Below are 54784 nucleotides of genomic sequence, written 5' to 3' on the forward strand. Positions count from 1 at the left end.
GCACCGGGGGCCCGCGGCCTGGTCCGCGATCCTGCCCGGCCAGCCTGCACCCCAGGTGCTGGACCATGACCTGACGGTCGATGTCGCCGTGATCGGCGCGGGCTTTGCCGGGCTTTCGGCGGCGCGGCGGTTGCGCCAGATCGACCCGCGGCTTCGCATTGCCGTGCTGGAGGCCGGCCGCATCGCCGAGGGTGCCGCGGGGCGCAATTCGGGTTTCATGATCGACCTGCCGCATGAGCTGCAGTCCGAGGATTACGCGGGCAGCGACGACCGGGCGATGATCGCGCTGAACCGCCACGCCCAGGCCTTTGCCGCGCAGGCGGTGCAGGACTATGGCATCCCGGCCGAGTTCTTTGACCGCTCGGGCAAGGTGAATGGCGCGGCCAGTGCCAAGGCGGATGCGCTGAACCGCAGTTATGCCCAGCACTTGGCCAGCATGGCCGAGGCCCATGAGCACTTGGACGCGCAGGCGATGGAGGCGCTGACCGGCAGTCGCCACTATGTCTCGGGGCTATACACGCCCGGCACGGTGATGCTGCAGCCGGCGGGCTATGCGCGCGGCTTTGCCGAGGGTCTGCGGGCGGCGGGCGTGGGGGTCTATGAGAATACGCCGGTGAGCGCAGTCACCCGGAAGGGCTCTTGGGAGCTGACAACGCCGAAGGGGCGGGTGACGGCGGGCAAGGTGATCTTTGCCAACAACGGCCAGCTGGAAAGCTTTGGCTTTGCGCGCGGCCGGCTGATGCATGTGTTTCTTTACGCCTCGATGACGGTCGATCTGGGCGCCCTTCCGGGTGCGCCGCGCTGGGGGGTCACGCCGTCCGACCCGATGGGCACGACGATGCGGCGGATCGACGGGCCCTTGGGCGGCAACCGGATCATCACGCGGACCTGTGCGACCTATCAGCCCGGGATGGTGGCCTCGGAGGCCTCGATCCGCCGCACCGCCGCCGTCCATCGCCAGAAGTTCGACGCCCGCTTTCCCCATCTGAAAGGCGCCGCGATGGAGTTCACCTGGGCCGGCCATCTGTGCCTGTCGCGCAACGGCGTGGCGGTGATGCGTGAACTTGAACCGGGGCTTTATGCGGCTTGCGTGCAGAACGGTTTGGGGACCGCGCGCGGGACGCTGACCGGCATCGGCGCGGCAGAGCTTGCGATGGGGGTGGACAGCGACATCACCCGGCATTTCCTGGCCGAGGCCGCGCCCTCAAAGCTGCCGCCCCTCGCGACGCTGGGGGCCAATGCCTATCTGCGCTACAAGGAATGGCGCGCCGGAAAGGACTAGGCCAACCCGCGGAGTTTTGCCGCAGCGGCCCCGGTTCGCAGCGTCAAGAGCGTCGATTTCCCCGCTCCAATGCGGTCGGGATGGTTGCCGTCCGAAAGCCTTGCGCCCCGTTCAAGGCGCGGGGGGCCAAGGCTGCGTGACCGATGTCCCCCCTGCGGTGATCGCAACCCGGCATGTGTCCTTGCACGCCATGGCGGTCAGGTTGATCCCGTGGCCGTCTGGATCACAGGTGACATAATCACACTTATCCGCCGCGAGTATCGGCCCAATCCCTCAGCTGGCTAAGCGGCAAAAGCATGTTGGGCGCCAGCCGCGACAGCGCATGAAGCGGCAGCGGCTTGGCCCTTTGCCGCGGGATCGCCAGGTCCCCCGCATCGCGCCCCGCGGCCCAGCTGGCCAGCTCTCTCCCCATGGCGGTCGACAGCGCAATCCCCCGCCCGTTGCAGGCAAAGCCCGCCAGCAGACCCGGGGCAAGTTCGACCACCCGCGGCAGGAAATCCGGCATGACCGAGGCAAGGCCCGACCAGGCGTGTTCCAGCGGCGGCAGGTCGGGCAGATCCAGCACCCGCATCAGGCGGCGGTGGATGGTCTGCGGCACGCGCCGATCCGCCCCCCAAGAGATCACATGCATCCCGCCGCTGATCAGCCGATTGGCCGCATCAAAGCGAAAGGTGAACAGGTTGCGCCGCGTGTCCGACACGCATTGACCCCCCGGCAAAAGCCGCTGGCGGATGGACAGGGGCAGGGGCTGCGTCGCCACCTGAAACACCCGCAGCGGAAAGAAGCTGCGGTCAAGGCCGGGCCACAGATGGCCATAGGCGTTGGTCGCAAGGACAACGCGGCGGGCCTGGACCTCTCCTTGGGCCGTGGTCGCGCGCCAGCCCGGGGCCAGGGCGGTCACGGCAGAGGTCTCATGGATGCGCACCCCCGCCCGGATCGCGGCCTGGGCCAGCCCCCGCGCATAGGCCACCGGGTTCACGACCCCGCCAGAGCGGTCGATCCAACCGCCCTTCCAGCCCGGAACCCCTGTCATTTCGGTGACTTGCGCTTTGGTCAACAGCTCTGCGGGGCGACCAAGGGCGCTCCATTGCCTGACGCGCGAGGCCGCCCTTGCCAGCGCCGCATCGGAATGAGAGGGCTGAATCCACCCCGACTGAACCGCGTCGCAGGGGATGGCATGGCGGCGGATCAGGTCAAAGACCAGGTCCGCGCTGCCCGCCGCCATGTCCACCAGAGGGCGGTGGGTGATCTGCTCGGGATCGACCTTGGCGAAATTGGGCACGACGAAACCGGCGTTCCGGCCAGAGGCGCCATGGGCGATAAGGTGCGCCTCCAGCACGATGACCGAAAGCCCGGCCTCGGCGGCATGAAGCGCGGTCGAAAGCCCCGCAAAGCCGCCGCCGATGACCAGAAGATCGGCCTCTTGGCGCCCTTGCAAGGCGGGCAAAGGGGGCGCGGGGGTGGCGTGCCAGAGGCTCATTTGCGGGCCCCGAAAAAGCCCTGTGGCCGCCACAGCAGGATCAGGCACAGCATCACCCCGATGGCCACGATCTGCAAGGACGCGGCCCGCGCCTGCAGGTCTCCGGGCACCACGGCCGCGGTCAAGGCACCCGAGCCGACCCAGATCGCCCAGACGACGACCGCGCCCAGCACCGCGCCCCGGTTGGACCCGGAGCCCCCCACCATCAGCATGGCCCAGACCTCAAAGGTCAGCGTCGGCAAGTAGTTGTCCGGCGCGATGAAGCCGATGAAATGCGCCTGAACCGCCCCGGCAAGCCCCATGATACCGCCCCCCACCGCGAAGGCCTGCACCCGGTAGGACTGCGCCGATTTCCCCAAAGCGATGGCCGCCCGCTCGTCTTCGCGCAGCGCCCGCAGCACGCGACCCCAGGGGCTGCGCGACAGCCGTTCCAGCGCCAGATAGACCGCCAAAGTCACCGCGACCACGACGCCCAGATTGGCGAAGTTGAACAGCACCGGGTCCGATTGCACGGAGGCGAAAGGGCGCGGGATGAAGGCCACGCCGAAGGGGCCTCCGGTCAGGCCTTGGGCGTTCAGCGCCACCAACTGCACGACGACGGCGACGCCAAAGGTCGTGATCGCCAGGTAATCCGACTTCAGCCGCAAGGTCGCATAGCCGGTGAACGCCGCCACTGCCCCGGCCACCAGGCTTGCGGCCAGCCAACCCGCCAGGATCGGCCAGTCGAAACCTCCCACCCGGTCCGCGGCATCCGGTGAGGTCAGCACCGCCGAGGTATAGGCCCCGACCGCAACAAACCCCGCAATGCCCACATTGAACAGCCCCGTCAGCCCCCATTGCAGGTTCAGCCCCAAGGCGATCAGCCCAAAGATCAGCGCAGTCGACAGGAAAAACGCGCCATAGCCCAGAAGGTCGATCATCGCTCGGTCACTCCGAAAAGTCCGGTGGGGCGGATCAGCAGGACCCCCATCAGGATCACGAAAGCCACCGCCGCCCGCCACTCGGCGCCGATGAACTGCACGGCTGCGGCCTCGGATAGGCCGATGATCACCCCGGCCAGCACCGCGCCGGGGACCGACCCGATGCCACCGAGGATCGCCGCCGCAAAGATCGGCAGCAGCAGGCTAAGCCCCATCAGCGGCCTGATCTGCACCAGGACGCCGACCATGACGCCGCTGGCGCAAGCGAGGCTCGCCCCGATCACCCAGGTGGACCGCACGACGCGGTCTACGTCGATCCCCACGACACGGGCCAGCGCAGGGTTCTGCGCATAGGCCCGCATCTCGCGGCCGCGCTGCGTGCGGGTCATCATCAGATGCACCCCCACGACCAGGCACAGCGTCAGCACCAGCATCGCCACCTGATCCGCCGTGATCTTGACCCCAAACCCCACCGGCATCGCCATCTGGATCGACCGCGAGAAATAGGTGGGGCGCGAGGTGAAGATGAACTCCAACAGGCTGCGCAAGGCCATGCTGGCCCCGAAAGAGGCCATGACCACGATGATCGCCTGCCCCCTTGCCCGCAGCCTTGCAAAAAGCGCCCAGTCCAAGGCCAAAGCCATCCCCGAGGTCAGTCCCATGGCAACCATCAGCGCCAGGATCAGCGGCAGGCCAAAGGAGAACGGCCCGAGGGGCGTCGATCCCCCGATGAACCCCACCACGACCAGGGCCGCATAGGCGCCCCAGGCCATGAAGTCGCCATGGGCAAAGTTGGAAAACCGCAGGACCGAATAGGTCAGCGTGACGCCGATGGCGCCAAGCCCGACCGAGGCCCCCGCAATCAGCCCATCAAGCAGAAACTGCATGGCCCTTGCTCCCCAAATAAAGCTCGGCAATCAGCGGATTGTCCCACAGCGTCCGGGCCGGCCCCTCATGCGCCTCGCGGCCCTCGACCAGCACATAAGCGCGGTCGCCGATGGCCAAGGCGGCGCGGGCGTTCTGTTCGACCAGAACGATGGTGAGGCCGCGTTCGCGGATGGCTTGCAGGCCCTCGAACACCTGCCCCACCAGTTTCGGCGACAGCCCGGCCGAGGGTTCATCCAGCATCAGAACCCGCGGCCGCACCAGAAGCGCGCGCGCCACGGCCAGCATCTGGCGTTGGCCGCCCGAGAGGCTGCCGGCCATCAAGGCCCTTTGCCGGGCCAGGTCGGGGAAAGTCGCAAACATCTCGTCGATGCGGCCTGCGACCTCGTGCCGGTCAAGGATGCCACCACAAACGGCAAGGTTTTCCTGCACGGTCATCAGGGGGAATATGTTCTCCGTCTGCGGCACAAAGGCCAGCCCGCGCCGGATCATCTGATGGGCGGGCGTCGCGGTGATGTCCTGCCCATCCAGCAGGACTTGACCCGACGTCACCGGCACAAGCCCCGCGATGGCCTTGATAAAACTGGATTTCCCCGCGCCATTGGGGCCAAGGATCACCACGATCTCTCCGGCGCCGGCCTGCATCGAGGCGCCTTTGACGATGGGCAAGCCCGGCTCATACCCCGCCACAAGGTCCTTTACCTCAAGGATCATGCGACACCTCCGAGATAGGCTTCGATCACCCGAGGCTCCTTCGCCACCTGATCGGGCCGGCCCTCATACAGCAACTTGCCCTGCGCCATGACCACGATCCGCCCGCACAGGCGCGAGACCATGTCGATGTTGTGTTCGATCAGCACAAAGGTCACGCCGCCCGCGTTGATCTGACGGATGCGGTCGATCAGGACCTCTAGCAAAGCGGGGTTCACCCCGGCGGCGGGCTCGTCCAACAGGATGACCTTGGGGTCGGCCATCATCACCCGCGCCAGCTCCAAAAGCTTGCGTTGCCCGCCCGACAGAACCTGCGCCGGTTGATCGGCCAGCCGTGCCAGGGCGACCAACTCCAACAGCGCCATGGCCTTGTCGCGTGCCGCCCGTTCCTCGGCCGCCACCCGTCCGGGGGCGGTGAAATTGGCCCAGAAGCGCTCTCCGGTCTGGGATTGCCGAGCCAGAAGCACGTTGTCCAACAGGCTAAGCCCCGGAAACGGCCGCGGGATTTGAAACGTCCGCCCCATGCCACCCGCCAAGCGCCGATGCGCGGGGGCCTGCGTCACATCTTGCCCGGCCAAGTGAATAGACCCCGACGTCGCCCGCACCGACCCCGCCAGCAAATCGAACATCGTCGTCTTGCCCGCGCCATTGGGTCCGATCAGGCCCAGAACCTCGCCTTGGGCCACCGACAGCGACATCCCGTCCACCGCCGCCATCCCGCCAAAGCGTTTGGTCAAATTTCGCGCTTCCAGAACCGCCATCATGCCCTTGATCTGTGATCACACTTGATTTGATCACAGTAGGAAGGTCTATTTCGACTTGGCAAGACGATTCGAGGGAAAGCATGACAGAGGCGGTGGGATTGGCCCCGGTTGGCCGCGATACTGTGCAAGACCGGGTCTACAGTGAACTGCGCCGGGCGCTGATCGGCGGGCTGTTCTCTCCGGGGCAGGTGCTGACGATCCGGCAACTGGCCGATGCGCTGCTGACATCGACCATGCCCGTGCGGGAGGCGCTGGGGCGCCTGATCACCGAACAGGCGCTGGAGATCCTGCCCAACCGCCAAATCCGGGTCCCCCCGGTGACGCTGGCCCGGATCGAAGACCTGCTTCGGGCCCGTATCCTGATCGAGGGCGAGGCGATGGCGCTCGCCGCCGCCCGCATGACCCCGCGCCACATCGCCAGCCTGCGGGCGATCCTGCTGGACTGGGAGGAGATGCGCGGCACCCAGGTTGACCGCGAAGTCACCCTGAACCACGCCTTCCACTTCGAGATCTACCGCGCCTGCGGGTCGACCGTCCTGATCCCGATGATCGAGAGCCTGTGGTTGCAGTCCGGCCCCCTGACCCGCGCCGCGATCTATGCCTTCTCGGAGGCGGGGGCGAATGACGCGGCGCGCTTCCACCATGACATCCTGCAGGCGTTGCAGGCGGGCGATGCCGCCACGGCCCGCGCGGCCTTGGTGGCCGATATCTCGCGCCCCTTCGCCTATCTGAAAGACAAGCTCGGCGCCGATGCCGCCGAAAAGGAGACGCCATGAAACTGCGCCTGACTTGCGCCCCTGCGGGCCTCGATGTCCGCGCCGCCTTTCTGGGCGACAAGGCCCCGGCCAATGTGGCCTTTCTGCGCGATTACCTTGCGCAACCGCGTGTGGTCCCGGGGCTTCATGCCATGTGGACGGGACCCGAGATTTCCTGCCCGATCCCCTCGGGGCATCTGACCAACCCCGCGCCCCTGCCGCCGGAAAATGCGACCTTGCATCCTCAGCCCGGCGATATCGTCATGGCCTATGTGCCTGCCCGGGTCTGGGGCGGCAACCCGGACCCGATCTATGACATCGGGGTGTTTTACGGCCCCGGCGCGCGGATGTTCTTTCCGATCGGCTGGCTGGCGGGGTCGGTGACGGCGCAGGTCCTGCCCGAGGACCGCGAGGCGCTGGCCGCCGCCTGCAACCGCATCCGCCGCCAGGGCGCCTGCGAAATCACCTTCAGCCTGGAGCCGTGATGGACAATTTTGACCTTTACGACCTGCGGGTCGAGATCGTGGCCCCCGAGGGGGCAAAGATCTATTGCGGCAAGCCCGGCGACTGGTTCGAACTGCGCGGCGAACAACTGCACCTGCCGCCCGGCCAAAGCTTTTCGATCTATTCGCTGTCGGCCATCCTGCCCTTGTTGCCGGCCAAACAGCGCGCCACCCATCCGAACGACTGGATGAGCACCGATGCCGAGGTCGCCTGCCCCGACCCGCATTGCCCCTCTCGTCTGCGGATCACGCGCATCGGCAAGCGCAGCTTCTCCCACGCCGACACCACCGCCGTGCCACTCCCGGAGCCGAAATGACCGTCGCCCGCATCACCCTTCGCCCCGGCCACGAGATTTCCCGCGTCATCCGGGGCGGTTGGCAACTGGCCGGCGGTCACGGCGCCATCGACCGGGCCGAGGCCTTGGCCGATATGATGGCCTTTGCCGAGGCCGGGATCACCACCTTTGACTGTGCCGACATTTACACCGGCGTCGAAGAGCTGATCGGCGCCTTTCGCAGCGACTACGGCAACCGCTTTGGCGCCGAGGCCCTGGCGCGGATCAAGGTTCACACCAAGCTGGTGCCAGACCTCGCGCGGCTCGCCACCGTGGACCGCGCCTATATCGCCTCTATCGTCGACACCTCTTTGGGCCGCCTAAGGACCGAAAGGCTGGACCTGGTGCAGTTCCACTGGTGGGACTACGACGTCCCTCGCTATCTGGATGTGATGGCCTGGATGGATGACCTGCGCACCGAGGGCAAGATCGCCCAGGTCTCTGGCACCAATTTCGACACGGAGCGGACGGCGGAGATTCTGGCCTCGGGCGTGCGGCTGACCTCGATGCAGGTGCAATATTCGCTTCTGGACGCGCGGCCCGAACGGTCGCTGGCGGCTTTGGCCAAGCAAAATGACATCTGGCTTTTGTGTTACGGCACGGTGGCCGGGGGCTTTTTGGGCGACCGCTGGCTGGGGGCCAAGGAACCGGCCGAGCCTTTGGAAAACCGGTCCCTGACCAAATACAAGCTGATCATCGACGATTTCGGCGGCTGGGACCTGTTTCAGGACCTGCTGACGACGCTGCGCCGCATCGCTGACCGGCACGAAACCGATATCGCGACCGTGGCCAGTGCCGCGATCCTGACACGGCCGCAGGTTGGCGCGGTGATTGTCGGCGCAAGGAACCGCAGCCACCTGGCGCGGAACCTCGCGATTTCCGCGCTGACGCTTTCGCCGCAGGACCTGGCCGAGATTGCCGCCGTCAAGGGCCAGACCCCCGAAGGCGACACCTATACGCTGGAGCGTGACCGCCACGGGCGCCATGGGTCGATCATGAAATACAACCTGAACGCCGAGGCGTGACGACATACCGGCGGCCAAGCCCGCGCCGCCGGACCAAGACCAAGGGCCCCCTCAACAGAGAGTGAAACCATGAAGAAACTCCTTCTTGCGACTGCCGCCCTGGCCCTGCTGCCGGGGATTTCCCAGGCCTGCGACATCACCGTGGGCCTTGTGCTGGAACTGACCGGAGAGGCCGGGGCCTATGGCCAGGCCGGGGCCAAATCGGTCGAGATGGCCTTTCGCGACCTGAATGACGCGGGCGGCGTTGCGGGGTGCATGTTGAAGACCGACACGCGCGACAGCCAGACCCAGGCGAATGTGGCGGTCGATGCCGCGACGCAACTGGTGCAGGTCGCCAAGGTGCCCGCGATCATCGGCGGCATCATCTCGCCTATGTCGATCCCCATGCTGACCTCGGTCACGGGGCCGGCCAAGGTGCTGCAGGTGTCGCCCGCCTCGTCCTCGCCGACGCTGACCGCGCTGGGGCGTGAGGGCAAGACCAACGGCGTCTTCTTCCGCACCATCACCTCGGATGCGCTGCAAGGCGTGGCGGCGGCCAAGTTCGCGGTGGATCAGGGGATGAAGAAGATCGTCATCATCCACCAGAACAACGACTTCGGCGTGAACCTGGTGAAAGAGTTCTCGGACCCCTACACCGCCTTGGGTGGCACGGTGGTTTCCGTCACGCCCTATAACGCCAAGCAGTCCGACTATGCCGCCGAGGTCACGGCGGCCATGGCGGGCGGGGCGGATGCGCTTTACCTGATTTCCGACCCGGTGGATGGCGCGACGATTGCGCGCCAGTGGATCAGCCAGGGCGGCGTGCAAAAGTTCCTGCTGAACGACGGGATGAACAGCGACGACTTCATTGCCGCCGTGGGGGCAGAGTTCCTGGGCCAAGCCTATGGGACATCCTCGGGGACGGTCGCTTCGGCCTCGACCGAGTATTTCAACGCAAATTACATGGCGTTTTCGGGCATCGACCCGGCAGCGCCTGCCGCCGACCGCAGCTATGACGCGGGCGCGCTGGTCGGCCTTGCCATCGCCATCGCGGGCGGTCCCGATGCGGCGAAACTGCCCGACGCCCTGCGCGCCGCCGTCAGCCCGGACGGCGAGGTGATCCACGCCGGCAAGGAAGAGTTCACCAAGGCCCTGGCCCTGATCGCCGAGGGCAAGCCGATCCGCTACGAAGGCGTCATCGGCCCGGTCAACTTTGACCAATACGGCGATATCTCGGGCCCGTTCCGCCTGTGGCAGATCGTCGACGGCAAAGTCACCACGGTGGGCGAATTGACCAACGCCGATGTCGAGGCCGTCAAGGCGCAGGTGAAATGATCTAGCCGCCGGACTGCCGGATCAGCAGTTCCGGCGCGATGGCGATATGGGCGGGCGCAAGTTGGCGCCCGTCCAGCACATCCAGGATCAGCGCCGCCGTCCGCGCCCCCATGTCGCGCGGAAAGGGGTTGATCGTCGTCAGCGCGGGCACCGAAATCCCCGCGATCTCGTAATCTCCAAAGCCCGCGATCCACAGCCGGCCCGGCACATCGACGCCGCGCCTTTGACATTCGGTCAAGGCGCCAAAGGCCGACAGGTCCGACACGCAGATCACCGCCTCGGTATCGGGCAGCGTCTGCAGCAGCCGCCCCATCGCCAAGGCCCCCTCGCGCATCGAGATCGGCGGAGCCCCCGCCGCGATCAGCCGTGTCGCATCCAGCCCCTTCGCCTGCATGGCGGCGATAAAGCCCCTGCGGCGGTCGGCGCCCCTTGTGTCGCGGCTGGTGTCGCCGCCGATAAAGGCGATCCGCGTCAGGCCCCGGGCGACAAAGTGATCGACCATCCCGCGCACCGCCTCGGCGTTGGAAAAGCCCACGACATGACCGATGGGGTCCTCGGGCAGGTCCCAGGTCTCGATCACCGGGATGCCGGCGTTTTCCAGCATCCGCCGCGCGCGGGGGGTGTGACGGCCGCCTGTGACCACGATGGCCTCGGGGCGGCGGCGCAGGAACTGTTCGATCAGCCGCTCTTCCTCGGCCATGTCGTAATCGGTGTAGCCCAGCAGGATTTGCAACCCCCGCGGCTTCAGCCCCTCGGCCAGACCGCGCAGCGTGTCGGCAAAGTTGGCGTTGTTGATCGAGGGGATCGTGACCGCGACGAAATCGGTGCGCTGGGACCGCAGGCTGGAGGCGGTGGAGTCGAACACATAGCCCAGGTCGTCCGCGGCCTTCAGGATGGCGTCCCGCGTCGCCTCGCTGACCGAACTGTCGGTCTTGAAGGCCCGGCTGACCGTCATGGGCGAGACGCCCGCAAGACGGGCGACATCGGCCATGGTCGGGGTCTTGCGCGGGGTGTTCATGGCGCCTTGTTATCGTTACCGGGGTCAGGAATCCAGCGTCGGGGTGAAGGAATGTGCCGTGGTGACATGGTGATGGATGCGCCCGGTGAAAAAGCGCGCCAAGACGGCCTCGGTGGCGGCGCGGCCCTCTTTGCGGATCGGGTGATCCAGAAAGGCATCGACGGTCGCGCGGTCGGGCCAGTCGATCGCCAGGATCAGCGGGAATTCCGGCGCGCCTGCGTCGCGGTCATCGGCAAAGGTGACATGGACGGCCAGCGCACCGGGAAAGCGGCGCCAGACCGGCAGGATCTCGGCCAGGACGGCGGCGCGGAAGGCCTGGGTCTGGCCGGGGGCGACGGTGCCTTCGAACAGGGCGTAACGGGTGATCATTGGGGCTCCTTTCTTGAGGCGTAAAATTCCATCAGCGCGGCCTGATCCTCGGCGCCCAGGCCCTGATGGGTCAGCAGGCGGTGGACCTCGGCACACAAAGCGGTCAGCGGCATGGGCGTATGGGTCAGTCGGGCCAGGTCGGCGGCGCCGTTCAGGTCCTTGACCATGTTGTCGATGCGCCCCGTGCGGCGGTAATCGCGGGCGGCAAAGCGCGGCATATACTCTTGCAGGATGGCGCTGTCGGCGCGGCCCCCCCGCAGCGCCTGCGGGATCATGGCGGCATCGACGCCCGCGGCCTCGGCCAGGGCCGTCGCCTCGGCCACAGCCAGGAACCCCAGGCCGCACAGGACCTGGTTGATCAGCTTGGTCGTCTGCCCGGCCCCTGCCCCGCCCATCCGCGTCTGGTTTGTGGCGACCTGTGACAGGATGTCTTGCGCCAGGGCCACCTGGTCGGCATCGCCGCCCTGCATCAAGGTCAGCTCTCCGGTCGCGGCCTTGGGGATGCCGCCGGACAGCGGGCTGTCGACCCAGTGCAACCCCCGGGCCGCCGCATCACGGGCCAGCGCCTTGGTCGCCTCGGGGTCGATGGACGACATGTCGATGATCAGCGTTCCCGGGGCGGCGCCCTCGGCCACGCCACCCGGCCCAAAGACCGCCGCCCGCACGATATGCGCCGCGTTCAGCGACAGGATCACGGCGCGGGCTTGGCTTGCGGCCTCTGCGGCAGAGGTCGCGGCCCTGGCGCCGCCTGCGACCAAAGGCGCCACCTTGGCCGGGTCCAGGTCAAAGACCACCAATTGCGTTCCGGTCGCGACCAGGCGCGCGCCGATGGCACCGCCCATGGCGCCGGCTCCGATCAGGGCTATGGTCATTGGCAGGCTCCTTCGGCGGCGGTGATGATGGCGTCAAGCGGTTGGTCGATGGGGATGGCGGTCGCCTCCTCCGGTCCCGGAGGCTCCAGCGCGGCGAATTGACTGTCCAGCAGGGTCGTCGGCATGTAATGGCCCTTGCGCGCGGCCATGCGGGCGGCGATCAGGTCGCGCGACCCGGTCAGGTGCAGGAACCGCACCTCTCCGGCCTGCCGCAGCCTGTCACGATAAACGCGCTTCAGCGCCGAACAGCCGACGATCACCGGCGCCTGATCGCGCAGCACCTGCGCCACGCGGTCCAGCCAAGGCCAGCGGTCCTCATCGGTCAGGGGCAGGCCAGCGCGCATCTTGGCCACGTTGTCCGCCGGATGCAGGTCGTCCCCGTCGCGGTAGGGGATGCCCAGCCGCAAGGCCAGCCCCTCGCCCACCGAAGACTTGCCGCAGCCCGACACCCCCATGATGACGATGCGCAACATCACAGCGAGGCCGTGATGCCGCCATCGACATACAGGATATGCCCGTTCACAAAGCTTGAGGCATCCGACGACAGGAAGATGCAGGCGCCCTGCAGTTCCTCCACCCTTCCCCAACGCCCTGCCGGAGTGCGCTTTTCCAGCCAGGCGCTAAAGGTGGGATCGGCCACCAAAGCCGCGTTCAGGGGCGTGTCGAAATAGCCCGGTGCGATGGCATTGCATTGCAAGCCATGACGCGCCCAATCCGTCGCCATCCCCTTGGTCAGGTTGCCAACCGCCCCCTTCGTGGCCGTATAAGGCGCAATCGAGGGCCGCGCCAAAGCCGTCTGCACGCTGGCGATGTTGATGATCTTGCCCCGGCCCCTTGCGATCATGTGGCGCGCCACCGCCTGGCCGACGTGAAAGACCGTGGCGATATTGGTTTGCAACAGACGCTCAAAGGCCTCGGGCGGGAAATCCTCTAGCGGCGCGCGGTGCTGCATCCCGGCATTGTTCACCAGGATGTCGATGGGACCGCTGGACGCCTCGAACCCGTCCACCGCCGCGCGCACCTCGGCATGGTTGGTCGCGTCAAAGGCCAGCGTCTCGGCCCCGGGGATCAGCGCGGCCGCGGCGTCCAGCTTGGCGCGGTCGCGCCCGTTCAGCACGACCCGCGCCCCCGCCGCAGCCAAGCCCTGCGCCAAGGCAAAGCCGATGCCCTGCGAAGACCCGGTGATCAGCGCGCGGCGCCCCGTCAGATCGAATATCGGGTGTCCCAAGGTCAGCTTCCTTTCGTTTCGCTCTCGACAAGTCCTGTCCCGCCTGTTTATGTTATCGTTAACATGACCTGTCAAGCCGGGACCCGCACAGAATGACAAAACCCCATATCCTGCAAGTCGGCCCCTATCCCGCCTGGGACCAGGAGCCTTTGGACGCGGCCTTTCACATGCACCGCTATGATCAGGCGCCAGACAAGGCCGCCTTTCTGGCCGAGGTCGGGCCGCAGGTGCGCGCCATCGCAACCCGTGGAGAGCTGGGCGCCAATGCCGCGATGATCGAAGCCTGTCCCGCGCTGCAGGTCATCAGCGTCTACGGCGTCGGTTATGACGCGGTCGACCTTGCGGCCTGTCGCGCGCGGGGCATCCGCGTGACGAACACGCCCGACGTCCTGACCGAGGATTGCGCCGATCTGGGGGTGGCGATGATGCTGGCCCTGACGCGTGGGGTGATCGGGGCGGAAGCCTGGGTGCGCGATGGCTCTTGGGCCGCCAAGGGGGGCTATCCGCTGCAGCGCAAGGCGACGGGCAAGCGCGTCGGCATCCTGGGTCTGGGGCGCATCGGGCACCAGGTGGCCCGGCGTCTGGCGGGGTTTGACATGGCAATCGCCTATTCTGCCCGGGCGCCCAAGGATGTCTCTTGGGAGTATATCCCCGACCCGGTCGCCCTGGCTGCGCGGTCCGACATCCTGTTCGTGACGCTGGCGGCTTCGGCGGCGACCCGGCATATCGTGAACGCCGATGTGATCCGGGCGCTGGGGCCGCAGGGCCTGTTGATCAACATCAGCCGCGCCGGGAATATCGACGAAGAGGCGCTGTTGACCGCGCTGGAGACCGGCGCCCTGGGGTCGGCGGCCCTTGACGTGTTCGAGGGCGAACCGCGGCTGAACCCCCGCTTCCTTGCGCTGCCGAATGTGCTGTTGCAGCCCCACCACGCCAGCGGCACCTATGAAACCCGGCAAGCCATGGGCAAACTGCTGCGCGACAACCTGACCGCGCATTTCGCGGGTCAGCCCTTGCTGACGGCGGTGCTGTGATGCGCGCTCTTGTCATTCACGCCGCCCGCGACCTGCGCATCGAAGAGGCGCCCGAGGACACCCAAGGCCCCGGCCAACTGCGCCTGCGCCTGGCAACCGGCGGGGTCTGCGGGTCGGACCTGCATTACTACAACCACGGCGGCTTCGGCGCGGTGCGCTTGCGTCAACCGATGATCCTGGGCCACGAGGTCTCGGCCTGGGTGGAGGACGCGGGCGACACGGGCTTCACGCGCGGCCAGCTGGTCGCGGTGTCGCCCTCGCGGCCCTGCGGCGGCTGTGACTACTGCCATCAGGGCCTGCCCAACCATTGCCTGAACATGCGGTTTTACGGCAGCGCCATGCCCTTTCCGCATATCCAGGGCGCCTTCCGCGAGGTCCTGGTGGCCGATGCCAGCCAATGCGTCGATGCCACGGGCCTGACCCCGGGCGAGGCCGCGATGGCCGAACCCCTGGCCGTGACGCTTCATGCCACAAGGCGCGCCGGTGACATGCTGGGCAAACGCGTGCTGGTGACGGGCTGCGGGCCGATCGGGGTGCTGGCGATCCTGGCCGCCCGCCGCGCTGGCGCCGCCGAGATCGTGGCGACCGACCTGTCGGACTTTACCCTGGGGATTGCGAAACGGGCCGGGGCCGACCGCGTGATCAACACCGGGGTCGACAGCCTGACCGAATACACCGCCGGCAAGGGCTATTTCGACGTTCTATATGAATGTTCCGGGGTGGCGGCGGCCTTGGCATCGGCGATCGCCACGATGCGGCCGCGCGGAGTTATCCTGCAACTGGGGCTTGGCGGCGACATGACCTTGCCGATGATGGCGATCACCGCCAAGGAACTGGACCTGCGCGGATCGTTCCGCTTTCACCCGGAATTCGCCGTGGGGGTGGGGCTGATGCAAAAGCGCCTGATCGACGTGCGGCCCCTGATCACCCATACCGTCGCGCTGGATCAGGCGGAAAGCGCCTTCCGCCTGGCCAGCGACCGCGCCCAGGCGATGAAGGCGCAGATCGTGTTCTCCTAAGGCTTCGAGTCGGCCCCGATGGCGGCCAAGGCGGCCATGGCGACCTCGGTATCTTGCGCCCCGGTGCCTGATCCGATCCCGATGCCGCCCAGCAGATGACCGCCGCGCCAGATCGGCAGGCCGCCGGGCAGGCCGGTCATCGTGCCCTCGGTGGCCGCCGCAATGGTCAGGCGCACCGCTTCGGGCAGGCTCTCCGAGGGCTTGCCGGTCGATGCCGCCGTCTGCGCCTTGGCCCGGGCCGAGCGCATGGACAGGACCCGCGCGCCCTCCATCCGAAAGGTCGCAAGGTCAACGGCCGAGGCATCGACGATCACGATGCATTGCGGCTGGCCCATGGCGCGGGCCTTTTCGGTCGCCGCCTGCAGCATCAGGAACAGCGCGGCATCGGTCAGTTTCTCGGTGGTCGTGGTGATCATGGCTCTCTCTCCTATCCGGTCTCGCCGGGTTCCAAACGTGTGGGGATGACGGTGACATCCTGCCCCGGCTCGCCCTTCAGCCTTGCGACCAAGGCCAGCGCCGCCGCCTTGCCGATGGCGGTGGTGGGGACGATGGTGGTCGTCAGGCGGCGCGGCAGGATCGAGGCCGCCTCCATCCCCCCCCAACCCGCAATCCCGATATCCTCGGGCACCCGCAACCCCCGCGACTGCGCATAGGCCAGCCCGCCAATCGCCATCTCGTCATTGTGGAAATAGACGACATCCAGGCGGGGTTCGCGGGAAAGCAGGGTCTCAAGCCCATAGAAACCCGCGTAAAACCCCGGGGCATCGTGCAGGACCTCACGCGCGACCAGGGGATGACCGGCGCGGGAAAGGGTCTCGGCAAAGCCCTGCAACCGCGCGGCGCCCATCACATCAGCCCGCGCCAAAGCGCCGACATAGCCCGCCCGGCGACGCCCCCGCCGCACCAGGAACTGCGCCATCTCGGCCCCGCAATCCTCGTGGGAAAACCCCACCGACATGTCGATCGGGCTGGTCGTCAGGTCCCAGATCTCGACCACCGGGCCGGCCGTGCTGCGCAGCATGTCGACCGTGCCCGGCGTATGCGTGCGCCCCGACAGGATCAGCCCCGCCGGACGCCAGGCCGTGACCTGGCGCACCCAGGCCTCTTCCTCCTCCGGCGCATGGTTGTTCGCCCCGATCATCAGCTGATACCCCAGTCGCGTCAGCGCCCGATCCACCCCGTCCAGCACATGACCAAACAGCCCCGAGGTCAGGCGCGGCACGCACATGCCGACCAGCGTGCTGGCCTGATCCGCGCCAAAGGCCGCCGCCAGACGGTTCGGCACATAGCCCAGCCGCGCCGCGATCAGGGTCACTTTGTCGCGCGTCGCATCCGAAAATCCCGACCCCCCGCGCAGCACCCGGCTGACCGTCATCCGGGAAACCCCGGCCTCGCGGGCGATGTCTTCGAGGTTGGCTTTCATCGGGTCCCCTCCGGGGATGTTATCGATAACTTTTCCGCTTGACAGGGGGGCCGCGCGGGCTCATCCTTCCTACGTTACCGGTAAATCTGACGCAAGATCAGGCCCGCCGAGACATCCTGGGGAGGATACACATGCAACCGCCGTCCGACGGCCTTTTCTTTGACCGCGTCGTCAAATCCTTTGGCGGCACGCAGGCGCTGAAGGGGGTTTCCCTGACCGTGGGCCGCGGCGAGATCGTGGCGCTCTTGGGCGAAAACGGCGCGGGCAAGTCGACGCTGATCAAGGTTCTGGGCGGCATCCATCGGCCTGACGAAGGCGGGGTGCGCATCGACGGCACGCCCTATGCCCACGAGGCCGGCAAGGCGGGCGGCCAGAAGGTCGCCTTCATCCATCAGGACCTTGGCCTGATCGAATGGATGAGCGTCGCCGAAAACATCGCCCTGGCTTTGGGCTATGTGCGTAAAGGCCGCCGCATCGACTGGCCCGCGACCGAGGCCGCCGCAGACACCGCGCTGCGCCTGGTCGAGGCCGATTTTCCCGCCACCGCCCGGGTCTCCAGCCTGACGCGGACACAAAAATCCCTGGTCGCCATCGCCCGCGCCCTGGCCGCCTCCAGCGACTTTCTGGTGCTGGACGAACCGACCGCAAGCCTTCCCGCCGACGAGGTCGAACGCCTGTTCACCGCGCTGCGCCCGCTGAAGGCCAAGGGCGTCGGGATGATCTATGTCAGCCACCGGCTTGACGAGATCTTCCGCATCGCCGACCGCGTGGCCGTGCTGCGCGATGGGCAGATGGTGGGCATGCGCCCCATCAGCCACACGACGCCCGACGAACTCGTCAGCCTGATCGTCGGCCGCAAGGCGCGCGAGATCGAGCGGCCCGCGGTGCTTGACGGCCCCGCCATCCTGAAGGTTGAACGCCTTGCCACCCCCGCCGTAGGTCCCGTCAGCTTTGACATCCGCCGCGGCGAACTGCTGGGCCTTGCCGGTCTGCGCGGCGCGGGGCACGAGGACATCGGGCGGGCGCTGTTCGGCACGATCCCCCATGCGGGCAAGGTCCTTCTGGACGGGAAAGCGCCCGACCTGAAGACCGCGCAAAGCGCCATGCGGTCCGGCATCGGCCTTGTCGCCCGTGACCGCATCGGCGAAAGCGTCGCCCCCGGCATGGCGATCCGCGAGAACGCCTTTCTGAACCCCTCCGCCACCGGGCGCGGGCTGTTCTCGCTGCTGGCACCCAAGCGCGAAGAGGCCATGGCCCATGCCATCGGCCGCCGCGTCGGCCTGTCGCCCAACGATCCGACCCTGGCCATCGAGGCGCTTTCGGGCGGCAACCAGCAAAAGGTCGTCGTCGGCCGCTGGCTGGATTCCGGTCGCCGCCTGTTGATCACCGAAGACCCGACCGCGGGCGTCGATGTCGGCGCCAAGGCCGAGATTTATCACCTGCTGTATCAGGCGCTTGCCAGCGGAATGGGGGTCCTTGTCGTCTCGACCGACTTCGAGGAAATCGCCGCGATCTGCCACCGTGCCATCGTCTTCAGCCGGGGCCTGCCCGTGGCCGAACTGTCTGGCGTCGAACTTTCCACCGAATCGCTGATCCAGGCCGCCTCGGCCGGTGAAGCTGCGTAAGGACCCATCATGCCCGGAATTGACTCCAACGCGATCGAGCCGACCAAGGACGAGCTGCGCCACCTGTCGCCCCTGCAAAAGGCCCTGCGCCTGGCGCCGACCTATGGTCTGGTGATCCTGATGGTCGGCCTGATCGTGCTGTTTTCCATCCTGCTGCCGAACACCTTCCCCACCGTGCTGAACCTGCGGTCGATCCTGTCCGACAAGGCGATCATCGCGCTGCTTGCCTTGGCCGCGATGATCCCCATGGTCGCCGGCCGCATCGACCTGACCGTGGGTTACGCCATCGTCCTGTGGCATATCCTGGCCATCAGCCTGCAGACGCTTTACGGCTTTCCCTGGCCCGTCGCGGTGGCGGTCGTGCTGATCCTGGGCGTGGTGATCGGCGCGCTGAACGGCCTGTTGGTCGAGGTCGCGCGGATCGACAGCTTTATCGCCACGCTGGGCACTGGCACGGTGCTTTACTCGTTGGCGCTCTGGCACACCGGAGGCCGCCAGATGGTCGGCACCCTGCCCGATGCCTTTCTGGCGCTGAACGGGACCTTTGTCTTCGGCCTGCCGATCACCGCCTATTACGTGCTGGCCATCACCTTGGCCCTGTGGGTCGTGCTGGAATACACCCCCATGGGCCGCTATCTTTATGCCATCGGTGCCAACCAGCGCGCGGCAGAGCTGAACGGCATCCCGACGCGGAAATTCGTCATCGGCGCCTTTGTCGCCTCGGGCGTGCTGACCGCTTTGGCCGGGGTGCTTCTGGCGTCGAAGCTGCGGATCGGCCAGGCCTCGGTCGGGCTGGAGTTTCTGCTGCCCGCCCTGGTCGGCGCCTTTCTGGGATCGACCACGATCAAGCCGGGCCGCGTCAACGTCTGGGGCACCGTCGTGGGCGTCACGATCCTGGCGGTCGGCATCTCTGGCATCCAACAATTCGGCGGCAGCTTTTGGGTGGAACCGATGTTCAACGGCACAACCCTGCTGATCGCCATCGGCATCGCCGGTTACGCGCAACGCAAGAAGGGCGCGAAAACCAAATAAACCAGCATCTTAGGGAGGAAACCACATGCTGAAACGGACTTTGCTGCAAACTCTGATCACGGGCACGATCCTGGCCGCCACCAGCCTTGGCGCCTTGGCGCAAATGGCCTTTGACGGCCCAACCACCGGCCCCAAGGCGGCCGAGGGCAAGACCATCGTCGTCCTGGCGGGCGACCTGAAGAACGGCGGCATCCTGGGCGTCACCACCGGCATCGAAGAAGCCGCGGCCAAGATCGGCTGGGAGGTCAAGGTTCTGGACGGCGCGGGCTCGGTGCAAAGCCGGTCGGCGGCGGTCGGTCAGGCGCTGGCCTTGGGCCCGGCTGGCATCGTCATCAACGGCTTTGACGCCGCCGAACAGCAAGCGGCGCTTGAGGGCGTGACGGCTGCTGGCATCCCGATGGTGTCCTGGCACTCGGGCCCCAAGATCGGCTGCGACGCGCCGGGCGGGATCTTTGCCAATGTCTCGACCGATGCGATGCAGGTGTCGGACGTGGCGGCGAAATGGGCGATTGACGATGCGGGCGGCAAGCCGGGCGTGGTGATCTTCACCGACTCGACCTATCAGATCGCCATCGACAAGGCCGACCGCATGAAGGCCGCTATCGAAGCGGCGGGCGGCACGGTGCTGGAATATGTCGATACGCCCATCGCCGAGACCTCGACCCGGATGGGGCCGCTGACCACGACGCTGTTGCAGAAATACGGCGCCACCTGGACTCATTCGCTGGCGATCAACGACCTGTATTTCGACTTCATGGGGCCGTCGCTGGCGGCCGCTGGGATCGACGGCAAGGGCGCGCCCAAGGCGGGCTCGGCTGGGGACGGTTCGGAAGCCGCCTTCCAGCGCATCCGCACCGGTCAGTATCAGGCCGTCACCGTGGCCGAGCCGCTGAACCTGCAAGGCTGGCAGCTGGTCGACGAACTGAACCGCGCCATCTCGGGCGAGGCCTGCTCGGGCTATGTCACGGCGCCCGCGCTTGTGACCGAAGAGGGCCTGTCCAAGACCGAGGGCAACGCCTTTGACCCCGACAACGGCTATCGCGCGGCCTATGCCGCGATCTGGGGCAAGTAAGCCAACCGGCCCGGGGGTGTCAAAGCCTCCGGGTCAACCCGCCGATGTGCGCCCACCCGCGCTGGCGCCAAAGCCGCCGCGGGCCTTGACCGTCGCGGCCGACATCGGCGGCTTGCCGACGGTCGCCGCCGGGCGGTCGAACTGCGAGGCCCCCAGCTTGCCCTGACCCAGGTTCGTCGCATAGGTCGCCCGACCCGCTGCATCGGAAAACCCGCCCGCGGCCGAGCGGTAAAGCGGCTGCGCCACCGTCCCGCGGTTCAGCATGTTGCCGATCAGATAGCCCGCCATCAAGGGCATGAAGATGCTGCCCCCGCCGCCATTTCCGTCCGCGGCCTCGACGCAGGCTTCCTCGCCGTGCTGCTCCTCGCAGACAACCTTGGCGTCATACCGCGGGGCGGAGTCCTGGTGGATCGCCTGCGCCTCGGCATAGGCCCGGTCGCAATCGGCCGCAGTAAAGTCCTGCCCCCCCAAGGCGGCCGAGGCCTTGCATGTCGCAAGATCCGGAAAGGCCGAGGCGTCGACCTCGTCTTCGCCGCAACCGGCAAGGGCAAAGGCCGCCGCGCCAAGGATGCAAAGCGCCACCCGATCCGAACGTTTGCGCATGGAAATTCCTTTCAATCCAGAATGAAATGAGGCTTGAACCGCGACAGGTCTTGCGTGATGCGGCTTTCGTCCTCGCGCAGCGCCATGCCAACGCAGCTTTCCCCCACGACCCAGGCGCCGACCACCGGGCGAAAGCCGTCAAAGACCGGCAGGGGATGATAGGCCTGCACGATCTTGGGATGGGCGGCATAGGTGGCGTCGGTCGAAGCCTCTGTGACCGCGCCGGCCTCGATGATCGACAAGGACGCCCCCTCGCGGGAAAACAGCGGCTTGATGACATGGCCGCGCGCCAGGGCATCCGCCGCCCGACCGAAGGCCTCGGCCGCGAGGGGATTGGCATAACCCCCGGCCAGCGCCCCCGCGACATCAGCATGGAAAAACGCGGGCAACAGGTTCGGGTGGCCCTCGAACATCTGCCACAGGACCGGCAGGATGCCCTTGTTCGACACCAGGGCCTTCCAGGGCGGCTCCAGGAACTGACAGCGCGACGCGGCCAAAGCCGTGGCAAAGGGATCGCGCAGCAGGTCTTCCCAGGGGTAAAGCTTGAACAGGGCGCCGATCACCCGGTCCTGATCATCGGTGAACTGGCCCTGATCGGACAGGCCGATCTTGTCCAGGTCGCAGTAATGCGCGCCCAACCCGGCCTCACGGGCGGCCCAGGCCAGGGCCTCGACCGTGGCGTAATCCTCGGGCGTGTTGGCCATGGCGGTGAAATGCAGATGCGCGCCGGGGGCAAGGAGCGCGCGGAACCGGTCCACCAGCGCCTCATGGATGCCGTTGAACTGGTCGGCCCCCGCAGGCAGGACACCCGCGGCCAGCTGCTGCTCCAGCCAGGCCCATTGGAACGAGGCGCTTTCATACAGCGACGTCGGCGTATCGGCGTTGTATTCCAACAGCTTGGCCGGCCCCTGCCCGTCATGCGCCAGGTCAAAGCGGCCGTAAAGCTCGGGCTGACCCTGGCGCCAACTGCCCGCCACCAGGTCCCAATGCGCCTCGGGGATGGCCAGCCGCGTCATCAGCTCGGCACTGTCCAGGATCTGCGCCACGGCCTCGCGGCACATGGCGTGCAGCTCGGTCGCGGGGTCCTCGATCTGGGTTTCGACCTCGTGCAGGGTGAATTGATAGGCCGAGGTCTCGTCCCAATAGGGCGCGCCATACATGTCGGCAAAGCTAAAGCCGACCTCTTCGGCCAGCTGCCGCCAATTGGGCCGCTCGGCCAGGGTGATTTTCTGCATGACGCCTCCGGTCCCGGCTGACATAGGCATCCACCTCCGATTAGACCAGAGCGCCGCGCCGCATTTTCGGGCAAATGCGGATTTCCCGGCCCGGCCCGTCACAAAGCCGTTGCAACCGGTCCGCCACAGGCTATCCTGACCACTCTACATCATCCTTTGGCAATCGCGCCCCCGACAGCACATCCCTGCTGGCCCGGGGCCTATTGTATTCCACGGAGTGCCGCGTGACCAAACGACGCATCGACATCGGTTTGCTTTACTCGCGGCAGGGCAGCTATTCCCTGATCTCCGAGGCCTGCCGGTCGGGCGCGCTGTCGGCCATCGCCCAGATCAACGCCGATCCCGGCATCGACCTGTGTTTCGTGCCCGTCGAGCGCGACCCCGAAGGCAATGTCGACCTGTATGGCCCCCTGTGCGAAGACATCCTGAACCAGGGCGCGCGCCATGTCATCGGCTGCGTCACCTCATGGTCCCGCAAAGAGGTCATCCCGACGCTGGAACGCCACGGGGCGACGCTGTGGTATGCGGTGCCGTATGAGGGGTTCGAGGCCTCGGATCATGTCGTCTATACCCATGCTTGCCCGAACCAGCATCTGTTGCCGCTGTTGGATTGGGTGATGCCCGCCCATGGCCGCCGCGCCTATCTGACCGGGTCCAACTACATCTGGGGCTGGGAGATGAACCGCCTGGCCCGTGAGCGCATCACCCAAGCCGGCGGCGAGATCCTGGGCGAACGTTACCTTCCCATCGGCTCCCGCGATGTCGCCCGCATGATCGAGGAGATCCGCGCCACAAGGCCGGATTTCGTGATGAACGCGCTGATCGGGCCGTCGTCCTACGAATTCCTTGCGGCCTATGCGGCTCTGGGGCGGCAGGATGCCGATTTCGCCGCTGCGCGCCGTCCGGTCCTGTCGTGCAACATGACGGAATGTGAATTGCCCGCCATCGGTCCGGCCGCCGAAGGCCTGGTGGCCGCGGGCCCCTATTTCCGCGGGGTTGCTGGCTGGCCGGATGGGGGCCGCTTCGGCTCCAGCCACGAGGCGGCGGCCCATGTCGCGGTGTGCGAGCTGGCCCGGCTGCTGGCCCATCGCCCCGGAGCCGAGACCCTGCCCCTGTCGCAGCTGCTGGAGGGGGCGGGCGGCATCATCGACCCCGGCACGCATCACACCGCGCTTCCGGTGCTGATCGCGCGGGTCGAACAGGGCGCCTTTCGCCTGATCCACCGCCGCGCCGCCGTTCAAGGCGACCCCTATCTGACGCGGCAAGCCCCGCCCGCCGCCGTCCTGAGGCTGGTGCAATGAGGCGCATCCGCATCCCCACCCTGGGCGGCGCGCGGGCCCTGATCCTGCACCGCCCGCATCCCACGGTTCAGGCCCTGTCGCGGCAACTGTCCGCCATCGGGCTGCAGGTCCAAGAGGCCTGGCCCGAGGCCGGCCCCGAGGCATTGGCCGCCGACTATGTCTTTTTCGACGCCGATATGGGGCATGACGGCATGTTCCCCTGGGCACCCGGCCAAAGCCCGATGCCGATGGTGGCGCTGATTGGCTCCGAGGCGCCGGGGCGTATCGAATGGTCCTTGCGCGCGGGCGCCCATGCGCAACTGTTGAAGCCGGTGGGCGACAATGGCGCCTATTCCGCCTTGCTGATCGCGCGGGATGCCTTTGACGCGCAAAAGGCGCTGTCGGCAGAGATTGCCGATCTGAAACGGCGGCTGGACGGGCGGCAAACCGTGGTCCGCGCCGTGACTTTGCTGGCCGCGCGGGGCAAGACCGAGGAACAGGCCTATACCCAGCTGCGCCAGATGGCGATGGCCTGGCGGATCAGCTTCGAGGATGCCGCCGCCCGCATCGTGGCCAGCAGGGATGGCGGCCCGGATGGGGAGGTGCTGGATGGCTGAACCCAGTGCCCTCCGCCGCCTGATGGCGCGCAAGATGGCCGTCTTTGGCATGGTCGTCATCGCCTTGGTCGTCGTGGCCAGCGCGCTTGCCCCCTGGATCGCCCCCTATGCGCCAGAGGAACAGCTTTTCGACGGCCTGACGCTGGAAGGCGCGCCCCTGCCCCCCGGAGGCGCCTTTGTCATGGGCACCGACCTTCTGGGCCGCGACCTGTTCACCCGGCTGCTGTACGGCGCGCAGACCTCGTTGATCATCGGGGTGCTGGCCAATGGCATCGCGCTGTTGATCGGGACCTTGGTCGGCATCGTGGCGGGGTTCTATCGCGGCTGGCTGGGTGGCCTCTTGATGCGCTTTACCGATCTGATGATGGCTTTCCCGGCGCTGTTGCTGGCGATCTGCCTTTCCGCGATCTTCCGGCCCTCGCTGTGGATCGTGGCCCTGGTCATTGCTTTGGTGAACTGGGTGCAGACCGCGCGGGTGATCTATACCGAGACGACATCGCTTGCGACCCGCGACTTCATCGCGGCTGAACGGACGCTCGGCGCAGGCAACGCCCGCATCCTGTTCCGCCACATCCTGCCGCATCTGGTGCCGACGATCATCGTCTGGGGGACGCTGGGGATTTCGACGACGGTTTTGCTAGAGGCGACGCTTTCCTTCCTGGGCGTCGGGGTGCAGCCGCCCACGCCAAGCTGGGGCAACATCATCTTCGAAAACCAGACCTATTTTCAGGCCGCGCCCTGGCTGGTCTTTATCCCCGGCGCCGCGATCATCGCTTTGGCTCTGGCCTTCAACCTGGTGGGCGACGCCTTGCGCGACGTGTTGGACCCGACACAAAGGGGGCGCGACTGATGGTCTATGTCACCCGCCGCCTGGTGCAATCGGCGCTGATCCTTTTGGGCGTCAGCTTCATCACCTTTGTTCTGCTGTTTGTCCTGCCCGCCGACCCCGTGCGCCAGATCGCAGGCCGCGCCGCCACCGCCGCCACGGTCGAGAATATCCGCGCGCAACTGGGCCTGGATCAGCCTTTCCTGATCCAATACGGCCGCTACCTTCTGGGCCTGATCCAAGGCGACCTGGGCCGCAGCTATCTGCAAAAGACCGAGGTCGCGGAGCTGATCGGATCAAGGCTGCCCGCCACGCTGCTTCTGATGGCGGCGGGGATCGTGGCGGAACTGATCCTGGGCCTGACCATGGGCATCGCCGCCGCGCTTTACCGAGGCCGCGCGCTGGACCAGGCCTTGATGATGACCTCTTTCGTGACCGTCTCCGCCCCGCAATTCGTGGTCAGCCTGCTGCTGCTCTATGTCTTTGCCGTGCAGCTGGGCTGGTTCCCCATCGGCGGCTATGGCACCTTTGCCCATCTGGTGCTGCCCGCCGTCACCCTGGGGATTCTTGGCTCGGGTTGGTATGCGCGGATGATGCGGTCGTCGATGATCGAGGTCCTGCGCGCCGACTATATCCGCACCGCCCGCGCCAAGGGCCTGACCCGGGCCCGTGTCGTGCTGCGCCATGCGCTGCCCAATGCCATCCTTCCGGTGATCGCCATGATCGGCATCGACATCGGCGTCTTTATGGGCGGCATCGTGGTGGTGGAGAGCGTCTTCGGCTGGCCGGGCATCGGCCAGCTGGCCTGGCAGGCGATCCAGCGCGTCGACATCCCCATCATCATGGGCGTCACGCTGGTTTCCGCCCTTGCCATCGTCCTGGGGAACCTCTTGGCCGACCTGATCGCGCCGCTGATCGACCCCCGCATCAAGCTTAAATAACCCGACAGGAGAGAGACAATGAAGAAACTGCTTGCCTCCACCGCCCTGCTTTGTGCCCTGGCCATGCCTGGCCTCGCGCAGGACTACACCCCCGATCCCGCCGCCAAGGCCGGGGGGTCGATCACCGTCACTTACAAGGATGACGTGGCGACGCTGGACCCGGCCATCGGTTACGACTGGCAGAACTGGTCGATGATCAAGTCGCTGTTTGACGGGCTGATGGATTATGTCCCCGGCACCACGACCCTGCGCCCCGGTCTGGCCGAAAGCTATGAGATCAGCCCGGATGGCCTGACCTACACCTTCAAACTGCGCCCCGGGGTCAAGTTCCACAATGGCCGCGAGATGACGGCCGAGGATGTGCGCTATTCCCTGGGCCGCGTCACCGACCCCGCCACGCAATCGCCGGGCGCGGGCTTTTTCGGCTCCATCGCCGGGTTCGACAAGGCCGGACCCGATGGCCTGTCTGGCGTCGAAGTCATCGACCCGCTGACGGTGAAAATCACCCTGTCGCGTCCCGATGCGACCTTCCTGCATGTCATGGCGCTGAACTTCGCCAGCGTTGTGCCGAAAGAGGCGGTTGACGCCGCCGCCGGCGATTTCGGCAAGATGCCGGTCGGCACCGGCGCCTTCAAGCTGCAGGAATGGACCCTGGGTCAGCGCCTGGTCTTCGCGAAAAACGCCGACTACTGGCGCGCGGGCGTGCCCTATCTGGATCAGGTGGTGTTTGAGGTCGGCCAAGAGCCCGTCGTGGCCCTGCTGCGTCTGCAAAACGGCGAAGTTGATGTCCCCGGCGACGGCATCCCGCCCGCCAAGTTCACCGAGGTGATGGCCGACCCCGCCCAGGCGGCTCAGGTCGTCAAGGGTGGCCAGCTGCACACCGGCTATATCACGCTGAACGTCGGCATGGCGCCCTTTGACAAGGTCGAGGTCCGCAAGGCCGTCAACATGGCGATCAACAAGGACCGCATCGTCCAGATCATCAACGGCCGCGCCGTGACCGCGACCCAGCCCCTGCCGCCGTCGATGCCGGGCTATACCGAAGGCTACGCCGGTTATGCCTTTGACGTCGACGCCGCCAAGGCCTTGCTTGCCGAAGCCGGTCTGGCGGATGGGTTTGAGACTGACCTTTACGTCATGAACACCGACCCGAACCCGCGGATCGCTCAGGCCATCCAGCAGGACCTGGCGGCGGTGGGCATCAAGGCCAACATCCAGTCGGTCGCCAGCGCCAATGTGATCGAGGCCGGCGGCGCAGGCACCGCGCCGATGGTCTGGTCGGGTGGCCTGGGTTGGATCGCGGACTTCCCCGATCCGTCCAACTTCTATGGTCCGATCCTGGGGTGCGCCGGTGCGGCCGAGGGCGGCTGGAACTGGTCCAAATTCTGTGACGAGGCTCTGGACGCCAAGGCCGTCGCCGCCGACAGCCTGTCCGATCCGGCCAAATCCGCCGACCGTCTGGCGCTGTGGTCCGACATTTACCAGGGCATCATGGAACAGGCCCCCTGGGTCCCGGTCTTCAACGAGGAGCGTTACACGCTGAAGTCCGACCGCATGGGCGGCGCCGATGCGCTGTATGTCGATCCGGTCTCGATCCCCGTCAACTATGACTATGTTTTCGTGAAATAACATGTGCAAAGCCTGCGACTATACGATCCACGGGGCGCAGCACCATTTCGGCTGGGACAATTCCATTGTCCCGGCCCTAAGGGTGGACCCCGGCAAGACCATCCTGTTTCACTGCAACGACAGTTCGGCGGGCCAGCTTGGCCCGTCCTCTACCGTGGCCGATGTGGCGACTTTGGACTTCGGCAAGATCAACCCGGTCTCGGGCCCGATCTATATCGAAGGCGCCGAAGCAGGCGACGCCGTCAAAGTCACGATCGACAGCTTTGCGCCCCGGTCGTTTGACGGGCGCGGCTTTGGCTGGACGGCAAATATCCCGGGCTTTGGTCTGCTTTCGGATCAGTTCCTGGAACCGGCGCTAAAGGTCTGGAGCTATGATCCCATAGCCCTGACGCCCGCGCTTTGGTCGGATCAGGCCCGCGTTCCGCTGAAACCCTTTGCCGGCACCATCGGCAACGCCTTGGCGGAAAACGGCCTTCACTCTGTCGTCCCCCCCCGCCGCGTCGGTGGCAACCTGGACATCCGCGACCTGGCGGCGGGCACCACGCTTTACCTGCCGGTCGAAGTCGCGGGCGCTTTGTTCTCCGTCGGCGACACCCATGCCGCGCAAGGCGACGGCGAGGTCTGTGGCACGGCCATCGAAAGCCCGATGGATGTCGTCCTGACCTTGGACCTGATCAAGGGCGCGCATCTGAAAACGCCGCGCTTCACCACCCCCGGCCCCGTGACCAACCACCTTGACGCCAAGGGATACGAGGTCACGACCGGCATCGGCCCCGACCTGATGACGGCCTCACGCGATGCGGTCGCCCATATGGTCGACTTCCTTTGTGCCACGCGCGGCATGGCGGCAGTCGAGGCCTATATGCTGGTGTCGACCTGCGGCGACCTGCGGATCAGTGAAATCGTCGACATGCCGAACTGGGTCGTCTCTTTCTACTTCCCGCGTTGCGTCTTCGAATGACCGACCTGCAAAACATCACCGGGGGCGAACAGGCCCCGGTTCTGACGGTGCAACACCTCACCGTCTCGGTCCGCACCGAGGGCGGCTTGCGCCCGCTTGTGCAGGACCTGTCCTTTACCCTGAACCGGGGCGAAACGCTCGCGATTGCCGGCGAGAGCGGGTCGGGCAAGTCGATCACGTCGCTGGCCATCATGGGGCTTTTGCCGCCGCCTGCGGTGCGCATCACCGGGGGCCGCATCGCCTTGGGCGCGACCGACCTGGCCGCCCTGCCCGAAGCGCAGATGCGGAAAATCCGCGGCGACCGCGTCGCGATGATCTTTCAGGAACCGATGACCAGCCTGAACCCGGTGCTGACCGTCGGCGCCCAACTGACCGAGGCGATCCGCGCCCATGAGCCGGTCAGTCGCGCCGAGGCGAAAGCCCGCGCGATCAAGGCCCTGACCGCCGTCCGCCTCTCGCAACCCGAACGCCGGATGACCCAGTTCCCGCATGAGCTTTCCGGCGGGATGCGCCAGCGCGTGATGATCGCCATGGCGCTGGCCCTGCGGCCCGAAGTGCTGATCGCCGACGAGCCCACGACCGCGCTGGATGTCACCGTCCAACGCGAGGTTCTGGACCTTTTGCGCGACCTTCAGCGCGAGATGGGGACCGCCATCATCCTGATCACGCATGACATGGGCGTCGTGGCCGAAATGGCCGACCGCGTCATCGTGATGAAAGCGGGCCGCATGGTCGAAGAGGCCCCGGTAGCCCGCCTTTTCACCGCGCCCAAGGCCGATTACACGCAAAAGCTGCTGGCCGCCGTGCCCCGCATGGGTGGCCCGGACCGGCCGGCGCCCATGGCTGCTCCGGTCGCCTCGCTGCGGGATGTCGTGGTCCGCTTTCCGATCCGCGGCGGGATGCTGAGCCGCGTCGTGCAAAATGTCCATGCCGTCGAACATGTCAGCTTTGACATTCCCCAGGGCCAGACCTTTGCGCTTGTGGGCGAATCCGGTTGCGGGAAATCGACCATCGCCAAGGCCTTGGTCGGGCTTGCCCCGCATCAGGGACAGATCACCGTGGCGGGCCAGACCGTAACCGAGACCATGCCCCGCGCCCTGCGTGCCCAGGTGCAGATGGTCTTTCAGGACCCGATGGCGGCGCTTGATCCGCGCATGACCGTGGGCGACCTGATCGCAGAGCCTCTGGTGATCCACGGCCTGCCCCATGCCCGCGACCGCGCCGCCGACCTGATGGCGCGAGTGGGCCTGTCGAAGGATCAGCTTGACCGCTATCCGCATGAATTCTCGGGCGGGCAACGTCAGCGCATCTGCATCGCCCGCGCGCTGGCCCTGAACCCGCGGTTGGTGATCGCCGACGAAAGCGTCTCGGCGCTGGATGTCAGCGTTCAGGCCCAGGTCCTGCGGCTGTTGCAACAGCTGCAAGACGAGATGGGGATGGCTTACCTGTTCATCAGTCACGACATGGCGGTGGTCGACACGATCGCAAGCCGGGTGGCGGTCATGCATCTGGGTCAGATCGTGGAAATGGGGACGCGGGCGCAGGTCTTTGGCAACCCGCAGCACCCCTATACCCAAAGGCTGATCGAGGCGGTGCCCCAGCCCGACCCCACCGCCCGACGCCCCCCCCTGCCCCGGCTTGCGGGCGAGGTGCCAAGCCCGCTGCATCCCCCCGGCCAAGGCCCCGCGCGCCTGCGCCTGATCGACCGCGGCGCCGGGCATCTGGTGGCCGAAGCCTAACCCGCCAAGGCCTCGCGCAGCGACCGCGCCACCGCGGTGTTCGGCCCCAGGTCCAACGAGGTCAGCAGATCCAGCAGATGGCTTTTCATCAGCTCTTCGGCCAGGTCGCCATTGCGCGCGGCGATGGCCTGGATCAGGTCATGATGCGCATGGCTTTCGCACAGCGCCTGACGCCGCCGCCAATACAGCGCGATGATCAACGAGGACCGCGCGACCAGTTGTTCGACAAAGGCCGCAATCGTGTCCTGATCCGCGATCCGCGCGATTTCGACGTGAAAGGCGCCCGACAGAAACAACGCCCGCCCCGCCTTGCCCGCATCCAGCGCGGCGTGTTCCTCGGCGATATGGCGGTGCAGCGCGGCGATATCCTCGGCCGTGGCGCGCAGGGCCGCCGACCGCGCCGTCCGCGGCTCCAGCAGGGCGCGGGCCTCAAAGACCTCTCGCGCCTCGCGGATCGACGGCTGGGCGACAAAGGCCCCCCGGTTGCGCTTCAGGTCCACCAGACGCTCATGCGACAGCTGTTGCAGCGCCGCCCGGACGATGGTGCGCGACACGCCAAAGATCTCGCCCACCTCGTCCTCGGACAGCTTGGCGCCGGGGCTTAGCCGGTGTTCATGGATCGCCTGCGCCAGGCTTTCCGCCAGGCCCGCCGCCGTCGTCTCTTTCGGTGATGTCAAATCCATCGGGCGCTCCATCCCTGTCTTTTGCGTGAGGCGAGCTGGCGGGGCAAGGGGCTACGTCGGATTGTATACAATGTTGCACGAAATCGGGCACGGGGTCCGCCACGGTGCAGAAAAACCGGGCGGCGAAGAATTTTCACCCTGCCGCGTATCGAATTTCGGTGATGCCGCCCCCCGACCGCTTCAGCCTGATCCCAAGGACAAGGAGCGCGCGATGCGGGGCAAGAACGATCTGGAGCTGGTGGCGCTGACCAAGCGCTATGGGGGGACGACGGCGGTCAACGCGGTCAGCCACCTGTTTGCGCCGCAAAGCTATGTCTGTCTGCTGGGGCCCTCTGGCTGCGGGAAAAGCTCGACCCTGCGGATGATCGCGGGACATGAAACGGTGTCGGACGGGTCGATCCTGCTGGACGGGCAGAACATCGCCCATCTGCCGCCCGCGGCGCGCGGCACGGCGATGATGTTCCAAAGCTATGCGCTGTTTCCCCATCTGTCGTGCAAGGACAACGTCGCCTTTTCGCTGAAGATGAAGGGCGTTGACCGCGAGGCCCGCCACGCCCGCGCGATGAAACTGCTGGACCTGGTGGACATGACCCATCTGGCAGACCGCTTGCCCGCCCAGCTTTCGGGCGGTCAGCAACAGCGGGTGGCCCTGGCCCGCGCGCTGATCACCGAACCGCGGGTCCTGCTGCTGGATGAACCCCTGTCCGCGCTGGACCCTTTCTTGCGCATCCGGATGCGCGGAGAGCTGAAGCGGCTGCAACGCGAGCTTCAGATCACCTTCATCCATGTGACCCATGGCCAGGACGAGGCCTTGGCCCTGGCCGATGAGGTCGTCGTGATGAACAACGCGGTGATCGAACAGGCGGGCAGCGCCCGGGATGTCTGGGGGGCGCCGCGCACCGAATTCGTCGCGCGGTTTCTGGGTGGCCATAACGTCCTGTCGCTGGCCCAGGGGCGCTTTGCGCTGCGCTCTGATGCGGTGCGCATCGACACCCAAGGCGTCGAGGCCGTCGTGACCCATGTGGAATTCCAAGGCGCGCATGTCGCCCTGACCGCGCGGATGGCGGGGGATCAAGAGATCCTCGCCCATATCCCCGAGGCCGCCTTTTACGCCGATCCGAAATCCCCCGGCGAGGCTTTGCGCCTGACCTGGGACGAGGCCCAACTTCACAAACTGACCGCATGACAGAGAGGGAACACAATGAAAAAGAACCACTATTCGCGTCGCAGCCTGCTGAAGGGCGGCGCTGCTGCCGTGGCGGCCTCGGCTTTCCCGGCGCCGATGATCTGGGCGCAGGACATCAAAGATGTCGTGTTGCGCCAGGCCGGAACCGGGGTTTCCGCCTATAACGAGGTGGCCGCCAAGGTCAAAGAGGACCTGGGCTTTACCCTTGAGATGACCGCGCTGGACAGCGACGCCGTGACGCAAAAGGTCGCGACCCAGCCGGACTCTTATGACATCGCCGATATCGAATACTGGATCTGCAAAAAGGTCTGGCCAACCGGCAACCTGCAGGCGATGGACACGTCGAAAATCGCCAATTACGACAAGATCGTCGGCATCTTCATCGACGGCAAGCTGGCGCCTGACTCGGTCATCGCCCAAGGCACCGCGCCCCATACGGTCGGCTTCACCGATGCGGTCGACGGCAAGGCTTTCGCGGCCTCGCCCACCGGCTTCATGACCTTGATCCCGACGATCTACAACGCCGACACGCTTGGCATCCGCCCCGACCTGATCGGCCGCCCGATCGAATCCTGGGCCGAGCTTTTGAACCCCGAATTCAAGGGCAAGGCCTCGATCCTGGATATCTCCTCCATCGGGATCATGGATGCCGCCATGGTCTGCGAAGCCATGGGCGAGATCAAATACGGCGACAAGGGCAACATGACGACGGACGAGATCGACAAGACCATGGCGATCTTTACCGAGGCCAAAAAGGCGGGCCAGTTCCGCAGCTTCTGGAAGTCGTTCGATGAATCCGTCAACCTGATGGCCTCCGGTGAGGTCGTCATTCAGTCCATGTGGTCGCCCGCCATCGCCGCCGTGCGCTCGAAAGGCATCGCCTGCACCTATCAGCCGCTGAAAGAGGGCTATCGGTCTTGGGGCGGCGGTCTGGGTCTTTCGGCTGGCCTGTCGGGTCTGGCTCTGGATGCTGCTTATGAATACATCAACTGGTATCTGTCGGGTTGGGTCGGCGGGTTCCTGATGCGTCAGGGCTATTATTCGGCCGTCCCGGAAACCTCCAAGGCCTTCATGTCCGAGGACGAATGGGGCTTTTGGTATGAGGGCAAGGCCGCGGCGGGCGATATCCTGTCGCCGCAAGGCACGGTCATGGAAAAGGCCGGCGCCACCCGCGACGGCGGCGCCTTCGTCGACCGCATGGGCAAAGTCGCCTGCTGGAACTCGGTCATGGACGAGAACCAATACATGGTCCGCAAGTGGAACGAGTTCATCGCCGCCTGATGGCTGGCTGAGACATGGGCGCCCCCTTACCCGGGGGCGCCGCTTTCCCCAAGCCAAAGGGTCGCCATGCAACGCATCCTGAATTCGCGCCACCTGACGGGCTGGCTTCTTGCCGCGCCTCTGGTCGTGGTGCTGGCGATCTTCCTGGTCCTGCCGGTCCTGATGATCGTCGTGGTCAGCTTCTGGCAAGCGACAGAGTTTTCCATCGTCCCGGCCTTTGACCTTGGGAATTACGAATTCCTGTTCACCTCGCATGTGACGCTGGATGTCTTCTGGAACACCTTCCGTTATGCGCTGATCACCTGGGCCTTGACCCTGGGCATCGGGTTCACCGTCAGTTGGTTCCTGGCCTTTCACATCCGCAGCCAGACGACCCAGGTGGCGCTGGCTTTGCTGTGCACCGTGCCCTTCTGGACGTCGAACATCATCCGGATGATCTCTTGGGTGCCGTTTCTGGGCCGCAACGGGCTGGCCAATCAGGCCTTCCTGTCCATGGGCCTGATCGACGCGCCGCTGGACTGGCTGTTGTTTTCAGATTTCGCCGTCATCCTGGCCTTTGTCCACCTGAACACCGTCTTCATGATCATCCCGATCCTGAACTCCATGATGCGCATCGACCGTTCCTTGCTGGAGGCCGCCCGCGACGCCGGCGCCTCGCCGTTCCAGATCATGACCAATGTCGTCATCCCACTGTGCAAACCCGGGATCATGATCGGGTCAATCTTTGTGCTGACCCTGGTGATGGGTGACTTCATCACCGTGCGCTTCATGTCCGGGTCGCAATCCGCCAACGTAGGCCGCCTGATTTCCAACGACATCGGGCTGTTGCAATACCCTTCCGCCTCGGCCACCTCGGTCGTCCTCTTGCTGACCGTGCTTCTGGTGGTGGCCGGGATGCTGCGCCTTGTCGACATCAGAAAGGAGCTTTGAATGGAGCCCCGCTCGCGGTCTTTCTATGCCCTGGCCGCCTTCTTCGGCCTTTATGTCCTGTTCCTGTATGGCCCGACGATCACCATTGGCATCCTGTCCTTTCAGGGCGTCGACGGAGGCCTGACCTTCCCGATGCGCGGCACCTCGCTGAACTGGTTCCGCGAGCTGTTCATGCAACAGGCCGTCGGCGACATCTGGGGGTCGTTCTTTCGCTCTCTGACTTTGGGGATCATGGTCATGGTGACGACCGTGGTCGTCTCGGTCATGGGGGGGCTGGCCTTCCGCAAGCGCTTCAAGGGCTCGGCGGTGCTGTTTTACCTGGTCATCGCGGCCTTGGTCATCCCCTCGATCCTGGTGTCGCTGGGGGTGGGGCTGGTGTTTTCCCAAGCCGGCATCCGCACCCATTGGGCGACCTCGGGCTTTGGATCGCAGCTGACCTGGACGCTGCCTTTCGGCCTTCTGGTCATGTTCGCCGTCTTCAACCGGTTCAACCGCGCCTACGAGGAGGCGGCCCGCGATCAGGGCGCCACCCCCTGGCAAGTGGTGATCCATGTCGTCGTGCCGATCATCGCGCCCTCGCTGATCGGGGTGGCGCTGTTTGGCTTCACCCTCAGCTATGACGAATTCGCCCGCACGCTGCTGACCTCGGGGTCAAGGAACACCCTCCCGCTGGAAATCTACGGCATGACGACCAATGTCACGACGCCGGTTATCTATGCCCTGGGCACGCTGACCACGCTGTTTTCCTTTGTCGTTATCGGGGTCTTCCTTTTGGCCGTCAAACTGCTGGGCGCGCGGCGCGCCGCCAAAGGCAATGACGCCGGAAGCGGCCTGGTATGAGGATCACCCTGATCAACCCGAACTCCACGGTGGCCATGACCGACAAGGCCGTGCAGGCCGCCCGCAGCGTCGCCCCTTTGGATGACATCACCGGCGTCACCTGCCACGCCTCTCCGCCCGCGATCCAGGGACCAGAGGACGACGCGCTGTGCCGCCCCCATGTGCTTGCCGAGGCCGCCATGGCCGAGGCCGCCGGCGCCCAGGCCATCGTGATCGCCTGTTTCGACGACCCCGCCCTGGCCCAGGCCCGGGCCGCGGCCAAGATCCCCGTCATCGGCATAGGTGAGGCCGCCTTTCACGCCGCCATGCTCTTGGGCGGGCGCTTTTCGGTCGTCACCACCCTGCCCGTCGCCATCCCGGTGATCGAGGCCAACCTTGCCCGCTATGGCATCACCGCCTGCACCCGCGTCCGCGCCGCGGGCATCGCCGTGCTGGACCTGCAGGAACCCGGCGGTCATGCGGCGGCCAAGGTCTCGGCCGAAATCGCCCGCGCGGTGGCCGAGGACGCGCCCGGCGCCGTGGTCCTGGGCTGTTCCGGCATGGCCGACCTGGCCGCGGGCTTTCGCGCAACCCATGGCCTACCGGTGATCGACGGTGTCGCCGCCGCCACCCTGCTTGCCCGCGCCATGGTGCTTTTGCGTGGCTGACCCCCCCCTTGCTGACCGCCCCCCTTGCTGACCCCAAATACCCGTTGGAGAGCCCGATGAAAAAGATCTACTGCGCCTTTGGCACCGATATCGACTCTGTCGCCGGCTGGATCGGCAGCTATGGCGGCGCCGACAGCCCAAGCGACATACAGCGCGGCATCTTTGCCTCCGAAGTCGGCATCCCGCGGCTGTTGCGGCTGTTCGACCGGTATGGGCTCAAGACCTCGTTCTTCATCCCCGGCCACAGCCTTGAAACCTTCCCCAAGGAAATGGAGATGATCCAGAAGGCCGGCCACGAAATCGGCGCCCATGGCTATCTTCACGAAAACCCCATCGCCATGACGCCCACCCAGGAAGAAGACGTGCTGGTCAAGTCGATTGACCTGATCAAGGCCCTGACCGGCCAGGCCCCGCGCGGCTATGTCGCGCCCTGGTGGGAGATGTCGCAAAACACCGCCGCCCTGCTGCTGAAACACGGCTTCCGCTATGACCACAGCCAAGGCTACCGCGACTTCCAGCCGTTTTACGCGCGGGTGGGCGACAGTTGGACCACGATAGACTACACGAAACAGGCGCGCGACTGGATGCATCCCTTGAAGCATGGCCATGAAATCGACCTCGTCGATATCGCGGCGAATTGGTATGTCGACGACCTGCCACCGATGATGTTCATGAAAAAGGCGCCGAATTCCCATGGCTTCGTGAACCCGCGCGACATCGAACAGATGTGGCGCGATCAGTTCGACTGGGTTTACCGCGAGATGGATTACGCGGCCTTCTGTTTCACCATCCATCCCGATGTCGCAGGCCGCCCCCAGGTGCTGCTGATGCTGGAGCGGCTGATCGAATACATATCGAAACACCAGGGCGTCGAATGGGCCCCCTTCGAGGTCATCGCCGAGGATTTCCGCGCGCGCTATCCCTTTGCCGGGGCCGCCCGCCCCGCGGTCATTTGACGAGGGGTTCATCTGATGTGCATGGCTTGCGGCCATCCCCAGGCGCCCGGCCACTGGACCGAGGCGGGCGCGCAGTCCCCCGGCGCCCGGCTGCGCGCCCGGGCCGAGGCGGCGGGCGTGCTGGACCGGCTTTTGCGGCCCCTTGGGCTGCGGGTCGACGATTGCCACCCGGTGCCGGGCTATCGGCTGGCCCATGTCACCGGCGCCGTCCTGATCGTCCAAACGCCCGAGGACCTGTGGCAAGGCGTCGAAAGCCTGCTGGGCCGACCCTACGATCCGCTGCATGACTGACCACACCGATCCTGGCACCCGTCTTGGCCTGACGATCCTGGGCGGCTACCTGGGCGCGGGCAAGACGACCTGGGCGCGCCATCAGCTGCACCTGGGCGCCTTTGGGCCGGGCGTCCATGTGCTTGTGAACGAGGCCGCCCATGCCGGCGTCGATGACCAGCTTTTGCCCGGCCCCGCGCAGGATGTCACGCTTCTGGCCGGCGGCTGCGCCTGTTGCATCGGCCTGCCCCGGCTGATCGCTTCCCTGCGCGACCTGTGTGACCGGCGCAGCGCGGGGCGTCATGATCTGGGCCATATCCTGCTGGAGACCTCGGGCCTGGCCGATCCCGGCGCCATCGCCCGCGCCTTGGCCGCCGATCCGGTGCTGACGCGTCACCTGCGGATCACGGCGATCATAACCCTGGTCGATGCGCAAAACGGGCTGGACCAACTGGCCCGCGATGCGCGGTTTCAGGCCCAGGTGGCGGCGGCGGATCGGCTGATCCTGACCAAGACCGAAACCGCGCCGCCCCGGGACCTGGCCACGCTGTGCGCAGCCCTCTCCCGCCTGAACCCCGCCGTGCCGCCAGAGGCCGCGCATCTGGGCCAACCCCATCCCCTGCCCGACCTGCCGCCCCCCGGCCCCCTGCCCCTGCTGGCCGACGGAGTCCTTGACCTGACCCTGGTGGAACTGGACCTGCCGCCGGTCAACTGGACGCGCTTTGCCCTGTGGCTGTCGGCGCTGTTGCATCTGCGCGGCGAAGGTCTGGTGCGGGTCAAGGGGCTGATCCCCGGCCCCGATGGCACGATCCTGCTGCAGGCCGTCCACCGCCATGTCCAACCGCCCGAGATCCTGCCGCCGCAGGATGGCCCCGGCCATATCGTGCTGTTCGGTCAGGGTCTGGATGCCGCCACCCTGACCCGCGCGCTGCAGCGCTTTGCCACAGCCTGACTACTGGGGCGCGATCTGCACCAGCGCCTTGATGATCCCGCCGCGATCCTGCGCCAGAACGCCGATCCGCTGCGGCAACTCCGCCAACGGCAGGACGGTCGAGATCAGCGCCCCGCCATCCACCGCCCCGGACCGCAGCGCCGCCATCACCGCCTGGAAATCGACCGCCAGCGCGTTGCGGCTGCCCACCAGACGCATTTCCCGCTTGTGGAACTCGGCATCGTTGAACCGCAGATCATCCTTGACGACCGAGATCAGGACATAGGTCCCGCCATGCGCGACCAAGGCAAACCCCGCCTCCATCGCGCCGGGATTGCCGGTGGCATCCATGACAACGTCAAAGCCGCCCTCGGGCACATTCCCGGGCCGGTGCAGATGCGCAAACCCCAACCGCCCCGCCGCCGCAAGCCTTTGATCGGACAGGTCCATCACATGAACCTCGGCCCCGGTCGCCCGGGCGAACAAGGCCGCCCCAAGGCCGATAGGCCCCGCCCCCGCCACCAGCACCCGGTCGGCGCCCGTCATATCAGAGCGGCGCACGGCATGGGCGCCGATGGCCAGGAACTCGACCAGGGCCGCCTGATGCGCCGAAAGCCCCGTGGCGTCGATCAGATTGCCCGCAGGCACCGCGATCCGCGCACAGATGCCACCGTCGCGATGCACGCCCAAAACCCCGATGTTCATGCAGGCATTGGGCTTGCCCCTGTGGCAGGCATGGCAGGTCCCGCAGGCGATATAGGGGTTGATCACCACCAATTGCCCCGCCGCAAAGCCATGGCCGCCCGAAGTCACCCGCCCCGAAAGCTCGTGACCGATAACCCGGGGATAGGCCAGATAGGGATGCTTGCCCTGAAAGATGTGGTAATCCGTGCCGCACAGGCCCGCGGCCTGAATATCAACCAAAAGCCAGCCCTCGGGCGCCTCGGTCGGAAGCGGGCGCTGTTCCAGCACGAAACTTCCGGGTTCGGGGCAAAGGCCACAGAGCATCATATCGGGCATCGGTCAGCCCTCCTTCAGGGCGGCGGTCAGGCGGGGTTGGCGGCCTGCAAGGCCAAGATCGGCGGCCCAGGCCAGAAAAGCCCCGATCCGCCGCTCCAGCTTTTCGGCATGGTTCTGCGCGATGTCGGACAGGCGGTGGTCCAGGTATGGATTGGCAAACCGGTCCAGCGTTTGCGCAACATAATCCGGCGCGCTGGCATCGCCCGCGGCGGCAAAGACCGGCAGAACCTCATCCGCGTAAACCGCCTGCAACGCCCCGCGCCAGGCCGGATCGGCCAGCAGGTCGCGCACATGGTCCGCCCCACCCCGCGCCCGCCATTGCGACACCAGCCAGCTGTGGCCCAGGTTCAGGATATACAACTTCCGCCGCTCGATCGGGCCAAGGTCGGCCACGACCTGCACCGCGGGATGGCGCACCGGCAGGATCAGACCCGGGCAATCCTGGATCGCCCACAGCGCATAGGGCTCGGCCACCGCCCCCGCAGGCTCCAGCGCGGCCGAAACGATGCGGTCGACCAATGAGGTCACAAAGACCTGACCCGCGACCCATTCCGCAAAGGCGCCGTCCAGGGCGCGGGCCAGGTCCAGCACCCGGGCGCGCAGAACCTGACCATTCTGCGCCACCAGTTCCGTCGGCATGATCTGCACCGGCGCGCCCCCGGCCTGATGGCGGGCGCGCAAAAGATGGGTCAGCTTGGCGGGCCAGGACATCGCCTGATCAAAGACCGCGCCCCCATCGGCGGGCTGCGCCACCAACCCCTTCTCCGAGGTGTTCGACAGGATGATCCGCGCCTCATGTGCCCCGATCCGGCAGACCTCGGGCCAATCGGTCGCCGTGGACAGCGTCCGCACAACCGAGGTCACATGCACCGCGCGCCGCACGGGCTGGCCGTTTTCGATCCCCTGCACGCGGACCTGAAAGCCCTGCGCCAGCGCCCCCAACCGCCCCGCCCGCCCGGCATCGCCCGAGGATTGCACCACCGTCACCGGCCCCAGCGCCTCTGTCCCCTCGGTCAGGAACAGGTCGGCATGGGCCTGCAAGAAGCGACTTGTGCCGAATTGCAGGATCGGGGTTAGTGTCATCACGGGATCTCCGGGCGGGGTCCTTGTGCTGCGGTCCTGCCGGGTTATGTTTTTTATGATACAAGACCGAAAGTCAAGCGAGGCGCGATGCGGATCATATGTGCGGGCGAGGCGATGGCAGAGCTGCGCCAGACCGAAACCGGCTTTGCCGTGGGATTTGCGGGGGATACGTTCAACACCGCGGTTTACCTGCGCAAGCTGGGGCATCAGACAGGCTACCTGACCCGCATCGGCCAGGACCCGATGTCCGACGGCTTTCTGGCGGCGGCGGCGGGGCATGGCGTCGACACCTCGGCCATCGCCCGCGACCCTGCCCGCCATCTGGGCCTTTACGCCGTGCGCACCGATGCGGCGGGCGAGCGGTCGTTTTCCTATTGGCGCGAAAGCTCTGCCGCGCGGCTGTTGTTCCAGCACCCGGCCGAGCTGACGGCCCTTGCCCGCGCCGATGTGCTGCTGATGTCGGGGATTTCGCTGGCCATCCTGTCGCCCGCCGCGCGGGAGGCGGTCTTTGCCCGGATCGCGGACCTGCGCGGCCGTGGCCTGCGCTTTGCCTTTGACAGCAACCACCGCCCCCGCCTGTGGGAAAGCGCCGAAACCGCCCGCCGCGTGATGGAACGCGCCTTTCGGCTGGCCGATATCGCGCTGCCTTCGGTCGATGATGAAATCGCGCTGTGGGGCGATGCCGATGCGGGCGCGGTCCTGACGCGGCTGCGCGGCTGGGGCTGCCTGCAGGGCGCGCTGAAATGCGGCGCCGCGGGGCCTTTGCCGCTGGACCCGCAGGCGCCTTTGCCGCAGGGCCTGCGCCCGGCCCTGCGGGTCGTCGATACGACGGCGGCGGGCGACAGTTTCAACGCGGGCTGGCTGTCGGCCCATCTGGCCGGCCGCGCCACCGCGCTGCAAGAGGGTCACGCGCTGGCCGCGCATGTCGTGGGCCAACCCGGCGCCATCGTCGACCTGACCGGGTTTCACCCCTTGGCGTGACCGCGCAGCGACTGCAAAAGGGTCTGCTTGGCCGTCGCCAGATGCTCTTCGGCGGCCTTCAGCGCCCCTGCCCTGTCGCGCGCCTTCAGCGCCGCAATCAGCCCCAGATGTTCGGTCAAGGCCGCGGTGTTGCGCGCCCGTTCATCCGATTTGTCCCATTGGAAATGATAGTGAAAGATCAAGGCGATGACCTTCTGGAACTCGGCCGCGAACCGGTTTTGCACCGTGCCGGCCAAAGCGCGGTGAAAGGCCTCGTCCAACAGGGAAAAGTCGTGGAACCGCGTCTCCATCTGCGCGGCCAACGCGATATGGCGCGCCTCCAGCGCGCTTAGCTCGGCCCAGAACGGATGCGCCTCGGGCAGGGTCGCGGCATGGGCGACCGCGTTCAGCTCCAGCATCATGCGGAACTCGCACAGCTCTAGCGCATACTCCAGCGTAAAGCCCAAAAGCCGCCAGCCGCCCCGTGCCCGCCGCTCGACCAGGCCAAAGCGACCCAGCGCGGCAAGGAACTCTTGCACCACATGCGGCGTCACCTGAAACCGCCGGGCCAGATCGGCGACGTTCAACACCGTGCCCGGCGCCACATCACAGCGCAAAACCCAGTCCAGGAACTGCCGCTCCAGCTCGGGCGGGCTGGGCGGCTTGCGCGGGGGCTCCAGCCGGTCGGCGGGCAAGGGCGCGCGGATCACCCGCTTGGCCCGCCCCTCCCAGGCGATCAGACCCAGGCCGCGCGCCCGCTCCAGCACGGCGCGCACGACGGTGCGGCTGACCCCCAAGGCCCCCGCCATGCCAAGCTCTGACGGCAAGGGCGCCCCCGGCGTCAGCGTGGCGCAAAGGTCCAGGAACCGGTTGTGCGCCGCGCGGAACCGCTCATCTGTGCGCGACATGCGGCCCCCCGGTGCGAACCCTCAGATCCCCGCGATCGGATGGACCCAGCCATAGCCGTCGGCGATCTGCCCGCGCTGGATGCCCACCAGCCTGGACCGCAAATCCCGCGTCACGGCCCCGGTCTGCCCGCCCGAGATCACCAGCTCTCCGCCGTTGAACTTGACCGTGCCGATGCCCGCGATCACCGCCGCCGTCCCGCAGGCAAAGGCCTCGCGCAGCTTGCCGCTGGCGGTGTCGGCCTTCATCTCGTCAAAGGAATAGGGCCGCTCATGCACCGTCAGACCCGCGGCCTTTGCCAGCGTGATCACCGCATTGCGCGTGATGCCCGGCAGGATCGTCCCCAGCGGAGGCGTCACCAGCGACCCGTCTTCCATCACGAAGAAGACGTTCATCCCGCCCAGCTCCTCGATCCACTTCCGTTCGGCGGCATCCAGATAGATGACCTGCGCGCAGCCATGTTCCGTGGCCTCGGCTTGGGCTGCAAGGCTGCCCGCATAGTTGCCGCCGCATTTCGCCTCGCCCGTGCCGCCCTTGGCCGCCCGCGTGTATTGCTCCGACACCCAGATCGAGACCGCCTTTTCGCCGCCCTTGAAATAGGGCCCAACCGGAGAGGCGATGACGCAGAAGATATATTCGCGCGACGGGCGGACGCCCAAAAAGACCTCGTTGGCGAACATGAAGGGGCGGATATACAGGCTGCCATCGCCGCCCGGAATCCACTTGGCATCCATCGTCACCAGCTGTTCGACCGCGGCGATGAAGACATCGGTCGGCAGTTCGGGCATGGCCATCCGCCGGGCCGAGGCATTGAACCGCTTGGCGTTTTCCTCGGGGCGGAACAGCACGGCCTGACCATCGGCGGCGCGGTAGGCCTTCATGCCCTCAAAGATTTCCTGCCCGTAATGCAGCACAGCGCTGGCAGGGTCGATGGCGAAAGGCCCGCGCGCCGTGATTTCCGCGCTGTGCCAACCGGTCTCCGCGCTCCAGCGCACCACCGCCATGTGGTCGCTGAACAGCGTGCCGAAGCCCAGGTCCTGAAAGGCGGCAAGACGGCTGGCCTCGGGAAGGGGATTGGGATTGGCAGAGGTCTTGAACACAAGTGCGGTATGTTCGGGCATCTTCATCGTTCCTTCACGCTTGAACCGGGTCCTTGGGCCATCCCCCTGCCGGAGGACCTCCCCTGATTTGCCTTCCTGTTTAGGGGGCCAAGCGGGCGGGCGCAAACAGCAATCCTGCCAAAACACATGCCGAAAGCGACCAGCCGCTTGCTTTCGGCTTAGGCGCCCGCCTCTGCCCAGCCGCGGACCGCGTTGCCGCCAAAGACCATGCGGCGGATCGCCGGTTGCGCCAGGGCCGCGGTGAACCCCATGGCCGGGGTCGAGACCGCCTCCAGCCGGGCCATCTGATCGGCGGACAGCGTGATTTCGGCGGCGGCCAGGTTGCCCTGCACCTGCGCCAGCGTCCGCGCGCCGATCAGGGTGGACGCCACCCCGGGCCGCGCCATGACCCAGGCCAGCGCCACTTGGGCCGGTGGCCGCTCTTGCTCCTCTGCCACCGCCCGCAGCACCGCCAGGATCGCCTGATTGCGCGGGGTGAACTTGCTGGCGCCAAAGGGGTTGGGGCCGCTCAGCCGCCCGTCGGAACCCGCCTCATATTTGCCGGTCAGGAAGCCCCCGGCCAAGGGCGACCAGGGCACCACGCCCATCCCCGCCTCCTGCGCTGCGGGCAGGTGTTCGGCCTCGACATCGCGGGCGACCAGCGAATATTCCACCTGCATCGCAATCGGGCCGGGGATACGGCGTTCCTGCGCAATCGTCGCGGCCTTCATCGCGACCCAGGCCGGCATGTCCGACAGGCCATAGTGGCGGATCTTGCCCGCCCGCACCAGGTCGCCCAGGGTCTGCACGATCTCTTCGACCGGCGTCACCCCGTCCCAGACATGCATCCAATACAGGTCGATGTAATCGGTCTGCAGCCGCCGCAAAGAGGCCTCCAGCGCGCGGTGAATGTTCTTGGCCCCTGCCCCGCCGGCATTGGGATTGCCCCGCCCCTGCACGGCCGCCAAAGGACTGGCCGAAGCGTTAAAGCCAAACTTGGTCGCCAAAACGAGATCATCCCGCGTGCCGGTCGCCTTGATGAACCGCCCCAAAAGCGTCTCGCTGCCGCCACCAGAGTAAATATCGGCGGTGTCGATGTGAGTGCCGCCCGTGTCCAGATAGGCGTCAAAGATCGCCCGCGCCGTGTCGTCATCGGCGTTCCACCCCCCGGGGCCAAAGGTCATGGTGCCAAGCGCCAGGGGGCTGACGATCAGGCCCGAACGGCCAAGGCTGCGATACGGGGTCATGGCTTTGCTTTCATAGGGATCACTACGAAACGCCTAGACGCCTTGCCCGCCGCCGTCAATGGGTTTAATAGTGACCACTATGGAACAGACACAGACCCGCAAAACCGGCCGACCCCTGTCCTTTGACCGGCAAGAGGCGCTGCGTCAGGCGATGCTGACCTTCTGGCGGCATGGCTACGAGACGACCTCGGTCAGTGACCTGACCCGGGCAATGGGGATCACGGCACCCAGTCTCTATACGGCCTTTGGTGACAAAAGGCGGCTCTTTCTGGAGTCGGTGCAGCTTTACGCCCAGCCGCCCGAGGCGCTTCAGGCCCAGTTGGACGCCGCAACCTCGGCCCGGGCGGTGGCGCGTCAGATGCTGACGGCGGCGGTCCATGGCTTTACCGGTCAGGGCACCCCGCCCGGCTGCCTTCTGGCCAGCGCGACCGCCAGCGGATCAACCGAGGCGGCCGAGGTTCAGGCCGCGGTGGCGGCCATCCGCGCCGACATCCTTGCCCGCCTGACCCGCCGCTTTGCAGACCTTGGCACGCAATCAGAGGCGCTGGCCGGAACCCTGGTCGCGCTGATCCAAGGCCTGTCGGTCCTGGCCCGCGATGGCCAAAGCCGACAGGCGCTTTTGGCCATCACAGAGACTGTTTTGCCACTGTTCCCCGAGGCCGGAACCTAATCCAGCACCCGCAAAAAGGCCTCGATTGCGGCCTCCAGCTTGTCACGATCCACGGTGGAAAAGTCGCGCCGCATCTGCAGTTCGACCTTGCCCGCCGCGGCTGTGCATTTCACATCCCCCGCCGGAAGCGCCAGCCGCAGCACGGTCTTGCCATGGCTGGCCGGACGCCCGCGCCCGGGATTTCCCCGCGGGGAAATCGGCTGCGGCGTGGCGTCAAAGCCCTGCAGGATGCGCAATTCCTCGTCCGCCGTGCGCCTTGGATGCGACCGCAGCGCCACGGCGATTTCGGCCACCAGCTCGGGCCGCAGCTCCAACCGTTGCGCCAGCGACAGGCCAAGCGCGCGCGGGATCGCCTCGGGATGCTCCAGCACCTTTTCCAGCCGGGCCAAAAGGCTGGCAAAGCGGCGGATATAGGACCGCTTTTGCGCATTGGCCGAGGCGAACAGCAGGTTGACCGCGGCGTCGACATCGGCACAACCGCCGATCCCCTCGTCGGCATAGGCCCGCGCCAGCCGCGCCATTTCGGCCCAAGAGATATCTTTGCGCACCAGGTTTTCGTCCACCATGCGGCGATACAGCCCCTCGACCGTCTCACCGGCCGGAACGAAACTGGCGGGGATGCGGGCAAAGCGGTCCTCGCCCGTCTCTGACAGCAGCGCCTTGAAGGCGGACAGACGGCGCCAGCCCTCGATCAGCTCGTAACCGCCCTGCCCGTCGGGCTCGACCCGGATCGGGTTCGACAGGCCAAGCGCCAGGATTGACGCCTTGAGGTCGTCCAGCGCAGGGTCCCCCCGGCGCGAGCGGTCGCGCAGCAGCTTGCCCGTCCGCACCGCCCCCAACGGCAGCAGGTCGGTCACAAGGCCCAGACGTTTCAGCCGGACGAACTCGTGGGCCAGCGCGTCATTCTCGACGCGGATGGCGGCTTCGACCTCGGCGCGCTGGCGGCTGGCATCGGCGGTTTCGCTGATCGCGGTGGCCATGGGACCGCGGCGGGCAGGGGTCGCGGCCTCTACCGGTGCTTCGTCCACAGGTGCTTGGTCCTCGGGCAAGTCGACGTCGAAGATGCGGCGCTTCTTGGTCATTCGGCATCCTCCAGCTTGGCCCAGGCCTCCAGGGCGTGACGCTTGAACTCCAGATAGGCCTGGTCGAACGTGGCCCTTGCCCGCCGCCAGGTTTCCCGCGTCATGTCGCGGTAGTCGATTTCATAGATCGAGGACAGGAAGCGGCCGGACTGTTCGACGGCGCGGGTATGTTCGATCGGATGTTCGGTCATCCTTGACCCGAAAACCTTGCCAAAAGCATCCCGCATCGCACGGTGCAATTCATTGCCCGGCTCGAACCGGGTCAACAGAAAGCGGACGTCCAGGAACTCTTTCGGCAGGCGGGATTTCCCCGCGGGGAAATCGGCCTTGAAGTCGGCAAGGTCGGCCAAAGCCTCGGCCAGCTGACCGATGAAAGAGGTGGTCGAATCGTATTCCCAATAGCCGGGACCGGAGGGGATATACAGCACATCGGCGGCAAAGACCGCGTTCATCGACTGATAGCCGATGGCGGGGGGACAGTCGAAAATCACCAGGTCATAGGCGTCATCGGGCAGGGCATCCAGCCAGCGCGACACGGCGGCAAAGAAGGACCACTCGGGATTCAGGTGGCGATACTGGGCGCTGGCGAATTCGACGAAGGCCGCATTGGCGCAAGAGGGCACGATGTCGATGGTCGGCCACGAGGTCTTGCGGATGAAGTCGGCCACCCGCAGGTCGCCAAGCCCGGTGTCCGAGACCGAGGCGGGCAGGCGGCGCAACGGCACCTGGCGGCCCGATTCGGCGCCAGCGGTGCGGGCGTTCATCCGCTCTGTCTCGCGCATCAGGTCGCGGGCCATGATGCCCCAGACCGTGTGTTCCTCGGTCACATCGGCCAGCCCCATCGAATGTGACAGCGTCGCCTGAGGGTCAAAGTCGATGCACAAGACCCGGTAGCCATCCAGCGCCGCCGCATGGGCAAAGTGCAGCGCAACCGTCGACTTGCCCGCCCCCCCCTTGAAGTTCGCCACCGCCGCCCGCAGTGCCCGCTTGCCCTTGGGCCGTTCGGGCAGAAGGCTTTTGCGGTTGATCTTCATCTTGCGGCGCAGCTCGTTGACCTCTTCAAGGCTGAACCAGCGCTGTCGGCCATCGGCCTCGATTTCCCCGCTGGGAAGTCCGGGCTCGGCCACCAGACGGCCGCGAAAGGTGTTCTGGTTGACCTGAAAGATCAGCTCGGCCACCTCCCAGGACGAAAACCGCCGCAAGGTCTTTTCATGCCCCGGCGAGAAGGTCTGCTTGCGGATCCAGCTTTGCATCTTGAGCGAGCTATCGCGCAAGCTTTGAAGGTCTTTGTGGCCGTACATGGTTTTCCCAACGCTCTTTCGTGCCTTTGACCGCAAATACGCCGAATTTGACAATCTGGCAATTCCGATATGTCATAAGCCCATGATTTCCCCGCGGGGAAATCGCCCCCTGTGGGCCAAGGGCGCAACCCGGCCCGCGGTGATTCGGACGCACCTTGGGGAGCGCGCTTCGGATGGGGGGACAGAAGGCGCGGCACACAACCCATTGGGGGGACATTTCCGCGCCATGGGGTGACAGCCTGAATGACCCCCTATACCATTGAACCTGATTCTTCCCTTCGGTTTCAGATCAGTCCGGGGGCATGAGGTGGCATCCTCTTGACAGAATCGGAGAACTCAACGCAAATCACCGCATGGTCGGAAAGAACGTTGGCTCCACAGAAGCCCGAACCGGCCAGAGCAGCCAGGAGACAGGATGTCGGGGACAAGACCAACAGCGCGGGTGCAGGCCAAACCGGTCGGTCGCAATGCGGCGGCGATGAAATATGACATTCTGTCGGCGATGGGGGTTCATGCCTGCGCGGGCGACAAGTTTCAACAAAGGCTGATCTTGCGGCTGATGACGCTGGTGGTGGCGCGCTACAACTGGATTGCCGACGAAATCAGCGTGGGCCAACGCGAGATGGCGGCGCTGTGGGGCATCGACGAGCGCAGCGTGAAGCGCGACCTGGCGCGGCTGCGGGACATGGGGTGGCTGGTCGTGCGGCGTCCGGCGGCGCGGGGCAGGGTGGCGGTGCATGGGCTGGACCTGGACCGCATCCTGGAGACGACGCGGCCACAGTGGGACCGGGTCGGGCCGGACTTCGTGGCGCGGCTGAGCGCCCCCCAACACTCAACGTCGCAAGAGCCGGGGTCGCAAGACTCCGTGTCACAGTCCAGCAACGTCATCAGCTTTCCCGCCCCGCGTCAGGGCGACGAGCTGTGGCCGCGTCTGCAGACCGCGCTTCACCGCGAGGACCCCGGCGCCTATGGGGCCTGGTTTGCCGCTCTGACCTGCGCCGGGCTGGAGGAGGGGGTTTTGCGGCTGGGCGCGCCGTCGCGGTTTCACGCCGATTACCTGCGCGCCAACCTGCTGCTGAAGATCGAACGCATCGCCCAGGCCACCGATGCGGCGATCCAGCGGGTTCAGATCGACTGAACCGGTCAGGGCGGTGTCACGCGCAAGTGATCCAAACTGCGCCGGCCCGCGTAGCACCCTTGTCCGACCCAAAGGTGAGCCATGCCGCATCTGCCTTTTGCCCTTGCCGTGACCTTTGCCGCCTCTGCGGCTTTGGCCGATGGCTTTGTCCCCGTCACGGATCGCGACCGCTTTGTGGCTCTGGTGGGCGCGCGCGCGTTACAGCATCCGGTGTTCGGCATCCGGCTTGAGGTGACGCCGGATGGCCAGATCCGCGGCGATGCGCTGGGGTGGGAGGTCAAGGGCACCTGGGATTGGAAGGACGGCTATTTTTGCCGCGAGATGGATTGGAGCGGCACGCCGATCCCGTTCAACTGCCAATTGGTCGAAGAGGACCAGGACCAACGCTTGCGCTTTACCGTGGACCGCGGGCAGGGCGACGCTGCGACCTTTCGGCTGCGCTGAGGGCCGCCCGTCGCAACCCAGGCGCGCCTGTTACCGGGTCGAGATTTCGGGCCCCGCGATATGCACCGCCAGAAGGCAGCCGTTCGGCGTATGGGAGTGATGCTCTGTCCCGTCGCGGTAGAACACCAGGTCGCCGGGACGCAGGACGCGGCCGTCGTCCTCGATCAGCTCGCCTTCCAGGATCAGGAATTGTTCGTGACCGTTGTGGATATGGCGCCGCGTCGTCATGCCGGCGGGCATGCGGTAGACGTGAAAGCCCTCGCCCAGCGGCAAGGACGTGTCCAGTTGCAAGATGTCATCCCCCAGCGCCAGACCGTCGGGATAGACAAAGGGGGTAAAGGTCGCCTCGTGGATATTGGCGATCTTGCGGGCGTCGTCGGTGAATGTCATCGCGGTTTCCTTACAGGGTCAGGGCTTCGAGGTCGGGCCAGTCGTCCGCCGGAATGACGATGGCGGGCTGATCTGTGTCACAGGTCCAGCCATAGAGGCAAAGGAAGGGCAGGGGGCCGATCTTGATCAGATGGGGATGCAGGGGCGGGTTCCAGACCGGGTGATGGGCGGGTTTGATGATCAGCGGCCGGTCGGGGCCAAAGCGCCAGCCATGGGGGCCGGTCAGGGGGGCGTAAAGCTCGGGGGCGGGGTGGTTGTGGTCGCGGTAAAGCACACCCGGCGCGATGACGAAGAGGCCAAGGTGGAAATCGGGCGCGGGGATCGGCGCGCCCTCTCCGATCAGCAGGGCATAGGCGTTGCCGGCCAGAAAGTCGGCGCCGATGACCGGGGCCGGATAGCGGTCATAGGCCTTCCAGCGCAACAGGGGGGCAGCAAGGTCCAGAGCCTGGGCCAGGGCGGGATGGGTGGGGCGCAGGGCGTCCAGCGCGGCAGTCAGGTGGGCTGCGACGACTGGGTGGGAGAGCGGCTCTTGCGGCTGGGGCGGGGCGCGGTGGGCGGCGATGCCGGCGCGGACCTCGGCGACACCGGGGCCGGGCAGGGTGGCCAGGTAGCGGTCGGCCTCGGCCACCAGGGTCAGGATCGGGTCGGTGGGCAGGGGGTCTTGGGGCACGGGAAGTCCTCGGTCGGTGAAAATGTCATCGGGCGGCCCGTTCTGGGATGCGGCCACGCGGTAGGCCTCCAGCTGGGCGGCGGTCAGCGCGCCCCGGGCATAAAGCGTCATGGCGCGGGCATAGCGCGCGCGGCCCATGTCGGGGGGCGGGGCCGGGGGGCTCATCCCTGCGCCCTGTAGGCCAGGCGTTCATCGGCCAGCCGCCGCGCCTCGGCCCGGTTCATCACCACGCCGGCCACCGCGACGCCAAGCCCCACGGCCAGCACCATCAGCGTCGCGAGGGCGTTGATATCGGGCGTCACCCCCAGCTTGACCTTGGACCAGATCAGAAGCGGCAGGGTGGTCGACCCTGGCCCGGTGGTAAAGGAGGTGATCACCACATCATCCAGCGAGATCGTGAAGGCCAAAAGCCAGCCCGACAGGATCGCCGGAGAGATCACCGGCAAGGTGATGTCCCACAGCACGCCCCAGGGCCGCGTGCCAAGGTCCATGGCGGCCTCTTCGATGGCGCGGTCGCTTTGCAAAAGCCGGGCCTGGACGATGGTCGTGACGAAGACCATGGAGAAGGTGACATGGGCCAGGGTGATCGTCGTGAACCCCCGTTGCGCGGGCCAGCCGATCCACCCCGCCAGCAGCAGAAAGAAGATCAGCGCCGACACGCCGGTGATGACCTCTGGCATGATCAGGGGCGCCGTCACCAGGCCGGAAAACAGCGTGCGCCCGCGGAATTTGGTGAACCTGACCAGCGCGATCCCGGCCAGGGTGCCAAGGATCGTCGCCAGGGTCGAGGAGACCAGCGCGATCTTCAGCGACAAAAGCAGCGCCTCGCCCACCTGGGAGTTCGACATCAGCGCGCCATACCATTTGGTGGAAAACCCGCCCCAGACCGTCGCCAGCCGCGAGGCATTGAAGGAATAGACCATCATCGACAGGATCGGCACGTAAAAGAAGGCGAACCCGAAGGCCAGAACAGACAGAAGGAAGGTCGGGCGTCGGGTCATTTCGTCCCCTCGGCCCGGGCCTGGTAATGGCTGTAAAGCATCGTCGGCCCCACCATCAGCGCCAAAAGCGCCACCGCCACGGCCGAGGCCATGGGCCAATCCCGCGCCTGAGAGAACTGGTCGGAAATCACCCGCCCGATCATCGGCGTTGCGGCATCGCCGACCAGGGTGGGGATCACCAGTTCTCCGGCGGCGGGGATAAAGACCAAAAGGCCGCCCGCAATGATCCCGGGCACGGATTGCGGCAAGGTCACATCCAGGAACACTTGCCAGGGCCGCGAGCCAAGGTCGAGGGCGGCCTCGTCCAGGATCGGGTCCAACCGTTCAAGGCTGGCGTAAAGCGGCAGGATCATGAAGGGCAAGTACGTATAGACCATGACCAGCACCACGGCGAAATTCGAATGCATCAGGGGCAGGGAAGTGACCGCCCAATCGGCCGGCACCAGCCAGTTCCAGGCCGAGGTAAGCCCCTGATTGAACCAGGAGGATTTGCCCATCAGCCCCATCCAGGCGTAAACCCGCAACAGGAACGAGGTCCAGAAGGGCAGGATCACCAGCATCAACAGGATGTTGCGCGAGGCGCGTGACACCCGCGTCAGGGCCAGCGCCATCGGATAGCCCAGGCCCAGGCAAAACAGCGTCGTGGCGGCGGCATTGGTCAGGGAAATCAGGAAGGCGCGCAGGTAAAGCGGCTCTGTCAGCAGGCGCTGATAGGTGGACAGGTTCACCCAAGGGTGAGCGCCGCCGAAGGAAAAGGGCGGCGCGGTCGGTGTCTTGGTCGCCACCGACATGGCGATGACGATGGCGAAGGGCACCAGGAAGAACAGCACCAGCCACAGGTAGGGCAATCCGATGATCAGGTCGCGCCAGCCGCGGCGGTGGAACCAGCCCATCCTAACCCCCCAGCACAATGGCGGCAGAGGGCTGGAACGACAGCCAGACCTGGTCGTCCCAATCGGCCACCATGGCCGCTCCGCGGGCCTGGTTGACCGCATGGGCCTGCACCAGCGCCCCCGAGGCCAGGGTGATGCGATACAGGCTGTCCTTGCCGAAATAGGCCAGGTCTTTCACCACGCCCTGAACCGCGTTCCCCGGGGGGCGGTCCTTCGAGATCACCAGTTTCTCCGGCCGCAGCGCCAGGGTCACGCGGGTGCCCGGGGCGAAATCGGCCTCTCGGGTCGTGACCTGACCGCCGAAGTCCGGGACATGCAGGGTCAGAAAGCCCGCATCCCGCGCGACCACCTCGGCGTCGAAAGAGGTGATGGCGCCGATGAAGGAGGCCACGAAGCGGTTGACCGGGTATTCGTAAATCTCGGTGGGGCTGCCCACCTGTTGCACCTGGCCGCGGTCCATGACGGCGATGCGGTCCGACAGCGTCATGGCCTCTTCCTGGTCATGGGTCACGACGATGAAGGTGACGCCGGTGCGGGCCTGGATCGACATCAGCTCGAACTGGGTGTGTTCGCGCAATTTCTTGTCCAGCGCGGCCAGGGGTTCATCCAGCAACAGAAGTTTCGGTTGCCGCGCCAAAGCCCGCGCCAAGGCCACGCGCTGGCGCTGTCCGCCCGAAATCTGATGCGGTTTGCGGGTAGCCGTGGGGGTCAGCTGCACCAGGTCCAGCATCTCGCGCACACGGTCGCGGCGTTGGGCAGGCGTCAGGGCGTCGTGTTTCAGCCCGTAACTGATATTGGCCTCGACCGTCATATGGGGAAACAGCGCATAGCTTTGGAACATCATATGCACCGGACGCGCCCAGGGCGGCACGCCCGCCATGTCGCGCCCGTCCAGAAAGATGCGGCCCGCGGTCGGGTCCTCGAATCCCGCCAGCATCCGCAGCAAGGTCGTCTTGCCGCAGCCCGACCCGCCCAAAAGCGAGAAGATCTCGCCCTGGGCCACCGAAAGCGTCACATCCCGGACCGCCTGAAAGGGGCCGAAGGACTTGGAGACGCCCTGGATTTGCAGGAAATCAGCCACCGGTCTTGATCTCGGTCCAGACGCGGGTCATCGCCTCTTCCTGATCGGCGGTCAGGGGTTTGGGCGTGTAAAGCCGGGCCAGCGTCGCGGCATCGGGATAAACCGCCGGATCGCCGGAAATCGTGGGGTCGACCAGCGCGGTCGCGGCCTTGTTCGCATTGGCATAGCCGATGAAATTCGTGCATTTCGCGATGACATCGGGGCGCAACATGTAATCCAGGAACAGATAGGCATTGTCGACATTGGGTGCATCCGCGGGCAGGCACCACAGGTCGAACCAGGCCGGAGCCCCGGATTTCGGCACGTAATAGGCCAGGTCGATGTCGATCCCCGCCTCGGCCGCGCGGGCCTTGGCCACGCCGTAATCGCCCGACCAGGACCCCACGGCGCAGACCTCGGCATTGGGCAGGGTGGTCATGTAACCCGTGTTGTCGAAGGTCGCGACAAAGGGGCGGATTGGGGCCAGGGCCTGGGCCGCGCGGCGGTATTCGGCCTCGGTCGCGGTGTCGGGGTCAAGGCCAAGGAACTTCAGCACCATGGGCAGGACATCGGTCGGGCTGTCCAAAAGCGACAGGCCGCAAGAGCCCAGTTTCTCGGCATTGGCAGGGTCGAGGATCGTGGCCAGATCGTCCAGCGCCGCCCCGGGAAGCAGCGGGTCCACCAGGCCGCGGTTGAAGGTGAAGCCGACAGAGCCCCAGGTATAGGGCACGCCATGGCCGGGATCGGGGTCGAAGCCCTGGACGATCTTCAGGATATCGGGGTCCAGGTTGGCCCAATGCGTCAACCGCGCCTTGTCGATGCCCTGATAGACCCCCGCCGTCACCATGGTCGGCAGCTGCAGCCCGGATTGCAAGATCACATCGTAACCGGTCGCCCCCGCCAGCGTCTTGGCCTGGGCCTCTTCGGTCGAGGCATAGACGTCATAGACCACCTCGATCCCGGTTTCGGCGGCGAAATCGGCGATGGTGGTTTCACCGATGTAATCCGCCCAGTTGTAGACATTCAGGCGGCCCCCCGCGGCAAAGGAGGGGCGGACGAAGGGGGCGGCAAGGCCTGCCCCGATGCCAAGCAGGGCGGAACGGCGGTTCGGACGCATAAGGGTCTCCCTGGTGTCGCCTCTGTGGGGCGTTGTCTAAGTCTTGTCCGGTTCCGGGCCCCTGCCAAGCATTTCCGCGTTGCGCGCCGCGATGTCGGCTTCGGGCGGGGGGGTGGGCAGCGTCATGACCGGGATCAGCGCGCGAAGCCGGTCGTGGTGGGCGCGCAGGCCATATTCCAGGTCGGACAGGTGAAAGCCCTCGAAGGCCTGCGATTTCATCGACTCGTTCGACCAGATCGTCAGCTGCTGATCCTCGGCCGAGGTGTCGCGGTCGATGCGCATGGCGAGGTAACGGGCCAGGCGCTGGCGGCGGGTCTCATGCGGATGGCGGTATTGACGGCCGGTCAGGCGGGTTTGGCCGGGGGCAAGCGGGATTTCGTGGTAGAACTGCGCGCCCTCGGGGGTAAAGGCAAAGACCATGGCGGGGAAAAGCCCGTAATAGGTCCAGGATTTCTGCAGGTGGGGGGGCAAGCCGGGCGGG

The 54784-nt window shown here is 66.4% G+C and carries 59 protein-coding genes (1 of these 59 cut by a window edge); 30 read left to right on the forward strand and 29 right to left on the reverse strand.

The genetic code is table 11. The features are described from left to right. Window positions 1-1282: NAD(P)/FAD-dependent oxidoreductase (locus NX862_RS18240; protein ID WP_264495372.1), on the forward strand; the 1282-nt coding region annotated here is incomplete at its 5' end. Between the two features lie 244 nt (window positions 1283-1526). On the opposite strand, the gene NX862_RS18245 is transcribed toward NX862_RS18240, so the two are convergent. Genes NX862_RS18245 through NX862_RS18265 form a run of 5 tightly spaced genes read right to left on the reverse strand, consistent with a single transcriptional unit; the run spans window position 1527 to window position 6039 of the window. Next, entirely contained in the window at window positions 1527-2762 is a 1236-nt protein-coding gene (locus NX862_RS18245) for an NAD(P)/FAD-dependent oxidoreductase (protein WP_264495373.1), read from the reverse strand. Continuing rightward, window positions 2759-3682: a branched-chain amino acid ABC transporter permease gene (locus NX862_RS18250; RefSeq protein WP_264495374.1), complete on the reverse strand. Its 924-nt coding sequence runs from the start codon at window positions 3680-3682 to the stop codon at window positions 2759-2761. The genes NX862_RS18245 and NX862_RS18250 overlap by 4 nt, the downstream gene beginning before the upstream one ends. Then, window positions 3679-4569 (reverse strand): branched-chain amino acid ABC transporter permease, encoded by an 891-nt coding sequence (locus NX862_RS18255; protein WP_264495375.1) that lies wholly within the window; start codon window positions 4567-4569, stop codon window positions 3679-3681. The genes NX862_RS18250 and NX862_RS18255 overlap by 4 nt, the downstream gene beginning before the upstream one ends. Next, complete coding sequence (locus NX862_RS18260; protein ID WP_264495376.1) at window positions 4553-5281, reverse strand: ABC transporter ATP-binding protein; 729 nt, start codon at window positions 5279-5281, stop codon at window positions 4553-4555. Before NX862_RS18260 ends, NX862_RS18255 begins: the two co-directional genes overlap by 17 nt. Beyond that, window positions 5278-6039 carry an ABC transporter ATP-binding protein gene (locus tag NX862_RS18265; protein ID WP_264495377.1) on the reverse strand — a complete coding sequence of 254 codons (762 nt, stop codon included), beginning with the start codon at window positions 6037-6039 and terminating at the stop codon, window positions 5278-5280. Before NX862_RS18265 ends, NX862_RS18260 begins: the two co-directional genes overlap by 4 nt. Before the next feature lie 83 nt (window positions 6040-6122). Between NX862_RS18265 and NX862_RS18270 the strand changes: the two genes are divergently transcribed. The 5 genes from NX862_RS18270 to NX862_RS18290 all read left to right on the forward strand — a co-directional run bounded on the left by NX862_RS18270 (window position 6123) and on the right by NX862_RS18290 (window position 9974). Next, a complete protein-coding gene (locus NX862_RS18270; RefSeq protein WP_264495378.1) occupies window positions 6123-6818 on the forward strand; it encodes a GntR family transcriptional regulator in 696 nt (231 codons plus the stop codon). Beyond that, window positions 6815-7282 (forward strand): DUF3830 family protein, encoded by a 468-nt coding sequence (locus NX862_RS18275; protein WP_264495379.1) that lies wholly within the window; start codon window positions 6815-6817, stop codon window positions 7280-7282. Before NX862_RS18270 ends, NX862_RS18275 begins: the two co-directional genes overlap by 4 nt. Then, entirely contained in the window at window positions 7282-7617 is a 336-nt protein-coding gene (locus NX862_RS18280; RefSeq protein WP_264495380.1) for a TIGR04076 family protein, read from the forward strand. Before NX862_RS18275 ends, NX862_RS18280 begins: the two co-directional genes overlap by 1 nt. Further along, entirely contained in the window at window positions 7614-8660 is a 1047-nt protein-coding gene (locus NX862_RS18285) for an aldo/keto reductase (RefSeq protein WP_264495381.1), read from the forward strand. Before NX862_RS18280 ends, NX862_RS18285 begins: the two co-directional genes overlap by 4 nt. A 69-nt stretch (window positions 8661-8729) precedes the next feature. Then, on the forward strand, window positions 8730-9974 hold the full coding sequence (locus NX862_RS18290; protein WP_264495382.1) for an ABC transporter substrate-binding protein: 1245 nt from the start codon (window positions 8730-8732) through the stop codon (window positions 9972-9974). 1 nt (window position 9975) lies between these two features. Here NX862_RS18290 and NX862_RS18295 read toward each other — a convergent pair whose 3' ends face one another. The 5 genes from NX862_RS18295 to NX862_RS18315 are packed head-to-tail and all read right to left on the reverse strand — an operon-like array spanning window position 9976 to window position 13461. Then, window positions 9976-10992 carry a LacI family DNA-binding transcriptional regulator gene (locus NX862_RS18295; RefSeq protein ID WP_264495383.1) on the reverse strand — a complete coding sequence of 339 codons (1017 nt, stop codon included), beginning with the start codon at window positions 10990-10992 and terminating at the stop codon, window positions 9976-9978. Between the two features lie 24 nt (window positions 10993-11016). Continuing rightward, complete coding sequence (locus tag NX862_RS18300; protein WP_264495384.1) at window positions 11017-11361, reverse strand: NIPSNAP family protein; 345 nt, start codon at window positions 11359-11361, stop codon at window positions 11017-11019. Further along, the gene (locus NX862_RS18305; protein WP_264495385.1) at window positions 11358-12233 is read right to left on the reverse strand and encodes an NAD(P)-dependent oxidoreductase; all 876 of its coding nucleotides are present in this window, start codon (window positions 12231-12233) and stop codon (window positions 11358-11360) included. Before NX862_RS18305 ends, NX862_RS18300 begins: the two co-directional genes overlap by 4 nt. Continuing rightward, window positions 12230-12706: a gluconokinase gene (locus NX862_RS18310; protein WP_264495386.1), complete on the reverse strand. Its 477-nt coding sequence runs from the start codon at window positions 12704-12706 to the stop codon at window positions 12230-12232. Before NX862_RS18310 ends, NX862_RS18305 begins: the two co-directional genes overlap by 4 nt. Further along, complete coding sequence (locus NX862_RS18315; RefSeq protein ID WP_264495387.1) at window positions 12706-13461, reverse strand: SDR family oxidoreductase; 756 nt, start codon at window positions 13459-13461, stop codon at window positions 12706-12708. Before NX862_RS18315 ends, NX862_RS18310 begins: the two co-directional genes overlap by 1 nt. A 92-nt stretch (window positions 13462-13553) precedes the next feature. Here NX862_RS18315 and NX862_RS18320 point away from each other — a divergent pair, with 92 nt between their 5' ends. Together NX862_RS18320 and NX862_RS18325 are read left to right on the forward strand one after the other, a co-directional pair. Beyond that, window positions 13554-14495: a 2-hydroxyacid dehydrogenase gene (locus tag NX862_RS18320; protein WP_264495388.1), complete on the forward strand. Its 942-nt coding sequence runs from the start codon at window positions 13554-13556 to the stop codon at window positions 14493-14495. Then, window positions 14495-15514 carry an L-idonate 5-dehydrogenase gene (locus tag NX862_RS18325; RefSeq protein ID WP_264495389.1) on the forward strand — a complete coding sequence of 340 codons (1020 nt, stop codon included), beginning with the start codon at window positions 14495-14497 and terminating at the stop codon, window positions 15512-15514. Before NX862_RS18320 ends, NX862_RS18325 begins: the two co-directional genes overlap by 1 nt. On the opposite strand, the gene NX862_RS18330 is transcribed toward NX862_RS18325, so the two are convergent. Together NX862_RS18330 and NX862_RS18335 are read right to left on the reverse strand one after the other, a co-directional pair. Further along, window positions 15511-15930, reverse strand: a complete 420-nt coding sequence (locus NX862_RS18330; RefSeq protein WP_264495390.1) for a GlcG/HbpS family heme-binding protein — start codon at window positions 15928-15930, stop codon at window positions 15511-15513. The two genes, NX862_RS18325 and NX862_RS18330, sit on opposite strands and share 4 nt — an antisense overlap. 11 nt (window positions 15931-15941) lie before the next feature. Beyond that, window positions 15942-16937, reverse strand: a complete 996-nt coding sequence (locus tag NX862_RS18335; RefSeq protein ID WP_264495391.1) for a LacI family DNA-binding transcriptional regulator — start codon at window positions 16935-16937, stop codon at window positions 15942-15944. Between the two features lie 131 nt (window positions 16938-17068). Here NX862_RS18335 and NX862_RS18340 point away from each other — a divergent pair, with 131 nt between their 5' ends. From NX862_RS18340 to NX862_RS18350, 3 genes are read left to right on the forward strand one after another with little or no spacing between them, the layout of a single operon-like run. Continuing rightward, window positions 17069-18562, forward strand: a complete 1494-nt coding sequence (locus NX862_RS18340; protein WP_264495392.1) for a sugar ABC transporter ATP-binding protein — start codon at window positions 17069-17071, stop codon at window positions 18560-18562. Window positions 18563-18571: 9 nt separating this feature from the next. Continuing rightward, window positions 18572-19594, forward strand: coding sequence for an ABC transporter permease (locus NX862_RS18345; RefSeq protein WP_264495393.1), 1023 nt, complete (start codon window positions 18572-18574; stop codon window positions 19592-19594). Between the two features lie 25 nt (window positions 19595-19619). Beyond that, window positions 19620-20666: a substrate-binding domain-containing protein gene (locus NX862_RS18350; protein ID WP_264495394.1), complete on the forward strand. Its 1047-nt coding sequence runs from the start codon at window positions 19620-19622 to the stop codon at window positions 20664-20666. A gap of 33 nt (window positions 20667-20699) precedes the next feature. Here the strand turns inward: NX862_RS18350 and NX862_RS18355 are convergent, their stop codons facing one another. Both NX862_RS18355 and NX862_RS18360 read right to left on the reverse strand, forming a co-directional pair. Next, entirely contained in the window at window positions 20700-21269 is a 570-nt protein-coding gene (locus NX862_RS18355; RefSeq protein ID WP_264495395.1) for a DUF1190 domain-containing protein, read from the reverse strand. 11 nt (window positions 21270-21280) lie between these two features. Continuing rightward, complete coding sequence (locus tag NX862_RS18360) at window positions 21281-22504, reverse strand: glutathionylspermidine synthase family protein (RefSeq protein WP_264495396.1); 1224 nt, start codon at window positions 22502-22504, stop codon at window positions 21281-21283. Window positions 22505-22728: 224 nt separating this feature from the next. Here NX862_RS18360 and NX862_RS18365 point away from each other — a divergent pair, with 224 nt between their 5' ends. From NX862_RS18365 to NX862_RS18395, 7 genes are read left to right on the forward strand one after another with little or no spacing between them, the layout of a single operon-like run. Then, entirely contained in the window at window positions 22729-23805 is a 1077-nt protein-coding gene (locus tag NX862_RS18365) for a transporter substrate-binding protein (protein ID WP_264495397.1), read from the forward strand. Beyond that, window positions 23802-24401 (forward strand): ANTAR domain-containing response regulator, encoded by a 600-nt coding sequence (locus NX862_RS18370; protein ID WP_264495398.1) that lies wholly within the window; start codon window positions 23802-23804, stop codon window positions 24399-24401. The genes NX862_RS18365 and NX862_RS18370 overlap by 4 nt, the downstream gene beginning before the upstream one ends. Beyond that, window positions 24394-25251, forward strand: coding sequence for an ABC transporter permease (locus tag NX862_RS18375; protein ID WP_264495399.1), 858 nt, complete (start codon window positions 24394-24396; stop codon window positions 25249-25251). The genes NX862_RS18370 and NX862_RS18375 overlap by 8 nt, the downstream gene beginning before the upstream one ends. After that, window positions 25251-26168: an ABC transporter permease gene (locus tag NX862_RS18380; protein ID WP_264495400.1), complete on the forward strand. Its 918-nt coding sequence runs from the start codon at window positions 25251-25253 to the stop codon at window positions 26166-26168. The genes NX862_RS18375 and NX862_RS18380 overlap by 1 nt, the downstream gene beginning before the upstream one ends. A gap of 18 nt (window positions 26169-26186) precedes the next feature. Further along, window positions 26187-27797 carry an ABC transporter substrate-binding protein gene (locus tag NX862_RS18385; protein ID WP_264495401.1) on the forward strand — a complete coding sequence of 537 codons (1611 nt, stop codon included), beginning with the start codon at window positions 26187-26189 and terminating at the stop codon, window positions 27795-27797. A 1-nt stretch (window position 27798) separates the two neighbouring features. Then, on the forward strand, window positions 27799-28758 hold the full coding sequence (locus tag NX862_RS18390) for an acetamidase/formamidase family protein (protein ID WP_264495402.1): 960 nt from the start codon (window positions 27799-27801) through the stop codon (window positions 28756-28758). Further along, entirely contained in the window at window positions 28755-30497 is a 1743-nt protein-coding gene (locus NX862_RS18395; RefSeq protein WP_264495403.1) for an ABC transporter ATP-binding protein, read from the forward strand. Before NX862_RS18390 ends, NX862_RS18395 begins: the two co-directional genes overlap by 4 nt. On the opposite strand, the gene NX862_RS18400 is transcribed toward NX862_RS18395, so the two are convergent. Continuing rightward, window positions 30494-31180 carry a GntR family transcriptional regulator gene (locus NX862_RS18400; protein ID WP_264495404.1) on the reverse strand — a complete coding sequence of 229 codons (687 nt, stop codon included), beginning with the start codon at window positions 31178-31180 and terminating at the stop codon, window positions 30494-30496. The genes NX862_RS18395 and NX862_RS18400 overlap by 4 nt on opposite strands. Window positions 31181-31391: 211 nt before the next feature. On the opposite strand from NX862_RS18400, the gene NX862_RS18405 reads away from it, so the two are divergent. From NX862_RS18405 to NX862_RS18440, 8 genes are all read left to right on the forward strand, one after another. Beyond that, window positions 31392-32366, forward strand: a complete 975-nt coding sequence (locus NX862_RS18405; protein ID WP_264495405.1) for an ABC transporter ATP-binding protein — start codon at window positions 31392-31394, stop codon at window positions 32364-32366. A gap of 15 nt (window positions 32367-32381) precedes the next feature. Beyond that, window positions 32382-33647, forward strand: a complete 1266-nt coding sequence (locus NX862_RS18410) for an ABC transporter substrate-binding protein (protein WP_264495406.1) — start codon at window positions 32382-32384, stop codon at window positions 33645-33647. Between the two features lie 66 nt (window positions 33648-33713). Next, complete coding sequence (locus tag NX862_RS18415; protein ID WP_264495407.1) at window positions 33714-34577, forward strand: ABC transporter permease; 864 nt, start codon at window positions 33714-33716, stop codon at window positions 34575-34577. Beyond that, window positions 34578-35417, forward strand: a complete 840-nt coding sequence (locus NX862_RS18420; RefSeq protein ID WP_264495408.1) for an ABC transporter permease — start codon at window positions 34578-34580, stop codon at window positions 35415-35417. It abuts the gene before it with no gap. After that, on the forward strand, window positions 35414-36064 hold the full coding sequence (locus NX862_RS18425) for an aspartate/glutamate racemase family protein (protein ID WP_264495409.1): 651 nt from the start codon (window positions 35414-35416) through the stop codon (window positions 36062-36064). The genes NX862_RS18420 and NX862_RS18425 overlap by 4 nt, the downstream gene beginning before the upstream one ends. Window positions 36065-36120: 56 nt before the next feature. After that, entirely contained in the window at window positions 36121-37020 is a 900-nt protein-coding gene (locus NX862_RS18430) for a polysaccharide deacetylase family protein (protein WP_264495410.1), read from the forward strand. Between the two features lie 15 nt (window positions 37021-37035). Next, complete coding sequence (locus NX862_RS18435) at window positions 37036-37311, forward strand: hypothetical protein (protein ID WP_264495411.1); 276 nt, start codon at window positions 37036-37038, stop codon at window positions 37309-37311. After that, entirely contained in the window at window positions 37304-38242 is a 939-nt protein-coding gene (locus NX862_RS18440; RefSeq protein WP_264495412.1) for a CobW family GTP-binding protein, read from the forward strand. The genes NX862_RS18435 and NX862_RS18440 overlap by 8 nt, the downstream gene beginning before the upstream one ends. On the opposite strand, the gene NX862_RS18445 is transcribed toward NX862_RS18440, so the two are convergent. Continuing rightward, the gene (locus tag NX862_RS18445; RefSeq protein ID WP_264495413.1) at window positions 38243-39241 is read right to left on the reverse strand and encodes a zinc-binding alcohol dehydrogenase family protein; all 999 of its coding nucleotides are present in this window, start codon (window positions 39239-39241) and stop codon (window positions 38243-38245) included. 3 nt (window positions 39242-39244) lie between these two features. Further along, window positions 39245-40324: a mannitol dehydrogenase family protein gene (locus tag NX862_RS18450; RefSeq protein ID WP_264495414.1), complete on the reverse strand. Its 1080-nt coding sequence runs from the start codon at window positions 40322-40324 to the stop codon at window positions 39245-39247. Window positions 40325-40411: 87 nt separating this feature from the next. On the opposite strand from NX862_RS18450, the gene NX862_RS18455 reads away from it, so the two are divergent. Beyond that, window positions 40412-41305 (forward strand): sugar kinase, encoded by an 894-nt coding sequence (locus NX862_RS18455; protein ID WP_264495415.1) that lies wholly within the window; start codon window positions 40412-40414, stop codon window positions 41303-41305. Here NX862_RS18455 and NX862_RS18460 read toward each other — a convergent pair. The 3 genes from NX862_RS18460 to NX862_RS18470 all read right to left on the reverse strand — a co-directional run bounded on the left by NX862_RS18460 (window position 41290) and on the right by NX862_RS18470 (window position 44537). Continuing rightward, on the reverse strand, window positions 41290-42192 hold the full coding sequence (locus tag NX862_RS18460) for a GntR family transcriptional regulator (protein ID WP_264495416.1): 903 nt from the start codon (window positions 42190-42192) through the stop codon (window positions 41290-41292). The genes NX862_RS18455 and NX862_RS18460 overlap by 16 nt on opposite strands. A gap of 21 nt (window positions 42193-42213) precedes the next feature. Further along, the gene (locus tag NX862_RS18465; protein ID WP_264495417.1) at window positions 42214-43311 is read right to left on the reverse strand and encodes a branched-chain amino acid aminotransferase; all 1098 of its coding nucleotides are present in this window, start codon (window positions 43309-43311) and stop codon (window positions 42214-42216) included. A 158-nt stretch (window positions 43312-43469) separates the two neighbouring features. Then, window positions 43470-44537, reverse strand: coding sequence for an aldo/keto reductase (locus tag NX862_RS18470; protein WP_264495418.1), 1068 nt, complete (start codon window positions 44535-44537; stop codon window positions 43470-43472). A gap of 79 nt (window positions 44538-44616) precedes the next feature. Here NX862_RS18470 and NX862_RS18475 point away from each other — a divergent pair, with 79 nt between their 5' ends. Continuing rightward, window positions 44617-45207, forward strand: coding sequence for a TetR/AcrR family transcriptional regulator (locus tag NX862_RS18475; RefSeq protein WP_264495419.1), 591 nt, complete (start codon window positions 44617-44619; stop codon window positions 45205-45207). On the opposite strand, the gene NX862_RS18480 is transcribed toward NX862_RS18475, so the two are convergent. Then, the gene (locus NX862_RS18480; RefSeq protein WP_264495420.1) at window positions 45204-46289 is read right to left on the reverse strand and encodes a ParB/RepB/Spo0J family partition protein; all 1086 of its coding nucleotides are present in this window, start codon (window positions 46287-46289) and stop codon (window positions 45204-45206) included. The genes NX862_RS18475 and NX862_RS18480 overlap by 4 nt on opposite strands. Continuing rightward, complete coding sequence (locus NX862_RS18485) at window positions 46286-47590, reverse strand: AAA family ATPase (RefSeq protein ID WP_264495421.1); 1305 nt, start codon at window positions 47588-47590, stop codon at window positions 46286-46288. The genes NX862_RS18480 and NX862_RS18485 overlap by 4 nt, the downstream gene beginning before the upstream one ends. 415 nt (window positions 47591-48005) lie before the next feature. Between NX862_RS18485 and NX862_RS18490 the strand changes: the two genes are divergently transcribed. Together NX862_RS18490 and NX862_RS18495 are read left to right on the forward strand one after the other, a co-directional pair. After that, entirely contained in the window at window positions 48006-48728 is a 723-nt protein-coding gene (locus NX862_RS18490) for a DnaA N-terminal domain-containing protein (protein ID WP_264495422.1), read from the forward strand. Between the two features lie 81 nt (window positions 48729-48809). Beyond that, complete coding sequence (locus NX862_RS18495; protein WP_264495423.1) at window positions 48810-49172, forward strand: dihydrodipicolinate reductase; 363 nt, start codon at window positions 48810-48812, stop codon at window positions 49170-49172. A 30-nt stretch (window positions 49173-49202) separates the two neighbouring features. Here the strand turns inward: NX862_RS18495 and NX862_RS18500 are convergent, their stop codons facing one another. The 7 genes in view from NX862_RS18500 to NX862_RS18530 are tightly spaced (at most 36 nt apart) and all read right to left on the reverse strand, a layout consistent with a single transcriptional unit that may run on beyond the window. After that, window positions 49203-49562 (reverse strand): cupin domain-containing protein, encoded by a 360-nt coding sequence (locus NX862_RS18500; RefSeq protein ID WP_264495424.1) that lies wholly within the window; start codon window positions 49560-49562, stop codon window positions 49203-49205. A gap of 10 nt (window positions 49563-49572) precedes the next feature. Beyond that, entirely contained in the window at window positions 49573-50397 is an 825-nt protein-coding gene (locus tag NX862_RS18505) for a dimethylsulfonioproprionate lyase family protein (RefSeq protein ID WP_264495425.1), read from the reverse strand. Further along, window positions 50394-51233, reverse strand: a complete 840-nt coding sequence (locus NX862_RS18510) for an ABC transporter permease subunit (protein WP_264495426.1) — start codon at window positions 51231-51233, stop codon at window positions 50394-50396. The genes NX862_RS18505 and NX862_RS18510 overlap by 4 nt, the downstream gene beginning before the upstream one ends. Further along, window positions 51230-52126: an ABC transporter permease gene (locus NX862_RS18515; RefSeq protein ID WP_264495427.1), complete on the reverse strand. Its 897-nt coding sequence runs from the start codon at window positions 52124-52126 to the stop codon at window positions 51230-51232. The genes NX862_RS18510 and NX862_RS18515 overlap by 4 nt, the downstream gene beginning before the upstream one ends. Window position 52127: 1 nt before the next feature. After that, window positions 52128-53207: an ABC transporter ATP-binding protein gene (locus NX862_RS18520; protein ID WP_264495428.1), complete on the reverse strand. Its 1080-nt coding sequence runs from the start codon at window positions 53205-53207 to the stop codon at window positions 52128-52130. Next, entirely contained in the window at window positions 53200-54303 is a 1104-nt protein-coding gene (locus NX862_RS18525) for a polyamine ABC transporter substrate-binding protein (protein ID WP_264495429.1), read from the reverse strand. Before NX862_RS18525 ends, NX862_RS18520 begins: the two co-directional genes overlap by 8 nt. A 36-nt stretch (window positions 54304-54339) precedes the next feature. Then, a protein-coding gene (locus NX862_RS18530) for an aromatic ring-hydroxylating oxygenase subunit alpha (protein WP_264495430.1) crosses the window boundary here: on the reverse strand, window positions 54340-54784 show its end. It continues 779 nt past the right edge of the window; 445 of the gene's 1224 nt are visible here — the last part of the coding sequence; its start codon lies beyond the right edge, outside the window; its stop codon occupies window positions 54340-54342.

The sequence above is a fragment of the Stagnihabitans lacustris genome (assembly GCF_025950525.1).
In the GTDB taxonomy this organism is placed as follows: Bacteria; Pseudomonadota; Alphaproteobacteria; order Rhodobacterales; family Rhodobacteraceae; genus Stagnihabitans.

Bases quoted from the DNA above. Each gene is read 5' to 3' on its own strand.
- NX862_RS18245 (WP_264495373.1), bottom strand. From the start codon at position 2,762: ATGAGCCTCTGGCACGCCACCCCCGCGCCCCCTTTGCCCGCCTTGCAA.
- NX862_RS18250 (WP_264495374.1), bottom strand. From the start codon at position 3,682: ATGATCGACCTTCTGGGCTATGGCGCGTTTTTCCTGTCGACTGCGCTG.
- NX862_RS18255 (WP_264495375.1), bottom strand. From the start codon at position 4,569: ATGCAGTTTCTGCTTGATGGGCTGATTGCGGGGGCCTCGGTCGGGCTT.
- NX862_RS18260 (WP_264495376.1), bottom strand. From the start codon at position 5,281: ATGATCCTTGAGGTAAAGGACCTTGTGGCGGGGTATGAGCCGGGCTTG.
- NX862_RS18265 (WP_264495377.1), bottom strand. From the start codon at position 6,039: ATGGCGGTTCTGGAAGCGCGAAATTTGACCAAACGCTTTGGCGGGATG.
- NX862_RS18270 (WP_264495378.1), top strand. From the start codon at position 6,123: ATGACAGAGGCGGTGGGATTGGCCCCGGTTGGCCGCGATACTGTGCAA.
- NX862_RS18275 (WP_264495379.1), top strand. From the start codon at position 6,815: ATGAAACTGCGCCTGACTTGCGCCCCTGCGGGCCTCGATGTCCGCGCC.
- NX862_RS18280 (WP_264495380.1), top strand. From the start codon at position 7,282: ATGGACAATTTTGACCTTTACGACCTGCGGGTCGAGATCGTGGCCCCC.
- NX862_RS18285 (WP_264495381.1), top strand. From the start codon at position 7,614: ATGACCGTCGCCCGCATCACCCTTCGCCCCGGCCACGAGATTTCCCGC.
- NX862_RS18290 (WP_264495382.1), top strand. From the start codon at position 8,730: ATGAAGAAACTCCTTCTTGCGACTGCCGCCCTGGCCCTGCTGCCGGGG.
- NX862_RS18295 (WP_264495383.1), bottom strand. From the start codon at position 10,992: ATGAACACCCCGCGCAAGACCCCGACCATGGCCGATGTCGCCCGTCTT.
- NX862_RS18300 (WP_264495384.1), bottom strand. From the start codon at position 11,361: ATGATCACCCGTTACGCCCTGTTCGAAGGCACCGTCGCCCCCGGCCAG.
- NX862_RS18305 (WP_264495385.1), bottom strand. From the start codon at position 12,233: ATGACCATAGCCCTGATCGGAGCCGGCGCCATGGGCGGTGCCATCGGC.
- NX862_RS18310 (WP_264495386.1), bottom strand. From the start codon at position 12,706: ATGTTGCGCATCGTCATCATGGGGGTGTCGGGCTGCGGCAAGTCTTCG.
- NX862_RS18320 (WP_264495388.1), top strand. From the start codon at position 13,554: ATGACAAAACCCCATATCCTGCAAGTCGGCCCCTATCCCGCCTGGGAC.
- NX862_RS18325 (WP_264495389.1), top strand. From the start codon at position 14,495: ATGCGCGCTCTTGTCATTCACGCCGCCCGCGACCTGCGCATCGAAGAG.
- NX862_RS18330 (WP_264495390.1), bottom strand. From the start codon at position 15,930: ATGATCACCACGACCACCGAGAAACTGACCGATGCCGCGCTGTTCCTG.
- NX862_RS18335 (WP_264495391.1), bottom strand. From the start codon at position 16,937: ATGAAAGCCAACCTCGAAGACATCGCCCGCGAGGCCGGGGTTTCCCGG.
- NX862_RS18340 (WP_264495392.1), top strand. From the start codon at position 17,069: ATGCAACCGCCGTCCGACGGCCTTTTCTTTGACCGCGTCGTCAAATCC.
- NX862_RS18345 (WP_264495393.1), top strand. From the start codon at position 18,572: ATGCCCGGAATTGACTCCAACGCGATCGAGCCGACCAAGGACGAGCTG.
- NX862_RS18350 (WP_264495394.1), top strand. From the start codon at position 19,620: ATGCTGAAACGGACTTTGCTGCAAACTCTGATCACGGGCACGATCCTG.
- NX862_RS18355 (WP_264495395.1), bottom strand. From the start codon at position 21,269: ATGCGCAAACGTTCGGATCGGGTGGCGCTTTGCATCCTTGGCGCGGCG.
- NX862_RS18360 (WP_264495396.1), bottom strand. From the start codon at position 22,504: ATGCAGAAAATCACCCTGGCCGAGCGGCCCAATTGGCGGCAGCTGGCC.
- NX862_RS18370 (WP_264495398.1), top strand. From the start codon at position 23,802: ATGAGGCGCATCCGCATCCCCACCCTGGGCGGCGCGCGGGCCCTGATC.
- NX862_RS18375 (WP_264495399.1), top strand. From the start codon at position 24,394: ATGGCTGAACCCAGTGCCCTCCGCCGCCTGATGGCGCGCAAGATGGCC.
- NX862_RS18380 (WP_264495400.1), top strand. From the start codon at position 25,251: ATGGTCTATGTCACCCGCCGCCTGGTGCAATCGGCGCTGATCCTTTTG.
- NX862_RS18385 (WP_264495401.1), top strand. From the start codon at position 26,187: ATGAAGAAACTGCTTGCCTCCACCGCCCTGCTTTGTGCCCTGGCCATG.
- NX862_RS18390 (WP_264495402.1), top strand. From the start codon at position 27,799: ATGTGCAAAGCCTGCGACTATACGATCCACGGGGCGCAGCACCATTTC.
- NX862_RS18395 (WP_264495403.1), top strand. From the start codon at position 28,755: ATGACCGACCTGCAAAACATCACCGGGGGCGAACAGGCCCCGGTTCTG.
- NX862_RS18400 (WP_264495404.1), bottom strand. From the start codon at position 31,180: ATGGATTTGACATCACCGAAAGAGACGACGGCGGCGGGCCTGGCGGAA.
- NX862_RS18405 (WP_264495405.1), top strand. From the start codon at position 31,392: ATGCGGGGCAAGAACGATCTGGAGCTGGTGGCGCTGACCAAGCGCTAT.
- NX862_RS18410 (WP_264495406.1), top strand. From the start codon at position 32,382: ATGAAAAAGAACCACTATTCGCGTCGCAGCCTGCTGAAGGGCGGCGCT.
- NX862_RS18415 (WP_264495407.1), top strand. From the start codon at position 33,714: ATGCAACGCATCCTGAATTCGCGCCACCTGACGGGCTGGCTTCTTGCC.
- NX862_RS18420 (WP_264495408.1), top strand. From the start codon at position 34,578: ATGGAGCCCCGCTCGCGGTCTTTCTATGCCCTGGCCGCCTTCTTCGGC.
- NX862_RS18425 (WP_264495409.1), top strand. From the start codon at position 35,414: ATGAGGATCACCCTGATCAACCCGAACTCCACGGTGGCCATGACCGAC.
- NX862_RS18430 (WP_264495410.1), top strand. From the start codon at position 36,121: ATGAAAAAGATCTACTGCGCCTTTGGCACCGATATCGACTCTGTCGCC.
- NX862_RS18435 (WP_264495411.1), top strand. From the start codon at position 37,036: ATGTGCATGGCTTGCGGCCATCCCCAGGCGCCCGGCCACTGGACCGAG.
- NX862_RS18440 (WP_264495412.1), top strand. From the start codon at position 37,304: ATGACTGACCACACCGATCCTGGCACCCGTCTTGGCCTGACGATCCTG.
- NX862_RS18445 (WP_264495413.1), bottom strand. From the start codon at position 39,241: ATGCCCGATATGATGCTCTGTGGCCTTTGCCCCGAACCCGGAAGTTTC.
- NX862_RS18450 (WP_264495414.1), bottom strand. From the start codon at position 40,324: ATGACACTAACCCCGATCCTGCAATTCGGCACAAGTCGCTTCTTGCAG.
- NX862_RS18455 (WP_264495415.1), top strand. From the start codon at position 40,412: ATGCGGATCATATGTGCGGGCGAGGCGATGGCAGAGCTGCGCCAGACC.
- NX862_RS18460 (WP_264495416.1), bottom strand. From the start codon at position 42,192: ATGTCGCGCACAGATGAGCGGTTCCGCGCGGCGCACAACCGGTTCCTG.
- NX862_RS18465 (WP_264495417.1), bottom strand. From the start codon at position 43,311: ATGCCCGAACATACCGCACTTGTGTTCAAGACCTCTGCCAATCCCAAT.
- NX862_RS18470 (WP_264495418.1), bottom strand. From the start codon at position 44,537: ATGACCCCGTATCGCAGCCTTGGCCGTTCGGGCCTGATCGTCAGCCCC.
- NX862_RS18475 (WP_264495419.1), top strand. From the start codon at position 44,617: ATGGAACAGACACAGACCCGCAAAACCGGCCGACCCCTGTCCTTTGAC.
- NX862_RS18480 (WP_264495420.1), bottom strand. From the start codon at position 46,289: ATGACCAAGAAGCGCCGCATCTTCGACGTCGACTTGCCCGAGGACCAA.
- NX862_RS18485 (WP_264495421.1), bottom strand. From the start codon at position 47,590: ATGTACGGCCACAAAGACCTTCAAAGCTTGCGCGATAGCTCGCTCAAG.
- NX862_RS18490 (WP_264495422.1), top strand. From the start codon at position 48,006: ATGTCGGGGACAAGACCAACAGCGCGGGTGCAGGCCAAACCGGTCGGT.
- NX862_RS18495 (WP_264495423.1), top strand. From the start codon at position 48,810: ATGCCGCATCTGCCTTTTGCCCTTGCCGTGACCTTTGCCGCCTCTGCG.
- NX862_RS18500 (WP_264495424.1), bottom strand. From the start codon at position 49,562: ATGACATTCACCGACGACGCCCGCAAGATCGCCAATATCCACGAGGCG.
- NX862_RS18505 (WP_264495425.1), bottom strand. From the start codon at position 50,397: ATGAGCCCCCCGGCCCCGCCCCCCGACATGGGCCGCGCGCGCTATGCC.
- NX862_RS18510 (WP_264495426.1), bottom strand. From the start codon at position 51,233: ATGACCCGACGCCCGACCTTCCTTCTGTCTGTTCTGGCCTTCGGGTTC.
- NX862_RS18515 (WP_264495427.1), bottom strand. From the start codon at position 52,126: ATGGGCTGGTTCCACCGCCGCGGCTGGCGCGACCTGATCATCGGATTG.
- NX862_RS18525 (WP_264495429.1), bottom strand. From the start codon at position 54,303: ATGCGTCCGAACCGCCGTTCCGCCCTGCTTGGCATCGGGGCAGGCCTT.